The sequence below is a fragment of the Kribbella sp. NPDC048837 genome (assembly GCF_055586945.1).
This window is the reverse complement of the sequence record NZ_JBVJHF010000002.1, coordinates 109264-164134: the sequence shown is the minus strand read 5'-3', so window position 1 is coordinate 164134 and position 54871 is coordinate 109264. Positions and strand designations below refer to the sequence as shown.

55 protein-coding genes, 2 tRNA genes and 1 pseudogene (2 of these 58 running past the window's edge) are annotated in these 54871 nt (G+C 69.7%); 25 read left to right on the top strand and 33 right to left on the bottom strand.

What is annotated here, in order from left to right:
• From ACZ6O0_RS08765 to ACZ6O0_RS08750, 4 genes are all read left to right on the top strand, one after another.
• A protein-coding gene (locus tag ACZ6O0_RS08765) for an aldo/keto reductase (protein WP_465764248.1) crosses the window boundary here: on the top strand, positions 1–592 show its 3' portion. 287 nt of this gene lie to the left of the window's left edge; the window shows 592 of its 879 coding nt (coding positions 288–879); its start codon lies off the left edge, out of view; the stop codon is at positions 590–592.
• Positions 593–637: 45 nt separating this feature from the next.
• Complete coding sequence (locus ACZ6O0_RS08760) at positions 638–964, top strand: tetratricopeptide repeat protein (protein ID WP_465764247.1); 327 nt, start codon at positions 638–640, stop codon at positions 962–964.
• 127 nt (positions 965–1091) lie between these two features.
• Positions 1092–2204 carry an LLM class flavin-dependent oxidoreductase gene (locus tag ACZ6O0_RS08755; protein WP_465764246.1) on the top strand — a complete coding sequence of 371 codons (1113 nt, stop codon included), beginning with the start codon at positions 1092–1094 and terminating at the stop codon, positions 2202–2204.
• Positions 2201–2803, top strand: coding sequence for an FMN reductase (locus tag ACZ6O0_RS08750; RefSeq protein WP_465764245.1), 603 nt, complete (start codon positions 2201–2203; stop codon positions 2801–2803). The genes ACZ6O0_RS08755 and ACZ6O0_RS08750 overlap by 4 nt, the downstream gene beginning before the upstream one ends.
• On the opposite strand, the gene ACZ6O0_RS08745 is transcribed toward ACZ6O0_RS08750, so the two are convergent.
• Entirely contained in the window at positions 2800–3573 is a 774-nt protein-coding gene (locus ACZ6O0_RS08745) for a TetR/AcrR family transcriptional regulator (protein ID WP_465764244.1), read from the bottom strand. The two genes, ACZ6O0_RS08750 and ACZ6O0_RS08745, sit on opposite strands and share 4 nt — an antisense overlap.
• A gap of 97 nt (positions 3574–3670) precedes the next feature.
• Between ACZ6O0_RS08745 and ACZ6O0_RS08740 the strand changes: the two genes are divergently transcribed.
• Positions 3671–4624, top strand: coding sequence for an ATP-binding cassette domain-containing protein (locus ACZ6O0_RS08740; RefSeq protein ID WP_465764243.1), 954 nt, complete (start codon positions 3671–3673; stop codon positions 4622–4624).
• The gene (locus tag ACZ6O0_RS08735; RefSeq protein ID WP_465764242.1) at positions 4621–5415 is read left to right on the top strand and encodes an ABC transporter permease; all 795 of its coding nucleotides are present in this window, start codon (positions 4621–4623) and stop codon (positions 5413–5415) included. The genes ACZ6O0_RS08740 and ACZ6O0_RS08735 overlap by 4 nt, the downstream gene beginning before the upstream one ends.
• 85 nt (positions 5416–5500) lie before the next feature.
• On the opposite strand, the gene ACZ6O0_RS08730 is transcribed toward ACZ6O0_RS08735, so the two are convergent.
• Entirely contained in the window at positions 5501–6268 is a 768-nt protein-coding gene (locus ACZ6O0_RS08730) for an SDR family NAD(P)-dependent oxidoreductase (RefSeq protein WP_465764241.1), read from the bottom strand.
• 83 nt (positions 6269–6351) lie between these two features.
• On the opposite strand from ACZ6O0_RS08730, the gene ACZ6O0_RS08725 reads away from it, so the two are divergent.
• The gene (locus ACZ6O0_RS08725; RefSeq protein ID WP_465764240.1) at positions 6352–6891 is read left to right on the top strand and encodes a GNAT family N-acetyltransferase; all 540 of its coding nucleotides are present in this window, start codon (positions 6352–6354) and stop codon (positions 6889–6891) included.
• A 1-nt stretch (position 6892) separates the two neighbouring features.
• Here ACZ6O0_RS08725 and ACZ6O0_RS08720 read toward each other — a convergent pair whose 3' ends face one another.
• The 6 genes from ACZ6O0_RS08720 to ACZ6O0_RS08695 form a co-directional block, all read right to left on the bottom strand.
• Positions 6893–7708, bottom strand: coding sequence for a bifunctional allantoicase/(S)-ureidoglycine aminohydrolase (locus tag ACZ6O0_RS08720; protein ID WP_465764239.1), 816 nt, complete (start codon positions 7706–7708; stop codon positions 6893–6895).
• Positions 7705–9048 (bottom strand): allantoinase AllB, encoded by a 1344-nt coding sequence (gene allB, locus ACZ6O0_RS08715; protein ID WP_465764238.1) that lies wholly within the window; start codon positions 9046–9048, stop codon positions 7705–7707. Before allB ends, ACZ6O0_RS08720 begins: the two co-directional genes overlap by 4 nt.
• 76 nt (positions 9049–9124) lie before the next feature.
• Complete coding sequence (locus ACZ6O0_RS08710; protein WP_465764237.1) at positions 9125–10225, bottom strand: glycerate kinase; 1101 nt, start codon at positions 10223–10225, stop codon at positions 9125–9127.
• Positions 10225–12000 carry a glyoxylate carboligase gene (gene gcl / locus ACZ6O0_RS08705; protein WP_465764236.1) on the bottom strand — a complete coding sequence of 592 codons (1776 nt, stop codon included), beginning with the start codon at positions 11998–12000 and terminating at the stop codon, positions 10225–10227. The genes ACZ6O0_RS08710 and gcl overlap by 1 nt, the downstream gene beginning before the upstream one ends.
• Positions 12000–12884 (bottom strand): 2-hydroxy-3-oxopropionate reductase, encoded by an 885-nt coding sequence (locus ACZ6O0_RS08700; RefSeq protein ID WP_465764235.1) that lies wholly within the window; start codon positions 12882–12884, stop codon positions 12000–12002. Before ACZ6O0_RS08700 ends, gcl begins: the two co-directional genes overlap by 1 nt.
• Before the next feature lie 68 nt (positions 12885–12952).
• A complete protein-coding gene (locus ACZ6O0_RS08695; RefSeq protein WP_465764234.1) occupies positions 12953–13765 on the bottom strand; it encodes a hydroxypyruvate isomerase family protein in 813 nt (270 codons plus the stop codon).
• Positions 13766–14009: 244 nt separating this feature from the next.
• On the opposite strand from ACZ6O0_RS08695, the gene ACZ6O0_RS08690 reads away from it, so the two are divergent.
• The 6 genes from ACZ6O0_RS08690 to ACZ6O0_RS08665 all read left to right on the top strand — a co-directional run bounded on the left by ACZ6O0_RS08690 (position 14010) and on the right by ACZ6O0_RS08665 (position 23543).
• Complete coding sequence (locus ACZ6O0_RS08690) at positions 14010–15542, top strand: PucR family transcriptional regulator (RefSeq protein WP_465764233.1); 1533 nt, start codon at positions 14010–14012, stop codon at positions 15540–15542.
• 133 nt (positions 15543–15675) lie between these two features.
• Positions 15676–17601: a 2-oxo-4-hydroxy-4-carboxy-5-ureidoimidazoline decarboxylase gene (gene uraD / locus ACZ6O0_RS08685; protein ID WP_465764232.1), complete on the top strand. Its 1926-nt coding sequence runs from the start codon at positions 15676–15678 to the stop codon at positions 17599–17601.
• Positions 17598–19043, top strand: a complete 1446-nt coding sequence (locus ACZ6O0_RS08680; protein ID WP_465764231.1) for a xanthine dehydrogenase small subunit — start codon at positions 17598–17600, stop codon at positions 19041–19043. The genes uraD (ACZ6O0_RS08685) and ACZ6O0_RS08680 overlap by 4 nt, the downstream gene beginning before the upstream one ends.
• On the top strand, positions 19040–21379 hold the full coding sequence (gene xdhB / locus ACZ6O0_RS08675) for a xanthine dehydrogenase molybdopterin binding subunit (RefSeq protein WP_465764230.1): 2340 nt from the start codon (positions 19040–19042) through the stop codon (positions 21377–21379). The genes ACZ6O0_RS08680 and xdhB overlap by 4 nt, the downstream gene beginning before the upstream one ends.
• Positions 21367–22263: a xanthine dehydrogenase accessory protein XdhC gene (gene xdhC, locus ACZ6O0_RS08670; protein ID WP_465764229.1), complete on the top strand. Its 897-nt coding sequence runs from the start codon at positions 21367–21369 to the stop codon at positions 22261–22263. The genes xdhB and xdhC overlap by 13 nt, the downstream gene beginning before the upstream one ends.
• Positions 22260–23543 (top strand): guanine deaminase, encoded by a 1284-nt coding sequence (locus tag ACZ6O0_RS08665; RefSeq protein WP_465764228.1) that lies wholly within the window; start codon positions 22260–22262, stop codon positions 23541–23543. Before xdhC ends, ACZ6O0_RS08665 begins: the two co-directional genes overlap by 4 nt.
• 49 nt (positions 23544–23592) lie before the next feature.
• Here the strand turns inward: ACZ6O0_RS08665 and ACZ6O0_RS08660 are convergent, their stop codons facing one another.
• From ACZ6O0_RS08660 to ACZ6O0_RS08630, 7 genes are all read right to left on the bottom strand, one after another.
• Entirely contained in the window at positions 23593–24945 is a 1353-nt protein-coding gene (locus tag ACZ6O0_RS08660; protein WP_465764227.1) for an 8-oxoguanine deaminase, read from the bottom strand.
• Positions 24946–24952: 7 nt separating this feature from the next.
• Positions 24953–25858: a factor-independent urate hydroxylase gene (gene pucL / locus ACZ6O0_RS08655; RefSeq protein ID WP_465764226.1), complete on the bottom strand. Its 906-nt coding sequence runs from the start codon at positions 25856–25858 to the stop codon at positions 24953–24955.
• 5 nt (positions 25859–25863) lie between these two features.
• Entirely contained in the window at positions 25864–26181 is a 318-nt protein-coding gene (gene uraH / locus ACZ6O0_RS08650) for a hydroxyisourate hydrolase (protein WP_465764225.1), read from the bottom strand.
• Positions 26178–26672 (bottom strand): 2-oxo-4-hydroxy-4-carboxy-5-ureidoimidazoline decarboxylase, encoded by a 495-nt coding sequence (uraD, locus tag ACZ6O0_RS08645; RefSeq protein ID WP_465764224.1) that lies wholly within the window; start codon positions 26670–26672, stop codon positions 26178–26180. Before uraD (ACZ6O0_RS08645) ends, uraH begins: the two co-directional genes overlap by 4 nt.
• A 97-nt stretch (positions 26673–26769) precedes the next feature.
• Positions 26770–27129, bottom strand: coding sequence for a helix-turn-helix domain-containing protein (locus ACZ6O0_RS08640; RefSeq protein WP_465764223.1), 360 nt, complete (start codon positions 27127–27129; stop codon positions 26770–26772).
• On the bottom strand, positions 27122–27361 hold the full coding sequence (locus ACZ6O0_RS08635; protein ID WP_465764222.1) for a thiamine-binding protein: 240 nt from the start codon (positions 27359–27361) through the stop codon (positions 27122–27124). Before ACZ6O0_RS08635 ends, ACZ6O0_RS08640 begins: the two co-directional genes overlap by 8 nt.
• A 9-nt stretch (positions 27362–27370) precedes the next feature.
• The gene (locus tag ACZ6O0_RS08630; RefSeq protein ID WP_465764221.1) at positions 27371–28642 is read right to left on the bottom strand and encodes a DUF6986 family protein; all 1272 of its coding nucleotides are present in this window, start codon (positions 28640–28642) and stop codon (positions 27371–27373) included.
• Positions 28643–28774: 132 nt separating this feature from the next.
• On the opposite strand from ACZ6O0_RS08630, the gene ACZ6O0_RS08625 reads away from it, so the two are divergent.
• Positions 28775–29539 carry an IclR family transcriptional regulator gene (locus tag ACZ6O0_RS08625; RefSeq protein WP_465764220.1) on the top strand — a complete coding sequence of 255 codons (765 nt, stop codon included), beginning with the start codon at positions 28775–28777 and terminating at the stop codon, positions 29537–29539.
• Between the two features lie 543 nt (positions 29540–30082).
• On the opposite strand, the gene ACZ6O0_RS08620 is transcribed toward ACZ6O0_RS08625, so the two are convergent.
• Positions 30083–30658 (bottom strand): GNAT family N-acetyltransferase, encoded by a 576-nt coding sequence (locus tag ACZ6O0_RS08620; protein WP_465764219.1) that lies wholly within the window; start codon positions 30656–30658, stop codon positions 30083–30085.
• Positions 30659–30668: 10 nt separating this feature from the next.
• Positions 30669–31673, bottom strand: a complete 1005-nt coding sequence (gene fgd / locus ACZ6O0_RS08615; RefSeq protein ID WP_465764218.1) for a glucose-6-phosphate dehydrogenase (coenzyme-F420) — start codon at positions 31671–31673, stop codon at positions 30669–30671.
• Between the two features lie 269 nt (positions 31674–31942).
• On the opposite strand from fgd, the gene ACZ6O0_RS08610 reads away from it, so the two are divergent.
• Positions 31943–32893 carry a carbon-nitrogen hydrolase family protein gene (locus ACZ6O0_RS08610; RefSeq protein ID WP_465764217.1) on the top strand — a complete coding sequence of 317 codons (951 nt, stop codon included), beginning with the start codon at positions 31943–31945 and terminating at the stop codon, positions 32891–32893.
• 37 nt (positions 32894–32930) lie between these two features.
• Positions 32931–33422, top strand: a complete 492-nt coding sequence (locus ACZ6O0_RS08605; protein WP_465764216.1) for a methylated-DNA--[protein]-cysteine S-methyltransferase — start codon at positions 32931–32933, stop codon at positions 33420–33422.
• Here ACZ6O0_RS08605 and ACZ6O0_RS08600 read toward each other — a convergent pair.
• Both ACZ6O0_RS08600 and ACZ6O0_RS08595 read right to left on the bottom strand, forming a co-directional pair.
• Positions 33419–33868: a hypothetical protein gene (locus ACZ6O0_RS08600; protein ID WP_465764215.1), complete on the bottom strand. Its 450-nt coding sequence runs from the start codon at positions 33866–33868 to the stop codon at positions 33419–33421. The two genes, ACZ6O0_RS08605 and ACZ6O0_RS08600, sit on opposite strands and share 4 nt — an antisense overlap.
• Positions 33869–33878: 10 nt before the next feature.
• A complete protein-coding gene (locus ACZ6O0_RS08595; RefSeq protein ID WP_465764214.1) occupies positions 33879–34733 on the bottom strand; it encodes a DUF72 domain-containing protein in 855 nt (284 codons plus the stop codon).
• 32 nt (positions 34734–34765) lie between these two features.
• On the opposite strand from ACZ6O0_RS08595, the gene ACZ6O0_RS08590 reads away from it, so the two are divergent.
• The 3 genes from ACZ6O0_RS08590 (at position 34766) to ACZ6O0_RS08580 (ending at position 37632) form a co-directional block, all read left to right on the top strand.
• Positions 34766–35728, top strand: coding sequence for a phosphotransferase (locus ACZ6O0_RS08590; protein ID WP_465764213.1), 963 nt, complete (start codon positions 34766–34768; stop codon positions 35726–35728).
• A 172-nt stretch (positions 35729–35900) separates the two neighbouring features.
• On the top strand, positions 35901–37220 hold the full coding sequence (locus tag ACZ6O0_RS08585) for a type I glutamate--ammonia ligase (RefSeq protein ID WP_465764212.1): 1320 nt from the start codon (positions 35901–35903) through the stop codon (positions 37218–37220).
• A gap of 37 nt (positions 37221–37257) precedes the next feature.
• Positions 37258–37632, top strand: a complete 375-nt coding sequence (locus tag ACZ6O0_RS08580; RefSeq protein WP_465764211.1) for a hypothetical protein — start codon at positions 37258–37260, stop codon at positions 37630–37632.
• 7 nt (positions 37633–37639) lie between these two features.
• On the opposite strand, the gene ACZ6O0_RS08575 is transcribed toward ACZ6O0_RS08580, so the two are convergent.
• Positions 37640–38020, bottom strand: coding sequence for a hypothetical protein (locus tag ACZ6O0_RS08575; protein WP_465764210.1), 381 nt, complete (start codon positions 38018–38020; stop codon positions 37640–37642).
• Between the two features lie 139 nt (positions 38021–38159).
• Between ACZ6O0_RS08575 and ACZ6O0_RS08570 the strand changes: the two genes are divergently transcribed.
• The gene (locus ACZ6O0_RS08570; protein WP_465764209.1) at positions 38160–40094 is read left to right on the top strand and encodes a sensor histidine kinase; all 1935 of its coding nucleotides are present in this window, start codon (positions 38160–38162) and stop codon (positions 40092–40094) included.
• Positions 40091–40735 (top strand): response regulator, encoded by a 645-nt coding sequence (locus tag ACZ6O0_RS08565; protein WP_465764208.1) that lies wholly within the window; start codon positions 40091–40093, stop codon positions 40733–40735. The genes ACZ6O0_RS08570 and ACZ6O0_RS08565 overlap by 4 nt, the downstream gene beginning before the upstream one ends.
• A gap of 4 nt (positions 40736–40739) precedes the next feature.
• Here ACZ6O0_RS08565 and ACZ6O0_RS08560 read toward each other — a convergent pair whose 3' ends face one another.
• The 4 genes from ACZ6O0_RS08560 to ACZ6O0_RS08545 form a co-directional block, all read right to left on the bottom strand.
• Positions 40740–41483, bottom strand: coding sequence for an MBL fold metallo-hydrolase (locus ACZ6O0_RS08560; RefSeq protein WP_465765571.1), 744 nt, complete (start codon positions 41481–41483; stop codon positions 40740–40742).
• Positions 41480–42439: an acetylxylan esterase gene (locus ACZ6O0_RS08555; protein WP_465764207.1), complete on the bottom strand. Its 960-nt coding sequence runs from the start codon at positions 42437–42439 to the stop codon at positions 41480–41482. The genes ACZ6O0_RS08560 and ACZ6O0_RS08555 overlap by 4 nt, the downstream gene beginning before the upstream one ends.
• A 28-nt stretch (positions 42440–42467) precedes the next feature.
• Entirely contained in the window at positions 42468–42926 is a 459-nt protein-coding gene (locus ACZ6O0_RS08550) for a hypothetical protein (RefSeq protein WP_465764206.1), read from the bottom strand.
• A gap of 62 nt (positions 42927–42988) precedes the next feature.
• Positions 42989–44563 carry an LCP family protein gene (locus tag ACZ6O0_RS08545; protein ID WP_465764205.1) on the bottom strand — a complete coding sequence of 525 codons (1575 nt, stop codon included), beginning with the start codon at positions 44561–44563 and terminating at the stop codon, positions 42989–42991.
• 273 nt (positions 44564–44836) lie between these two features.
• On the opposite strand from ACZ6O0_RS08545, the gene ACZ6O0_RS08540 reads away from it, so the two are divergent.
• Positions 44837–44926: transfer RNA gene (locus tag ACZ6O0_RS08540), tRNA-Ser, on the top strand.
• 126 nt (positions 44927–45052) lie between these two features.
• Here the strand turns inward: ACZ6O0_RS08540 and ACZ6O0_RS08535 are convergent.
• Together ACZ6O0_RS08535 and ACZ6O0_RS08530 are read right to left on the bottom strand one after the other, a co-directional pair.
• Entirely contained in the window at positions 45053–45946 is an 894-nt protein-coding gene (locus tag ACZ6O0_RS08535; protein ID WP_465764204.1) for an LLM class flavin-dependent oxidoreductase, read from the bottom strand.
• A gap of 4 nt (positions 45947–45950) precedes the next feature.
• On the bottom strand, positions 45951–46364 hold the full coding sequence (locus ACZ6O0_RS08530) for a PPOX class F420-dependent oxidoreductase (protein ID WP_465764203.1): 414 nt from the start codon (positions 46362–46364) through the stop codon (positions 45951–45953).
• Positions 46365–46392: 28 nt separating this feature from the next.
• Between ACZ6O0_RS08530 and ACZ6O0_RS08525 the strand changes: the two genes are divergently transcribed.
• Entirely contained in the window at positions 46393–47031 is a 639-nt protein-coding gene (locus ACZ6O0_RS08525; RefSeq protein WP_465764202.1) for a phosphoribosyltransferase, read from the top strand.
• A gap of 109 nt (positions 47032–47140) precedes the next feature.
• Here ACZ6O0_RS08525 and ACZ6O0_RS08520 read toward each other — a convergent pair whose 3' ends face one another.
• The 4 genes from ACZ6O0_RS08520 to ACZ6O0_RS08505 all read right to left on the bottom strand — a co-directional run bounded on the left by ACZ6O0_RS08520 (position 47141) and on the right by ACZ6O0_RS08505 (position 51876).
• A complete protein-coding gene (locus ACZ6O0_RS08520; protein ID WP_465764201.1) occupies positions 47141–49024 on the bottom strand; it encodes a phosphoenolpyruvate carboxykinase (GTP) in 1884 nt (627 codons plus the stop codon).
• Positions 49025–49348: 324 nt separating this feature from the next.
• On the bottom strand, positions 49349–50515 hold the full coding sequence (locus tag ACZ6O0_RS08515) for a hypothetical protein (RefSeq protein WP_465764200.1): 1167 nt from the start codon (positions 50513–50515) through the stop codon (positions 49349–49351).
• Complete coding sequence (locus ACZ6O0_RS08510) at positions 50512–51099, bottom strand: hypothetical protein (RefSeq protein WP_465764199.1); 588 nt, start codon at positions 51097–51099, stop codon at positions 50512–50514. The genes ACZ6O0_RS08515 and ACZ6O0_RS08510 overlap by 4 nt, the downstream gene beginning before the upstream one ends.
• A gap of 222 nt (positions 51100–51321) precedes the next feature.
• The gene (locus tag ACZ6O0_RS08505; protein WP_465764198.1) at positions 51322–51876 is read right to left on the bottom strand and encodes a hypothetical protein; all 555 of its coding nucleotides are present in this window, start codon (positions 51874–51876) and stop codon (positions 51322–51324) included.
• Positions 51877–52006: 130 nt separating this feature from the next.
• Between ACZ6O0_RS08505 and ACZ6O0_RS08500 the strand changes: the two genes are divergently transcribed.
• Positions 52007–52079, top strand: a tRNA-Arg gene (locus ACZ6O0_RS08500).
• Positions 52080–52323: 244 nt separating this feature from the next.
• Here ACZ6O0_RS08500 and ACZ6O0_RS08495 read toward each other — a convergent pair.
• Together ACZ6O0_RS08495 and ACZ6O0_RS08490 are read right to left on the bottom strand one after the other, a co-directional pair.
• Positions 52324–52677: pseudogene (locus tag ACZ6O0_RS08495) on the bottom strand (tyrosine-type recombinase/integrase); the annotation flags it as partial.
• Positions 52678–53330: 653 nt separating this feature from the next.
• Positions 53331–53960 (bottom strand): VOC family protein, encoded by a 630-nt coding sequence (locus ACZ6O0_RS08490; protein WP_465764197.1) that lies wholly within the window; start codon positions 53958–53960, stop codon positions 53331–53333.
• A 506-nt stretch (positions 53961–54466) separates the two neighbouring features.
• Here ACZ6O0_RS08490 and ACZ6O0_RS08485 point away from each other — a divergent pair.
• Complete coding sequence (locus ACZ6O0_RS08485) at positions 54467–54667, top strand: hypothetical protein (RefSeq protein WP_465764196.1); 201 nt, start codon at positions 54467–54469, stop codon at positions 54665–54667.
• A gap of 60 nt (positions 54668–54727) precedes the next feature.
• Here the strand turns inward: ACZ6O0_RS08485 and ACZ6O0_RS08480 are convergent, their stop codons facing one another.
• Positions 54728–54871 carry the final stretch of a hypothetical protein gene (locus tag ACZ6O0_RS08480; protein ID WP_465764195.1) on the bottom strand. 306 nt of this gene lie beyond the right edge of the window, so only the last 144 of its 450 coding nucleotides appear in the window; its start codon lies beyond the right edge, outside the window; it ends in the stop codon at positions 54728–54730.

Here is a 54871-nt window from a genome sequence, read left to right as displayed (position 1 = left end):
ACCGGGCGACGGCAGCTGGACCGTCGACGGCTCACCGAAGCACCTGTTCGAGGCGGCAGACGCGTCGCTGAAGCGGCTCGGGGTGGAGGCGATCGGGCTGTACCAGTTCCACCGGCCCGACCCGAAGACGCCGTACGAGGACTCGATCGGCGCGATCCGCGACCTGCTCGACGCGGGCAAGATCCAGCAGGCCGGCATCTCGAACGCGAACCCTGCCCAGATCAAGCAGGCCAACGAGATCCTCGGCGGCCGCCTGGTCTCGGTGCAGAACCAGTTCTCCCCCGCGTTCCGCTCCAGCGAGCCGGAGCTGGAGCTCTGCGACGAGCTCGGCATCGCCTTCCTGCCCTGGTCCCCGCTCGGCGGCATCTCCAACGCCGGCGCCCTCGGCAGCAAGCACCCCGCCTTCCACCAACTCGCCGCCGACCTCGGCGTCAGCCCCCAGCGCCTCACCCTCGCCTGGATGCTCGCCAAGTCCCCCCACGTCATCCCCATCCCCGGCTCCAGCCGCCCCGAGACCATCCGCGACTCCTACACCGCGATCGACCTCGAACTCACCCCCGCCCAGGTAGCCACCCTCGACGCCACGGAATAGGTGCCGGCGGGGACGCGTTCCCCGGGCGTGGAAGATATGCGGGCGTTGAGTTATGGGATTGGGCAGCAGTACTTCGAGGAGCGGGATTATCGGGGGGCCATCCGGGCCCTGCGGCCGGTTGTCGAGGAGACGCCGGAGGATGTCGGGACTCGGTTGCTGCTGGCGCGGGCCTACTACCACGCGGCGTTGCTGAAGCCGGCTGAGGAGCAGTTGCTCGAGGTGATCGAGCGGGAGCCGACCGAGTACTACGCGCACCTGATGCTGGCGCGGACCCTCGAGCGGCAGTCGCGGGCGGAGGAGGCCGGGAAGCACCGGCGGATCGCCGCGGCGTTGACCGGTGATGACGAGCATCTGAGACCACACAGTCTGTGACGGACCGGCTGACGGCCCGCGATCCCCTGGGGATCGCGGGCCGTTTGCGGTGGAATGACTCACCGGGGATTGGCGTTCTCCTGATCAGAGTAGTTTAATAGTGAACTATCCAGCTTGAGGAGGACGGATGCAGTTCGGTGTGTTCAGCGTCGGGGATGTGACCGAGGACCCGACGACCGGCACGACCGTGAGCGAGGGCGAGCGGATCAAGGCGATGGTGGCCATCGCGCTGAAGGCCGAAGAGGTCGGGCTGGACGTGTTCGCCCAGGGCGAGCACCACAACCCGCCGTTCGTGCCGTCGTCGCCGACCACGCAGCTCGGGTTCATCGCCGCGAAGACGTCGAAGATCATCCTGTCCACCTCGACGACCCTGATCACCACCAACGACCCGGTGAAGATCGCCGAGGACTACGCGATGCTGCAGCACCTGGCCGACGGCCGGGTCGACCTGATGATGGGCCGCGGCAACACCGGCCCGGTGTACCCGTGGTTCGGTCAGGACATCCGCAACGGCATCGGCCTCGCGATCGAGAACTACGCCCTGCTGCGCCGGCTCTGGCGCGAGGACGTGGTCGACTGGGAAGGCAAGTTCCGGACGCCGCTGCAGGGGTTCACGTCGACCCCGCGGCCGCTCGACGGCGTACCGCCGTTCGTCTGGCACGGCTCGATCCGGTCCCCCGAGATCGCCGAGCAGGCGGCGTACTACGGCGACGGGTTCTTCCACAACAACATCTTCTGGCCGATCTCCCACACCAAGCGGATGATCGAGCTCTACCGGACCCGCTTCGAGCACTACGGGCACGGCGCCGCGGACCAGGCGATCGTCGGTCTCGGCGGTCAGGTCTTCATGCGCAAGAACTCGCAGGACGCCGTCCGGGAGTTCCGGCCGTACTTCGACAACGCGCCGGTGTACGGGCACGGCCCCTCGCTGGAGGACTTCAGCCGGGAGACGCCGTTGACGGTCGGCAGCCCGCAGGAAGTGATCGAGCGGACGCTGTCGTTCCGCGAGGCCTTCGGTGACTACCAGCGACAGCTGTTCTTGATGGACCACGCCGGATTGCCGTTGAAGACCGTGCTCGAGCAGCTGGACATCCTCGGCGAAGAGGTGGTTCCGGTACTGCGCAAGGAGTTCGCGGCCAAGAAGCCGGCGCACGTGCCGGACGCACCGACTCATGCTTCACTGAAGGCCGCCGCCGAGCGGGCGCGCGACCTGGAGACGATCGAGGAGCCGACGGTATGACCGAGCGGGTGATCGCCGTGGTGACGGCCGGGCTGACGACACCGTCGTCGTCCCGGCTGCTCGCCGACCAACTGGCGGCTGCGGTCCAGGACGACCTGTCCGGCCGCGGGATCGCCTCCCGGATCGAGATGATCGAGGTGCGCGACCACGCGCACGACCTGACCAACAACCTGCTCACCGGCTTCCCGTCGGCGTCCTTGCGGACGGTCCTGGACACGGTGACCGCGGCCGATGCGCTGATCGTGGTCAGCCCGACCTTCAGCGCGTCGTACTCCGGGCTCTTCAAGATGTTCTTCGACGTGCTCGACGACCAGGCGCTGGCCGGCAAGCCTGTCCTGCTCGCCGCGACCGGCGGTACCGAGCGCCACTCGCTGGTGCTCGAGTTCGCCCTCCGCCCGCTGTTCGCCTACCTGAAGGCGCTCCCGGTCGCCACGGCCGTGTACGCCGCCTCGACCGACTGGGGCCCGAACGCCGGCAAGCTCCGGACCCGCATCACGCAGGCAGCCACCGACCTGGTCGCCGCGTTGCACCACGAAACCCCCACCCAGACCGACCCCTACGACAACCCCACGCCGTTCGAGGATCTGCTCAACAGCTAGGCGGACCGCTCCTCGATCAGGAGACCGATCCCGTCGAGGATCCTGGTCAGGCCGAACGCCAGGGCGTGGGCGGGGTCGAGGATGGACTGGAAGTGTTCGCCGACCGCGGTGCCGACGCGGCCGGCGACGGGGAAGTGCTGCGCGGTGCCGGACATGACGTGCGTGAGCGTGGGCGAGATCTGACGCCACCACTCCTCGTCGGTGAGGCCGGAGTCGCGCTGGGTGCGGAGTTGTTCCGCGCCGGCGCGGGCCGTGCCCTGGACGTGGGTGAGCACCAGCGTGAGCGCGGAGTCCATCTCGACATCCGTCAGTCCGAGGCCGTCCAGGGGGCGTAGCTCGGCCTCGTACTTCTTGGTGATGTTGGGCCCGAGCGCCGTCCGCATCGTCGGGACCTCGTGGATCCACGGGTGCGCGGTCAGGACGTCCCAGTTGCGGTGCGCGATGAACTCCAGGGCTCCCCGCCAGCCCCCGGGCTGACCGGCCGGCTCGTCGACGTCGGCGTACAGATCGCCGTACACGCGGTCGAACATCAGGTCGGTCAGCTCACCCTTGCCGGGCACGTGGGTGTAGAGCGACATCGTGCCGGCCTTGAGGCGCTCGGCGACCATCCGCATCGACACCGCCTCGAGCCCCTGCGCGTCGGCCAGCTCGATGGCGGCGTCGACGATCGCGCGGACGGTCAGACCGGAGCGGCCGGCCTTCGTGTGACTGCCCCAGAGCAGCGCCAGGCTGCGCGCCGGATCGGGCGCGGCCACCTTCTTTCCAGTCAACGGGAACATTCTCCAGCCGGTCGTCGTTGTCCCGATCGTACACTGAGTCGTACAGTGTACGGTACAGTCTACGACTCAACCGGGTGAGAGGTGGGAAGTGACTACGGAACGTGTGATCGAGGCCGTCGGCGTACGGAAGCACTACAAGGGCGGCACCGAGGGGGCAGGGCTGAACGGATTCGACCTGGAGGTGACGGCCGGGACGGTGACGGGGCTGCTCGGCCCCAACGGCGCCGGCAAGACGACGGCGGTGCGGATCCTGTCCACGCTGCTGGAGCTGGATTCCGGTACGGCGACCATCGCGGGGTACGACGTCCGCCGGCAAGGAGCCGAGGTCCGGCGCCGGATCGGGCTGGTCGGCCAGTACGCCGCGATCGACGAGGTCCTGACCGGCCGGCAGAACCTGGTCATGTTCGGCCGGCTGAACCATCTCGGGCACGCCAAGGCTGTTCGTCGGGCCGACGAGCTGCTCGAGCGGTTCAGCCTGACGGACGCGGCCGGCCAGGCGGTGAGCAAGTACTCCGGCGGGATGCGCCGGCGGCTCGATCTGGCGGCGAGCCTGATCGTCGCGCCACGGGTCCTCTTCGTGGACGAGCCGACGACCGGTCTGGACCCGGCCGGGCGGCTCGAGGTGTGGTCCGCCGTACGGCAACTGGTCGACGGCGGGACGACGGTGCTGCTGACCACGCAGTACCTGGAGGAGGCGGATCAGCTGGCGAACCGGATCTCGATGCTGAAGGCCGGCAAGGTCGTCGCCGAGGGCACTCCGGACGAGCTGAAGACCCAGCTCGGGTCGGACTGGCTGGATCTCGTACTCGCGGATCCCGCCGACGTCGATCGTGTCCGGCGGTTGGCCGAACCCTTGGCGGACGGGGAGATCCGGATCAACGACGTACGGATCAGCGTGCCGGTCAAGGACCGCACCAAGGCCCTGGTGGTGATGGCCAACTCGTTGCATGAGGCAAGGATCGAACCGGAGGACATCACGTTGCGCAGACCGACGCTGGACGAGGTCTTCCTGCACCTGACCGGACCGGAGGTGGCGGCATGACGGGATTCGGCTGGGCGCTGGCGGACAGTTGGACGATCGCGCGGCGGACCCTGGTCCATTGGCGGATGCAGCCGGGGATCGTGATCTTCAACTGGTTCTTCCCGGTGCTGATGCTGCTGATGTTCGGCGCGTTGCTGGGTGGGGCGATGGACTTCCCCGACGGTGAGTCGTACTACGAGTTGCTCGTGCCGGGGATCTTCGCGCTGTCCATGCTGTTCGGGCTGGAGGGCACGATGACCGCGGTCACGACGGATGCCGCGAAGGGCGTCACGGACCGGTTCCGGTCGTTGCCGATGAGCTCGGCGGCGGTCGTGCTGGGGCGGTGCATCGCGGACATGCTGGACTCGGCGGTGACGCTGCTCGTGCTGGTCGCGACCGGGCTCGCGCTCGGCTGGCGGTGGCATGAGGGTCTGCCGTCCGCGCTGGGCGCGTTCGGGTTGCTGTTGCTGCTGCGGTTCGCGCTGCTGTGGGTGGGGATCTTCATCGGGCTGACCGTGAAGAACGCGCAGAGCGTGACGATGGTCCAGGTCCTGGTCTGGCCGATCGGCTTCCTGTCCAGCGCCTTCGTCGCCACCTCGACGATGCCGTCCTGGCTCGGCACCATCGCCCAGTGGAACCCTCTCTCGGCGACCGCCACGGCCTCCCGAGCCCTCTTCGGCAACCCCGACCCCTCCGCCACCGCCACCTGGATCGGCACCCACGCCGAAACAGCCGCCCTCCTCGCCCCGGCCCTCCTGATCGCCGTCTTCCTCCCCCTCTCAGCCCACCGCTTCCGCACCCTGTCGCGGTGAGCCGGACTCCGCCACTCACCAACCACCTCGCCGGTGAGCGTGGAGACGCGCTGCGGCTCGAGGTTGGTGAGTGGCGGGTGTCCGCCTAGGGCATGAGTTGGCCGCCGTTGACTTCGATGATTTGGCCGGTGATGTAGGAGGACATGCGGTCGGAGGCGAGGAAGAGGATGGTGCCTACGCACTCGTGGGGAGTGCCGGTGCGGCCCATCGGGATGGTGCCGACCAGGGCGGCCATCTGCTCGTCGCCGGTGTGCCGGTCGTGGAACGGGGTCTTGATGACACCGGGGGCGATCGCGTTGACCCGGATGCCCTCGGGTGCGAGCTCCTTGGCCAGGCCGCGGGTGAACGTGCTGACCGCGCCCTTGCTGGTCGCGTACACGACCGACCCGCCGCCACCGCCGTTGCGGCCGGCGATCGAGGTGACGTTGACGATCGCGCCGCCGCCCTGCCCACGGAACACCGGCACGATCCGGCGGCTGAGCGCGAACACCGAAGTCAGGTTCACGTCCAGGATCCGGTGGAACTCCTCGTCCGGTACGTCGGCCACCGCGGTCCGCTGGACCAGGTCACCGGCGTTGTTGACGAGGACGTCGATCCGGCCGTGCTGCGCGAGGACCTCGTCGATGAAGGCGTCGGCCGACTTCGGGTCGGCCAGGTCCGCCTGGTGCAGGGACGCCGTACCGCCGGCCGTCTGCACCGCGCCGACGGTGTGCTTCGCGCCCTCCTCGTTGCGGTGGTAGTGCAGCGCCAGCGTCGCCCCGGTCTCCGCGAACCCGACCGCCGCCGCGGCCCCGATCCCGCTGCTGGCCCCGGTCACCACGACAACCTGATCCCTGAAATCCAGATATCCCATGGGCCCTATCCTCTCCTGCCCGCAGCGGAGATAACGCGCCGTGGGCGGGTCCGCCGAGGCTGACCGAGCGGTAGATTCGATGGATGGGATACGCGCTCGGGCAGCTGGGGCTGCGGCGGTGGCGGACGGCGGATGCGTTGCGGCTCGCGGCGGCGCACCAGGATCCCGAGATGCGCACACAAGGCGGGATCGTGGACCGGGCGTCCGCGGTGGACTGGATCGGCCGCGTCGCCGACCTGGACAACGGGCATGTGTACGCCGTCGCGGACGCCGACGACCACCCGATCGGGTGCGTGGCCGTGACGAACATCGACCGGCACCAGGTGGGCTGGACCTGGTACTGGACGCTCGCCGACGTCCGTGGGCACGGCGTCGCCCGGGACGCCCTCCGCGCCCTGGCCGGCTGGGCCCACCACGAGGCCGGCCTCTACCGGCTCGAGCTCGGGCATCGGCTCAACAACCCCGCGTCCTGCGCGGTGGCTGCCGGTGCGGGCTTCCTGTCCGAGGGCCTCGAACGCCAGCGCCTCGCGTACGACGGCACCCGGTACGACGTCGAGCGCCACGCCCGCCTGCTCACCGACCCGCTCACCCCACCGCAGCGCCCGGTGACGATCTCCAGCTGAGTCAGAGCGTCAGCTTCGGGTGGCGGTTGACGTCCTTGTACAACAGGTAGCGGAAACGGCCGGGCCCACCGGCGTAGCAGGCCTGCGGGCAGAAGGACCGGAGCCACATGAAGTCGCCCTCCTGGACCTCGACCCAGTCCTTGTTGAGGAGGTAGACGGCCTTGCCTTCGAGGACGTACAGGCCGTGTTCCATCACGTGCGTCTCGGGGAACGGGATCACGCCGCCCGGCTCGAAGCTGACGATGTTGACGTGCATGTCGTGCCGGACATCGTCCGGGTCGACGAACCGCTGGGTCTTCCAGCGGCCCTCGGTGCCCGGCATCTCGCGGCCCTCGACGTCGACCTCGTTGGTGACGAAGGCCGGTGGTACGTCGATACCCTCGATCCGCTCGTACGCCTTCCGGACCAGGTGGAAGGTGGCGACGGCGTCGCTGGTGTTCCGTACCGTCCAGTCACCACCGGGCGGCAGGAACGCGTACCCACCCGGTGCGAGCGCGTGCTTCTCGCCGGCGACCGTGAGTACCAAGTTGCCTTGGACAACGAACAGGACGGCCTCGGCGGCCGGGTCGGTCTCCGGCTTGTCGCTGCCGCCGCCCGGCGCGACCTCGACGATGTACTGCGAGAACGTCTCGGCGAACCCGGACAACGGCCGGGCGATCACCCACAGCCGGGTGTCCTCCCAGAACGGCAGCCGGCTGGTGACGATGTCGCGCATCGTGCCGCGCGGGAGGACGGCGTACGCCTCGGTGAAGACCGCGCGGTCGGTGGTGAGGTCGGTCTGCGCGGGCAGTCCACCCTTCGGGGCGTAGTAGCTCATCCTTGTCCTCCTCGGGTCAGCAAGCGGCCACGCGGGCCGGCTTCGCTGTCGACGCGCTCGCCGCGCAGCCAGGTGCTGCGGACGACACCGGCGAGGGTGCGTCCGTCGTACGGCGTGATCGCGTTCTTGTGCTGCAGGGTCTTCGCGTCGACGACGAACGTGTCGTCGGGGGCGAGGACACAGAAATCGGCGTCGTTGCCGACGTCGATCCGGCCCTTGGTGCGCAGTCCGGTCTGTGCTGCCGGGGCGGCGGACATCCAGCGGGCGACATCGGTCAGGGTGAAGCCGCGGCGGCGGGCCTCGGTCCACACCGCCGGCAGGCCGAGTTGCAGTGAGGCGATCCCGCCCCAGGCGGTGCCGAAGTCGCCGGTGTCCAGGTTCTTGAGGTCGATCGTCGACGGTGAGTGGTCGGAGACGACCAGGTCGATCGTGCCGTCCTTCAGCCCGGCCCAGAGGTGGTCGCGGTTGGCGGCCTCGCGGATCGGCGGACAGCACTTGTACTGCGTGGCGCCGTCGGGGATCTCCTCCGCGGTGAAGGTCAGGTAGTGCGGGCAGGTCTCGGCCGTGATCCGTACGCCGGTGTCGCGGGCTTCGGCGATGAGCGGGAGGACGTCGGCGCTGGAGACGTGCAGGATGTGGACGCGGCAGCCGGTCGCGCGGGCAAGATCGATGACGTTGGCAACGGCTTCGTTCTCCGCCGCGCGCGGGCGGGAGCGCAGGAAGTCGAGGTAGCTCGTGCCGTTCGCCGGTGGGGCGTCGTCGATCCGGTGGGCGTCCTCGGCGTGCACGATCAGCAAGCCGTCGAACGTGCTGATCTCGCGCATCGCGGCCTCGACCTGCGCCGGGTCCAGCGGCGGGAACTCGTCGACGCCCGAGTGCAGCAGGAAGCATTTGAAGCCGAACACGCCGGCCTCGTGGAGTGGGCGGAGGTCCGGGACGTTGCCCGGGATCGCGCCGCCCCAGAAGCCGGTGTCGACGTACGCCTGGGTCTGGGCGGTCTTGCGCTTGAGGTCGAGCGCCGGGACGTCGCAGGTCGGCGGGATGCTGTTGAGCGGCATGTCGACGATCGTGGTGACGCCGCCGGCCGCGGCGGCCTTGGTCGCGCTGGTGAAGCCTTCCCACTCGGTCCGGCCGGGGTCGTTGACGTGGACGTGGGAGTCGACCAGGCCCGGGAGCAGTACTTCGTCCTCGGCCAGCCGGACGTCCGCGGCGGCGTCGAGGTCGGCGTCGTACGGCGCGATCGCGACGATCCGCCCGTCCCGGACGCCGACGGCAGCCGCCGTCTCACCCGCCGCCCGCACCACCCGGCGAGCCTTGATCACGAGGTCCAGCAAGCTCATCCACGTCCTCGCTTCGCTCCGGGCGCGGATGAGCGACGAGGCGCGCTGTGCTTGATGATGAACTCGCTACGCTCGCTCATGCGGTGCCCCTCTCAGTTCCTGTCATCGTAAGGTGGCCGGCCGCGATCCGTTCCCCGATTCGCTCCAGCAGCGGGATCGGCTCGGCGATACACCGCCGTACATCAGGCTCCACATCGGTCAACGCGTACGCCGCCTGGACACCTGCTTGCTGTAGTTGGTGGGGCTTCAGGTGGTTGATGCCGCAGACGGCTACCACGGGAATGTGGTGCGCTGCCGCAGCGGTCGCGACACCCGCGACGGCCTTGCCGTGGAGGGTTTGCTCGTCGAGGGCGCCTTCGCCGGTGATGACCAGGTCCGCGCCGGCGAGTTGCTCGTGGAAGCCGACCAGTTCCAGCACGAGGTCGATCCCCGGCCGGAGCTCGGCACCCAGCAGAGCCAGCGCCGCGAACCCCACACCACCCGCGGCGCCCGCACCCGGCGCGTCCCGGAGATCCTTCCCGGTCTCCCGCGCCACGAGGTCGGCCCAGCGGGTGAGCGCCGCATCAAGCTCCGCCACCTGCTCCGGGTCAGCCCCCTTCTGCGGCCCGTACACCGCGGCCGCCCCGTGCGGCCCGGTCAGCGGATTGTCCACGTCGCAGGCCACGACAACCTCGACCCCATCCAGCCGCCGCCGAAGCGCGCTGAGATCGAGCGAGGTCGAGGTCACGCCGGCACCAAGCGCACGCACGAGGCCGACCCCGCCGTCGGTAGACGCACTGCCACCGATGCCGAGGATGATCTTCCGGCAGCCCGCGTCGATGGCCGCCGCAATCACCTCCCCGACGCCGAGCGAGCTGGCAGTCATCGGCTCCAACTGCCCACCCGGCAGCCGCACCAACCCGCAGACATCAGCCAGCTCAACAACCCCCACATCACCTCGCCTGGCATATCCAGTACTCACCGGTGCTCCGGTGGGGCCGGAGGCGGTGACGGGGACTCGCTCGAAGCCTGCCGCGACGGCGGCGGCCAGGGTGCCGTCGCCGCCGTCGGCTACTGGGATCGGAGTGATGGTGGTGCCGGGGTGGCGTCGGTGGATGCCGGTGGCGACCGCGGCCGCTACCTCCGTGCTGGTCAGGGTTCCTTTGAACTTGTCGGAGGCGATGATCACCCGGGGCATCAGTCGAGCAGCGCGAGTGCGGTCGGTGCGTCCTCGGGGACCTCGGCCACGTCCTCGAACTCGACGATGTTGTCGATCTCCAGGCCCATCGACACGTTCGTGACGCGCTCCAGGATGACCTCGACCACGATCGGGACCTGGTGCTCGACCATCAGCTTCTTGGCCTGCTCCAGCGCCGGCAGGATGCCGTCCGGCTCGAACACCCGCAACGCCTTGCAGCCAAGGCCTTCCGCGACCTTCACGTGGTCGACGCCGTACCCGTTGACCTCGGGACTGTTGATGTTCTCGAACGACAGCTGCACGCAGAAGTCCATGTCGAACCCGCGCTGCGCCTGCCGGATCAGCCCGAGGTAGGAGTTGTTCACGACGACGTGGATGTACGGGATGTTGAACTGCGCCCCGACCGCCAGCTCCTCGATCAGGAACTGGAAGTCGTAGTCGCCCGACAACGCCACCACCGTGCTGTCCGGGTCCGCGACCGCGACCCCCAGCGTGGCCGGCACGGTCCACCCGAGCGGCCCGGCCTGACCGGCGTTGATCCAGTGCCGCGGCCGGTAGACGTGCAGCATCTGCGCGGCCTGGATCTGCGACAACCCGATCGTGCTGACGTAGCGGACGTCGGGCCCGAACGCCCGGTTCATCTCCTCGTACACGCGCTGCGGCTTGATCGGCACCACGTCGAAGTGCGTCTTGCGCTGCAACTCCGTACGGCGCTTGCGGCACTCCGCGGCCCACGTGGACCGGTCCGCCAGCTTGCCCTCCGCGGCCCACTCCCGCGCCACCTCGACGAACATCTCCAAAGCGGCCCGAGCATCCGACACCACCCCGTAGTCCGGCGCGAACACCCGCCCGATCTGCGTCGGCTCGATGTCGACGTGGATGAACTTCCGCTCGCCCCGGTACACATCGAGGCCGCCCGTGTGCCGGTTCGCCCAGCGGTTGCCGATCCCGAGCACCAGATCCGAGGACAGCATGGTCGCGTTGCCATACCGATGCGATGTCTGCAGCCCGACCATCCCCGCCATCAGCGGGTGGTCGTCCGGCAGCGTGCCCCAGCCCATCAGCGTGGGTACGACGGGAATCCCGGTGAGCTCGGCGAATTCGACCAGCAGGTCGGACCCGTCGGCGTTGACGATCCCGCCACCGGCGACGATCAGCGGACGCCCGGAGGCGGCCAGCATCGTCAGCACCTTCTCGGCCTGCGCCCGGGTCGCGGCCGGCCGGGACACCGGCAACGGCTCATAGGTCTCGATGTCGAAGTCGATCTGGGCCAGCTGTACATCCAGCGGCAGGTCGATCAGCACCGGACCCGGACGGCCTTCGCGCATCAGCTGGAACGCCTTCTGGAAGGTGCCCGGCACCTGCGCGGCCTCCATCACGGTGACCGCCCACTTCGCGACCGGTTTGGCGATCGAGGCGATGTCGACCGCCTGGAAGTCCTCCTTGTGCAGCTTCGCGACCGGCGCCTGGCCGGTGATGCACAGGATCGGGATCGAGTCGGCCGACGCCGAGTACAGCCCGGTGATCATGTCGGTCCCGGCCGGTCCCGACGTACCGATGCAGACGCCGATGTTGCCGGCCTTCGCCCGGGTGTAGCCCTCGGCCATGTGCGAGGCGGCCTCGACGTGCCGGGCGAGGACGTGCTTGATGCCGCCGTGCTGCCGCATCGCGCTGTAGAACGGGTTGATCGCGGCGCCGGGCAGCCCGAACGCCTGCGTGGACCCTTCCTTCTCCAGGATCAGAACCGCGGCGTCGACCGCGCGCATGCGGGCCATCAGCTGACCTCCTTGCCGGACAGGCGCTCCACGCCACGCAGCAGTGCCGAGTGGTCGAGACCGCCGTCGCCGTTGGCCCGGGCGGACGCAACCAGCTGGGCCACGAGGGCTCCGAGCGGTACGACGACGCCCGCCTCCCGCGCGGCCGCGGTGACGATGCCCATGTCCTTGTAGTGCAGGTCGATCCGGAAGCCGGGCTGGAAGGAGCGGGACAGCATGTTCTCCTTCTTCTGGTTCAGTACGGCGGAACCGGCCAGGCCGCCACCGAGGACCTCCAGGGCCGCCTTGGTGTCGACGCCGTACGCCTCCAGGAAGATCACGGCCTCGGCCACGGCCTGGATGTTGGCGGCGACGATCAGCTGGTTGGCGGCCTTCACGGTCTGGCCCGAACCGCTCGGGCCGACGTGGACGACCGTCTTGCCGACGACGTCGAACAGCGGCTTGGCGGTGGCGAAGTCGTCCGCCTCACCGCCGACCATGATCGACAGCGCGGCGTTCTTGGCACCCGCCTCACCACCGGAGACCGGGGCGTCGAGCATCCGGAAGCCGAGCGCCCGCGCCTGCTCGGCGAGCTGCTGGGTGACGTCGGGGCGGATGCTGGAGAAGTCGATGATCAGCGTGCCGGTCTCGGCCTGCTGGAAGACGCCGTCCTCCCCTTCGAGCACGTCTTGCACGTCGGGCGAGTCCGGGACCATCACGCAGACCACGTCGGCGCCCTTGACCGCGTCCGCGATCGAGGCGGCAGCGCGGCCGCCGGCGTCGACCAGGGTCTGGGTCCGCTCCGGGCTCCGGTCGAGACCGGCCACGCTGTGACCGGCGTTGACCAGGTGAATCGCCATCGGGTTGCCCATGATCCCGAGGCCGATGAAGGCAATGTTCGTCATCTCGTTGTCTCCCGATAGTGAGAAAGCAGGGAACGAAGGAAAGAAAAGAAGGGGGGCGGTCGTCGTGATCAGCGGCGCTCGAACGGCAGCCAGCCGAAGCTTTCGTCGGTGCTGGTGGACGGCTTGTACTCGAGTCCCACCCAGCCGGTGTAGCCGTTCGCCGCGAGGGCGCTGAGCTGCTGGTCGAGCGGGAGCGAGCCGGTGCCCGGCTCGTTGCGGCCCGGCGCGTCGGCGATCTGGACGTGCGCGACCCGGTCGGTGTGGTCCGCGATCACCTGGTCGACGTCGTCGCCGTTGACCGCGAGGTGGTACAGATCGGCGAGCAGTCCGAGGTTCGGTACGTCGTACGCCGCCTGGACGCGATCGATCACGGCCAGCGCGTCGGCCGCGGTCAGCAGCGGGTACCGGTCCGCGCCGCTGACCGGCTCGACCAGGACGGTGGCGCCGATCCGGCCGGCCACACCGGCGGCGAGGGCGAGGTTCTCGACCGCGAGCTCGTCCTGCTCACGCTCGGAGCTCGCCTCGTCCCGGTTGCCGTAGAGGGCGTTGAACCCCTGGCAGCCGAGCCGCTCGCCGATCCCGACGGTGACCTCGACGTTGTCGCGGAACTCGCTCGACCGCTTGGGCCAGGACACCAGCCCGCGGTCGCCGCCCGGCATGTCGCCGGCGAAGAAGTTGAGGCCGGTCAGCTGGACGCCGGCATCGGCGATCGCGGTCACGAACGCGTCGACCTGGCGGTCCGGCGGCACCGCCTCGACGAACGGCCACCAGAACTCGACCGCACTGAAACCGGCACGCCGGGCGGCCGCGGGCCGCTCCAGCAGGGGCAGCTCGGTGAACAGCAGCGAGCAGTTCACCGTGTGGCGCAGCGGGTGGCTCATCACAACTCCAAGTTTCCGTATCGCGGAAGTTGATTTCTGTTCTGCGAAATGACCATAAGACGACCGCGTCCGGAGCGTCAACCCTCCGGCCAAGCTCGAGGCCACGCGGGAGGGCAGCCGGCCGGATCGCTGTCTCACGTGCGGGCGCGCGTTGTACGTTCCTCTAAAGACCCGGCGAGAAGCACCCGCCCTCCACTCCGCTACGGGGCGGGGCGGGGCCGGGGGAAACCGAGGGAGGTGCGTCGTGCTGCTGACCGAACTGCTCGACGCGCCGGAACTCGGCCTGCGCCTGCTGCACTCGGCGGGCAGCGCGCTCGACCGCCCGATCGGCCGGCTCGTCACCACCGACCTGCTCGAACCCGGCCGGTACCTGAACGGCGGCGAGGTGGTCCTGACCGGCCTGGTCTGGCGCCGGCGCGCCGCGGACAGCGAGCTGTTCGTCGCCTCGATGGCCGGCCGCGGCGCGACCACGATCCTGGCCGGCAAGGCGTTGCTCGGCGAGGTGCCGACCGACCTGGTCGAGGCCTGCCACCGGCACGAGGTCACGCTGGTCGAGGTGCCGATCGAGATCGCGTTCGCCGACGTCACGGAGTACGTCGCCGCCGCCGGGTCGGCCGAGACCGGGGCCCGGTTGTCGGCGAGTCTGGTCCGGCAGCGCCAACTGCTGTCGTCGATCGCGGCCGGCCGCAGCCTGGATGAGCTCGCGGCCCGGATCTCCGCCGAGATCGGCCACGACTGCCGGGTGCTCACACCGACCGGACGGCACGTCGTACCAGGGCCCGGCGAGCTGGACGACCTGACGCTCGACGCGGTCACGCGGCGGTTCCTGACCGCGGATCGCACCCCGGCGCTGGCCCAGGCGGGCGACACGGCGTACAGCCTGTTCCCGGTCGGATCGGGGCTGGGGAATCGGCTGACGGCGTGGGTGCTGGTCATCGAGGGCGACCACAGCCAGTGGTCCCGCGACCATGTCGAGGCTGTCCAGGAGTTGTGTGCGATCGCCGCGCTGGACCGCGCCCGGCGGGACGAAGGGCGCCGGGCGTTGCGACCGCTGGTGGCGGATGCGCTGGCGCTCGTCGAGTCCGGAGCACCGCACGCGGAGGTCGCGATCCGGCTGCGGCAGGCGGGATCCCATGCGGAGCGGCCGATGGTGATCGCGGTCGCCGAGCTTCGGGACGACGGGCCGAGCGAGGTGGCGCTCAGTCTGTTCGAGGACGTCGCCCTGACCGTCGGCCCGGCGGTGGTCGCGCCCGGCCGCGATGGATTGCTGGTGGGCTTCCTCCCGTTCGCGCCCGGGCTGCCCGAGCAGTTGCGCCGGGCCTTCGGGCGGCTCGCACCCGGGCTCCATCGCGCCAAGCTCGCGGTCGGGATCAGCGGCGAGACCGCGATCGACGCGCTGGCCGGCGCGCTCGAGGAGGCCCGGTTCGCCCAGCGGGCCGCCGGGGCCGGGCGGGCGCCGGTGTCGGTGGTCACCTCGGACGAGGTCGCGTCGCACGTGCTCCTGCTCGCGACGTTGCCCGACGACGTCCGGCGTACCTACACCAACCGGGTGCTCGGTCCGGTGCTCGAGCACGACCGCCGGACCCACGCCGACCTGCTCACCACCCTGCAGGAATTCCTCGCCTGCTCGTGTTCCTGGGCCCGTACGGCGGAGTCGCTGCACCTGCACGTCAACACGGTTCGCTACCGGATCGAACGCGTGGAGCAACTGACCGGACGCGATCTGTCGAGACTCGAGGACCGGGTCGACGTGTTCCTGGCCCTGAAATCGCTCTGATTGTGTGATCCTCCAAAGCCGGGTGTTCAACAGCGGTTCAACTTCGGAGGTTCATCGGGTGCAATCGCGCTCCGGATGAGCCGATGCTGGCGTGCAGGTTCAAACCCCTGCCGACGCCAAGGAGCGTGTCCCGATGAAGGCCACCCTGCGACCGAGCCGCCGCGCCAGCCGCCATCCCGTCGACGAGGTCCTGCCCGTCGGCAAGCTCGCCGTCTACGGCACGCAGCACGTGCTCGCGTTCTACGCCGGCGCCGTGATCGTGCCGATCCTGCTGGCGAACGCGATCGGGCTCACCACCCAGCAACTCATCCACCTGATCAACGCGGACCTCTTCACCTGTGGCATCGCGTCGATCATCCAGTCGGTCGGGTTCTGGAAGGTCGGCGTCCGGCTGCCGCTGCTGCAGGGCGTCACGTTCACGGCGGTCTCGCCGATGATCGCGATCGGCCTGGCCGCGGGCGGCGGGACCAGCGGCCTGCTGGTGATCTACGGCGCCGTGCTGGTGGCCGGCCTCGCCACCTTCTTCATCGCACCGTTCTTCAGCAAACTGATCCGGTTCTTCCCGCCAGTCGTGACCGGCTCGGTGATCACGATCATCGGTCTCGCCCTGCTGCCGGTGGCGGCCGGGGACGCGGTCGGCGGCGCCGGACCGACGGCCGACCCGACCAGCGGGAAGAACCTGGCCTACGCCCTCGGGACGCTGGGGCTGATCGTGCTGATCCAGCGGGTCTTCAAGGGCTTCATGGCGACGATCGCCGTCCTGGCCGGCCTGGTCGTGGGCACGCTGGTGGCCTGGGCCCTCGGCGACGCGCACTTCGGAGCCGTCGGCGAGTCCGCCTGGGTCGGCGTGACCACACCGTTCTACTTCGGCTGGCCGAAGTTCTCGATCGCGGCGATCATCTCGATGGTCGTGGTCATGCTGATCACCGCGGTGGAGACGACTGGTGACGTCTTCGCCACCGGCGAGATCGTCGAGAAGCGGATCGGCAAGGACGACATCGCCCGCGCGCTGCGGGCCGACGGACTGGCCACCACGATCGGCGGCGTCTTCAACTCCTTCCCCTACACGTGTTTCGCCGAGAACGTCGGACTGGTCCGGCTGACCCGGGTCCGCAGCCGCTGGGTGGTCGCGGCGGCCGGCGGGATCATGATCCTGATCGGCCTGGTGCCGAAGGCCGGCGCGGTCGTCGCGGGCATCCCGCACCCGGTGCTGGGCGGCGCGGCGCTGGCGATGTTCGCCACCGTGGCCGTGGTCGGCTTCCAGACCCTGGCCAAGGTCGACTTCCACGACCACCGCAACGTCGTGATCGTGGCGACCAGCGTCGGTCTGGCCATGTACGTCACCGCGCAGCCGCAGGTCGCCCAGGCCGTGCCGGGCTGGGCCGAGATCATCTTCGGCAGCGGCATCACGCTGGGCAGCCTGACCGCGATCGGCCTGAACATCCTGTTCCACCACGTCGGCAAGGACTACGGACCGGCCGTGGCCGGGCAGCCGGGTGACTCGGTCCGGCTGGACCAGGTGAACAAGATGACCCGCGAGGAGTTCGTCGAGACGTTCGGCGGCCTGTTCCAGGGTCCGCGCTGGGCGGTCGAGCGGGCCTGGGAGATGCGGCCCTTCGCCGACACCCACGCGCTGCGCCGGTCCTTCCAGGAGGCGCTGTTCTCCGGCTCGCACGACGAGCAGCGGCAGCTGATCGAGGCGTACCCGCAGCTCGGCTCGCAGTTCGTCGCCGACGGCCTCAGCGGCGAGGCGTCACTGCGCGACCAGTCGGACAAGGGCCTCACCTTCCTGGCCGACCCGGAGCGTGACGAGCTGACCACGATCACCGAGGCGTACCGGGAGCGGTTCGGCTTCCCGCTGGTCATCTCGGTCCGGGACGCGGAGTCCTTCGCCCGGATCGTCGAGCAGGGCCGGGAGCGGCTGGACAACTGCGAGAACCAGGAGCACGCCGCCGCGCTGCTCGAGATCGCGAAGATCGCCGGCTACCGGTTCGACGACTTCCTCTCCGAGGCAAATCCGATCCATAGTGCAAGAACACGCTGGAGCAGCAACCGATGACCACTCAAGCACTCCGCGCACCGACCCTGAAGGTGAACGGCGCGGACACCGCGATCGGCGACGTCGCCGTCCACACCACCGTGCTGGACTGGCTCCGGGACCGGGGCCTGACCGGCGCCAAGGAGGGCTGCGCCGAGGGTGAGTGCGGCGCCTGCTCGGTTTTGGTCGCGCGGCCGGGGATCGACAGCCCGACCGAGTGGACCGCGGTGAATGCCTGCCTGCTGCCGATCGCCGCCCTGGACGGCCAGGAGATCATCACCTCCGAGGGCCTGGGATCACCGGCGGAGCTGCATCCGGTGCAGGAGGAGATGGCCGTCCGCGGTGGTTCGCAGTGTGGCTTCTGTACGCCGGGCTTCGTCTGCAGCATGGCCGCCGAGTACTACCGGCCCGGCCGTACGGCGCCCGCCACCGAGGATCACGAGCACGGCCCGAACGGATTCGACCTGCACTCCCTGAGCGGGAACCTGTGCCGCTGCACCGGCTACCGCCCGATCCGGGACGCGGCGTACGCGCTCGGCGATCCGGCCGAGAACGACGCGCTGGCCGTCCGCCGGGACTCGCCACCGCCTCCGCCCGCGGCGACCGGGATGGCATCCGGCGAGGCGGAGTTCGTCCGGCCGGCATCGCTCGACGACGTGCTGGGCCTGCTCGCCGAGCGACCGGAGGCGGAGGTCGTGGCGGGGTCGACCGACCTCGGAGTGCAGGTGAACATCTTCGGTTCGCGTCCGCCGCTGACCATCGCGATCGACCGGCTCGCGGAGCTGCGAGAGTTCAGCTTCGGAGCGGACGAGGTCCGGATCGGTGCGGCGCTGACGCTGACCGAGATCGAGCGGAAGCTGGCCGGACGCGTACCGCTGCTGGCCGAGATGTTCCCGCAGTTCGCGTCCCGGTTGATCCGCAACGGCGCGACCGTCGGCGGCAACCTGGGCACCGGGTCCCCGATCGGTGACACCCCGCCCGCCCTGCTCGCGCTGGACGCATCCCTCGTCCTGGCGTCGCACCGAGGTGAGCGGGTGGTTCCGCTCGCGGACTACTTCACCGGCTACCGGCAGACCGTGAAGGCCGCCGACGAGCTGATCAAGACGATCGTGTTTCCGCTGCCACTCGCCCCGCTGACGGCCTTCCACAAGATCGCCAAGCGACGCTTCGACGACATCTCGAGCGTCGCCATCGGGTACGCCGTGGACGTGGTCGACGGCGTCGTCCGGGAGGCCAGGATCGGGCTCGGCGGGGTCGCGGCCACGCCGCTGCGGGCCCGGGCCACCGAGGCCGCGCTGATCGGTCAGCCGTGGACGGAGCACACGATCCGCACCGCCGCCGCGGTGATGGCCGGCGAGGGGACGCCGATGGACGATCACCGGGCGAGTGCGTCGTACCGCTCGGCAATGCTCGGCCAGTCGCTGCTCCGGTTCTACTTCGCTGGAGAGGAGGCGAGCGCATGAGCTCGCTGTCCGATCGACCCGCGCAGGCGGTTGTCGGCGTACCGCTGCCGCACGAGAGCGCGGCACTGCACGTCACCGGGACTGCGCTGTACACCGACGACCTCGTGCAACGGACGCGTGATGTCCTGCACGCCTGGCCGGTCCAGTCGCAGCACGCCCATGCGCGGATCACGGCCCTCCGGGTGAAACCGGCGTACGACGTTCCCGGCGTGGTGCGGGTGCTGACGGCGGACGACGTCCCCGGGGTGAACGACGCGGGGGTGAAGCACGACGAGCCGTTGTTCCCCGGTGAGGTCATGTTCAACGGGCACGCGGTGTGCTGGGTGCTCGCGGAGACGTTGGAGGCCGCGCGCCTCGGCGCGCTGGCGGTGGAGGTCGAGTACGAACCGCTGGCGTCCCTCGTGACGGTGCGCGAGGCGATTGCGGCGCGGCGTTTCCAGGGCATCGGGCGGCACCTGGAGCGCGGTGATGTGGATGCCGCGCTGGCCGGTGCGGCGCACGTGTTCCGGGGCGAGTTCGAGTTCGCGGGGCAGGAGCACTTCTACCTGGAGACGCACTCGGCGCTGGCGCACGTCGACGAGGCCGGCCAGATCTTCGTGCAGAGCAGTACGCAGCATCCGTCCGAGACGCAGGAGATCGTCGCGCATGTGCTCGGCCTGGCCAGCCATGCGGTGACGGTGCAGTGCCTTCGGATGGGCGGCGGCTTCGGCGGCAAGGAGATGCAGCCGCACGGCTTCGCCGCGATCGCGGCCCTCGGTGCGACGCTGACCGGTCGGCCGGTGCGGTTGCGGCTGAACCGCACCCAGGACATGACGATGTCCGGCAAGCGGCACGGATTCCACAGCTCGTGGCAGGTGGGCTTCGACGACGAGGGCCACCTGGTGGCGTTGGACGCGACGCTGACGGCCGACGGCGGGTGGAGTCTAGATCTGTCCGAGCCGGTGCTGGCGCGGGCCATGTGCCACATCGACAACGCGTACGAGATCCCCAACGTCCGCGTCGACGGGCAGATCGCGCAGACCAACAAGACCTCCCAGACCGCGTTCCGCGGCTTCGGAGGCCCGCAGGGCATGCTCGTGATCGAGGACATCCTCGGCCGGTGCGCGCCACTGCTCGGGTACGACGCCCTCGAACTGCGCCGCCGGAACTTCTACAAGGTGGGCGACAGGACGCCGTACGGACAGCCGGTCCGGCACGCCGACCGGCTGGAGTCCTGCTGGAGCCAGGTGCTCTCCGGTGCGGACGTCTCCCGCCGGGCTTCGGAGATCGCGGCCTTCAACGCGGAGCACGCCCATGTGAAGCGGGCGATCGCGATGACGCCGGTGAAGTTCGGCATCTCGTTCAACCTGACCGCGTTCAACCAGGCCGGGGCGCTCGTCCACGTCTACAAGGACGGGTCGGTGCTGATCAACCACGGCGGCACGGAGATGGGGCAGGGCCTGCACACCAAGATGCTGCAGGTCGCGGCCACCTCGCTCGGGCTGCCGCTGGCCCGGGTCCGGCTCGCACCGACCCGGACCGACAAGGTCCCGAACACCTCGGCGACGGCCGCGTCGTCGGGCGCGGATCTGAACGGCGCGGCGATCAAGAACGCCTGTGAGCAGATCCGGGAGCGGCTCGCGCAGGTCGCGGGCGGTCGCCTCGGGATCAGCCCGCACGACGTGCGCTTCGTCGACGGCGTCGTACGCGGGCTGTCCGGCGACGGGCTGGACTGGAACGAGCTCGTCCGCGCTGCCTACCTGCAGCGGGTGCAACTGTGGGCGGCCGGGTTCTACCGGACCGAGGGACTGCACTGGGACGCGAACGCGATGCACGGTGAGCCGTTCAAGTACTTCGCGTACGGCGCTGCGGCCGCCGAGGTGGAGGTGGACGGGTTCAGTGGCGCCTACACGCTCCGGCGGGTCGACATCGTGCATGACGTCGGCGACAGCCTGAGTCCGCTGATCGACATCGGTCAGATCGAGGGCGGGTTCGTCCAGGGGGCGGGCTGGCTGACGCTCGAGGACCTGCGCTGGGACGAAAGCGACACCGAGCGACGTGGGCGGCTGGCGACGCAGGCGGCGAGTACCTACAAGCTGCCCTCGTTCTCCGAGATGCCCGAGGTCTTCAACGTCCGGCTGCTGGAGAAGGCGCACGAGGAAGGCGCGGTCTACGGCTCGAAGGCCTTGGGCGAGCCGCCGCTGATGCTGGCCTTCTCGGTCCGCGAGGCGTTGCGCCAGGCCGCGGCCGCCTTCGGGCCGCCCGGGACGAGCGTCGAACTCCCGTCGCCGGCCACGCCTGAGGCCGTCTACTGGGCCCTGGATCGCGCACGGGGTGGTGAGTCATGGAGTGGATGAAGGCTGTCCAGCTACTGCGCTCCGGGCGCCGGCCCGGCGTCCTGGTCACGGTGATGTCGGTCCGCGGGCACGCTCCGCGGGAGGCCGGCGCCAAGATGGTCGTTGCCTCGGACAACGTTTGGTCGACGGTCGGTGGCGGGAACCTGGAGGCGCTGGCCGTCGAGCGTTCCCGTGAACTGATCGAGGCCGGGTCGTCGGCGCCTGAGGTGCTCGAGGTCGCACTGTCGGACAAAGCGCCGTACCAGCACGGGGTGCAGTGTTGCGGTGGTGAGGTGAAGCTGTTGCTGGAGCCGTTGCCGGTGGTGCCGTCGGTCGCGATCTTCGGGATCGGGCACGTCGGCCTGGAGCTCGCGCGGATCCTGGCCCGGCACGACATCGAGCTGCATCTGGTCGATTCGCGCTCCGATCAGCTGACCGCCGAGCGCCTTGCGGTGCTGGACGACGCGGTCGCTCAGGTGCATGTGCACAACGTTCCGGTGCTGCCGGAACTGGTGGTCGGAGAGCTGCCGCCGGGTACGCACGCGCTGGTGATGACCCACGACCACGCGGAGGATGCGGCGCTGTGCGATGCCGCGATCCGCAACGAGGAACTGGCGACGATCGGGCTGATCGGATCGAGCGCCAAGTGGGCGCGGTTCCGGCGCAAGCTCGCCGAGGACGGCAACTCCGAGGCCGCGATCGACCGGATCATCACCCCGATCGGACTCCCGGACCTCCCCGGCAAGGAGCCGGCCGTGATCGCCGTCAGCGTGGCGGCCTGGCTCCTGCAGCAGTTCAGCACCGAGCGCGTCCCCGCGCAGGTTCACACCGCCGAGCGGCAGACCGCGTCGGCCCGATCTGCCGAGCGTCGCCCCGCGCCGGCTCAGCGTGAGGCGAAGGCATGACCATTTTCCGAGGCACGTTCCTCGATACTCCGGACAACCCGTTCACCGGCGGCGGACTGCGGGTCGACTCCGACGCCGGCCTGCTCGTCACCGACGGGCTGATCGTTGCTCGCGGCCCCTTTCTGGAGCTCCGGCAGGCGCACCCGGCCGAGCAGGTCGTCGACCTGAGCGGTGGCGTCGTCCTGCCCGGCTTCGTGGACACGCACGTGCACTTCCCGCAGATCCGGGCCGTCGGCGGGCTCGGCCTGCCGCTGCTCGAGTGGCTCGATCGGTACGCGCTGCCCGAGGAGGCGCGGATGGCGGACGTCGCGTACGCCACCGGTGTCGCCGCCGAGTTCGTCCGCGGGCTCGCCGCGGCCGGGACGACGTCGGCGCTGGTCTTCGGGGCGCACTACGCCGACGCGATGGACGCCCTCTTCAGCGCCGCGTCGAAGGTCGGGCTCCGGATCACCAGCGGACTCGTGCTGAGCGACCGGCTGCTGCGGCCGGAGTTGCTGACCACGCCGGTCCGCGCGTACGCCGAATCCCTCGCCCTGGCCAACCGCTGGCACGGCGTCGGCCGGAACCGGTACGCCGTGACGCCGCGGTTCTCGCTCTCGTGCACGGATGAGCTCCTCGCCACCTGCCGCGACCTGATGCAGGCGATCCCGGGCGCGCTGTTCACCTCGCACGTCAACGAGAACGAGGCCGAGATCGCCACGGTCGCCGATCTCTTCGGGGGCTGTGACTACGTGACGACGTACGACCGGCACGGGCTGGTCGACCGGCGCTGCGTGCTCGCGCACAACGTGCACCCGACCGATGTCGAGCTCAAGATGCTCGGGGTCGGCGGGGCGACGGTCGCGCACTGCCCGACCAGCAACGCCGCGCTCGGGAGCGGGCTGTTCCCACTCGGCCGGCATCTCCAGCACGGCGTCCGCGTGGCTCTCGGGTCCGACGTCGGCGCCGGCACCGGGTTCTCGCTGCTGAAGGAGGGGCTGCAGGCGTACTTCGCGCAGCAGCTGCTCGGCGACCACGGCCTCGCGCTCAGCTCGGCTCACCTGCTCTACCTGGCCACGGCCGCTGGTGCCGAGGCGCTCGGCCTGGGCGCGGAGGTCGGCGACCTGAGCGTGGGCAAGCGGTTCGACGCCCAGCTCCTCCGCCCCGCCGACGGTTCCCCGCTCGCAGTCGGCGTGGCGCACGCCAACGACGCCGACGAAACCCTGTCACGGATCTTCACCCTCGGCACCCCCGCCGATGTCCAGGCAGTCTGGATCGACGGCCACCTCCTCCACCACTGACCGCACAACACAACCCCCGACACCGAGTTGGTGTCGGGGGTCTTGTGCTTCAGCGAGCGTTGGTGGTCAGGCGCTGCTGGGTTTTGGCGACCTGGATGGCGAGGGCGGGCTCGTCGACGGTGACGACGGTGTCGTGCTCGACGACGGGGCGGCCGTTGACCAGGAGGAGATCCAAGGGCGGCGGCGTGCCGAGGGCCAGGGCGGCTACGGGGTCGGGGATGCCGGCGTGTTCGAGGGTGTCGAGGCGCCAGAGGGCCAGGTCGGCCAGCTTGCCGACTTCCAGGGAGCCGATCTCGTTCTCGCGGCCGAGGATCCGGGCGCCGTCCAGCGTCGCCATCTCCAGGGCGGCGCGGACGTCGAGGGCCTGGGGTCCACCGCGGGCGCGGGCGAAGAGCAACGCGTGGCGGAGCTCCTCCACCAGGCTGCCGGCTTCGTTGCTGGCGGCACCGTCCACGCCGAGCCCGACCGGGCTGCCGGCGGCACGGAGGTCAGCCGTCCGGGCGATGCCCGCCCCGAGGCGAGCGTTCGAGCTCGGGCAGTGCGCGACACCCGTGCCGGTCTGGCCGAGCTGTTTGATCTCAGAGTCGTCGAAGTGGATGCCGTGCGCGAACCACACATCGGATCCGGTCCACCCGAGCTGAGCGGCGTACTCCAACGGCGTGCAGCCGAACGTCTCGCGGCACCAGTCGCCCTCGTCCGTCGTCTCGGCGAGGTGCGTGTGCATCCGGACGTCCCGGCGCCGCGCCAGCTCCGCCGCCTCCCGCATGAGTTCGCCACTCACGCTGAACGGCGAGCACGGCCCGACCACGATCCGCAGCATCGAGTCCGGAGCGGGATCGTGCCAGCGGTCGATCGCGGCCTCGGTCGCGGCGAGGATCTCGTCGCGGTCCTCGACCACCGAGTCCGGCGGCAGCCCGCCGTCCTTCTGCCCGCGATCCATCGACCCGCGGGCCGGATGGAACCGCAGCCCGACCTGGGCCGCCGCGAGAATCTCCGCGCCGAGCAGATCGCCGCCCGCGCGCGGGAAGACGTAATGATGATCGGCGGCCGTCGTACAGCCGGTCCGCGCGAGCCGGGCCAGCGCGGCCTGCGCCGCCACGTGCACCGACTCCTCGTCGATCCCGGCCCACACCGGATACAGCGTGGTCAGCCAGCCGAACAGCGTCGCGTCCGCGGCGAGACCGCGCGTCACCCACTGATACAGGTGCTGATGTGTGTTGACGAAGCCGGGTGTGACGAGACAGCCGCGCCCGTCGATCACCCGTGCTCCGTCGTACACCGGCGCCGGTCCGGGGCCCACGGCAACGATTCGATTGCCCTGGACAACTACATGCCCGGTGAACTCACGCCGCCGCGGATCGACCGTGACCACGGCCGCTCCGTCGATCACGATCGTGTCCATCAGGACCTCAGCAGAAGCCGGGTACGGCGTGCCACGCGCTCCCGGCGTCACTCGCGTCGTCGCGGACCACGGTCGCCTCGATCAGGCCGTACGGGCGGTCCGCGGCGATGAACACCTCACCCGGGTTCTCCACCGCGAACGGGCTCAGGTCAACCAGGAAGTGGTGCTTGTTCGGCGCCGAGAACTTGATCTCCGCGACCTCCGGGTGCTGCTGCAGCACGGCCTCACCCATGCCGTACAGCGTCTGCTGCAGGGCGAGACTGTGGATCTTCGCGAACTGCTCGAGCAGCAGTCCCTTGATCTCGTCGTACGACTTGTCCCAGTCGACCTCGGTGTGGTCGTAGCGCCAGCGGGCGACCAGCGACGTGGCCAGGATCCGGTCGTTCGTCTCCGGCAGCGTCGTGTACTTGTCCTTGAGGAACCCGTGGAACTCCGAGCCGGTCGACTTCAGCACGACCAGGTCGCGAATGCCGGAGACGACGTACCGCTTCTGCTCGGCGCCACGGCCCTCGACGTTGACGACCGTCGTCCGTACGCCGCTGCCGGACCGGACGAACGAGTGGTCGTGCGGCGCGCCGTCGACGGAGATCCGCTCCCAGGCGTACTCCTCGACCTCGATCCGCGCGCCCTCGGCCGCCGGCGAGGCGTCGAGGAAGTGCGCGCCCAGGGTCAGCGCGTAGTCCTCGATCGCGCCGACGCCCTTCTCCTTGGCGAACGCGAACGCGGTGTTCTTCTGCGTGTCGGTCGGCAGGACGTCGCTCTGGTCCCCGGTGGTGTGCGCGGCCTCGAAGTGACCGCGGAGCGCGGACGAGACGTTCAGGTCGCGGATCTGGTGGCGGGGGGTGTCGCGGTAGATGCGGACGACCCGGCTCTCGGCTTTGCCGTACTGGTTGGCTCCCAGGTGGATGGCCATTCCGGTCAGCTCCCTCGGTAAGTGGAAAAGGCGAACGGGCTGAGCAGCAACGGGACGTGGTAGTGCCGCTCGTCGGCGACCGTGAAGGTCACGGCGACCTCGGGAAAGAAGATGTCCTGGCCGGACGCGGCCGCGTAGGCGGCAACGTCGAACCAGAGACGGTACGTACCGGGCGCGAGCGCCGGTTCCAGCTCGGCGATCCGCCCGTCGTCGTCCGTCGTACCGGTCGCGAGTACGACGTCCTTGGCGTAGAGCCGGACCGCAACACCCTGCGCCGGTCGACCCAGCGCTGTGTCGAGAACGTGTGTGCTGAGGCTGCTCATGCGTCCACCACCTTGCTGAGGCGGAGCAGCGCGATCTTGCGGAGCTCCTCGTGGACGACGGGTGCCTCGGTGGCCTCGTCGTGCGTCAGCCGCTGCCGCAGGATCGCCAGCATCTGCTCCGCCGACAGGCCGGTGGCACAGATCAGGAAGACCCGGCCGAAGCGCTCCTCGTACTCACGGTTGCCCTCGGCAAGGGCTTCGCGAACGCCGGGGTCGTCGCCGACGCCGGACTGTTCCTTCCGCGACCAGGCCGCCTCGGTGCCGGCGCCCCGCGCGCGGTCCCCGATCCGCGGATGCGCCTGCAGGGCACGATCGACCTCGTCGTCGTCGAGCTCCCGCAGCGTCTGGTCGGCGACCGCGGTCAGTGCGGCGAGATCGCCGTACGGCCGCTTGGCCAGGATCCCGTCGACCCAGCGGGGGACGTCACAGCAGGCCGCCAGCAAGGGACGTAGCCGGTCGGCCGGAGCGGAGTTGAACTCCTGCAGGTCCACGGATCACACCTTCTCGAATCCCGAAATCGACTTTCCGTATGACGAGAGAGTGACACGCCACCCGCCCGTCGTCAACAGTTTGTTGAAAAACCGTCCGTCAGCGGGCGCGGTTGAGGTAGTTGTAGACGGTGAAGCGGGTGACGCCGAGAGCCTCGGCGACGATCTCGGCGGACTTGCGGAACTCGAAGGCACCACGGGCCTCCAGCAGCAGGACCGCCTGCTGCTTCTGACTCCGGGAGAGCGCGTTCAGCGGCCCGCCGAGTTCGTCGGCCACCTCGGCCAGCAAGGCCTGCACACCACCCTTCTGAGGGAGCCGGACCGCGACGAGCGGCTCACCGGCCCACTCCAGCGGGATGTCGTCGTCCCGCGCGTTCGCCGGCTCGACGAGCTCGGCGTTGAGCCGCTCGATCAGCGGCGCGATCGCCGTGATCAGCGGATGCGGCTCCTGCTCAGGCATCGCGGCGTACCTGCAGCGTCACCTGGCTCGCGCCGCCGGCGAAGGCGGCTCGGAGCACTCCGGGGAGCGCGGGCAGGAGTTGGTCGTCCTCGCCGCGCACCAAGGTGCCGAGCGGGCCGAAGTCGCACTCGAGGCCGGCTTCCTGGGCAGCCTTGAGCGCTTCCGTGGCGTGGGCGGGCGGGCTGCCTTCGACGTCGAAGGGTTCCGTGGTGAACTCCGCAACCAGTCGCATAGCGCGAGGCTAGCGCTCCGACGGGAGTGGCCGGCGGGCCAGCTTCGCGAGTGCGGCGATGTCGACGCCGATGAGCTTGTCGACCTCCGCCGGATCGACGGCACCGCAGTCGAGGCCGCGCAGTACGAAACCCGCCAGGGCCGCGGCCGTCGCGGGCTCGTCGAGGTAGCCGGACTCACCCTGGCCGAGGTACGCGCGCAACCGGTTGGCTGCCTCGGTGAGGCCCTCGCGATAGAAGAGGTACGTCGCCACGAAGCGCGTCGGGAGCTGGGCCGGGTGCATGTCCCAGCCCTGATAGATGCCGCGCGCGAGGGAACGCCGTACCAGGCGGAAATGCAGCCGCCAGGCCGCGTGGACGGCGTCACGATCGCCGACCGGGAGGACGTTCGTGGAGCCGTCGGAGACGAAGACGCCCGTCCCGGCCGCGGCCAGCTGCATCACGTCCTTGGCGTGATCGGCGACCGGATGCTCCATGCTCTGGTACGCCGCGGCCACCCCGAGCGAGGCCGAGTAGTCGTACGTGCCGTAGTGCAGACCCGTCACCCGCGGCGCGCCGGCCTTGATCATCCGCGCGATCAACGCGGTCCCATCGGACCCGAGGATCGCCTGCGGGGTCTCGACCTGGATCTCGAACTTCAGCCGGGGTACGCCGTACTCGCGCTCGAGCGTCTCCAGCACGGTCACCATCGCCTCGACCTGCTCGACCGAGGTCACCTTCGGCAACGTGATCACGAACCCGTCCGTCAGTCCGCCCGCGGCCGTCAGCTCACGGACGACCAGATCGAGGGTCCGCAGCCCGCGCCGCCTCGTCGGCGCCTCCAACGATTTGATCCGCACCCCGTGGTACGGCGCCGCCGCGCCCGCACCCTCCGCCGACGCCCCGACGCGCAGGCTCCGGGTCAACGCACGGGCCGCCGCGAAGGCCGCGGCGTCCTCGTCCTCGTCGGACCTGGTCCCGTAGCCGTCCTCGAAGTCGATCCGGAGATCCTCGATCGGCTCCCGCTCGAGCTTGGCGCCGACGCGCTCGTACACCTCGTCGGCCAGCTCGGGCGGCAGGTCCAGCGCCTCGGCCAACTCGGCGCGCCCGCCGTGCCGCTCCAGCACCGCTCGGGCTTCCGCACCCCACGCGCCGACGGTGTTGACGTCGTACTTGTCGGCCGGGACGTACACGGTGTGCACCGGCTGGCGGACCCCTCGATCGCCCGGGTACTCCTCGGCGAGCGCGGCGTCGGCGCCGGCCAACTGTCGATCGACCTCGCCGACCAGATCTTCCAGGCTCATCGCTGCCTCCCAGGGCTTCGAATTCCGTATTGCGGAGACTAATATCTACTTTGCGGAAGATGCAATGGTGCCGACCTTCCGGGATCTGGCGCTAAACTTCCGTCATCCGGAAACCCTCGAGAGGCTGGATTCATGGCGGAAGCGAACGGCGGCAAGGGCCGCACCGGCAGTGTGCAGTCCATCGAGCGTGCGTTCGGACTGCTGGAGACGATGGCCGACGCGGGCGGGATGATGGGCCTGTCCCAGCTCGCCACGGCGTCCGGCCTCCCGCTGCCGACGATCCACCGGCTGGTTCGCACCCTGGTCGACCTCGGCTACCTGCGTCAAGAACCCTCGCGGCAGTACGTCCTCGGCCCGAAGCTGATCCGCCTCGGCGAGAGCTCCTCGCACATGCTCAGCGTCTGGGCCCGTCCCCACCTCGCCCGGCTCGTCGACGAGCTCGGCGAGTCCGCCAACATGGCGATGCTCGACGGCGACCAGGTCGTGTACCTGGCCCAGGTCCCGTCGCGTCATTCGATGCGGATGTTCACCGAGGTCGGCCGCCGGGTCCTCCCGCACTGCACCGCGGTCGGCAAGGCGATCCTCGCCCAAATGCCCGAGCCCGACGTCCGCGACCTCCTCCAGCGCACCGGCATGCCCAGACACACCGACAACACGCTCACCACGCCCGACGCCTTCACCGCCCAACTCCGCCAAGCCGAAGAGCACGGCTACGCCACCGACGAAGGCGAGCAGGAAGTAGGCGTCCGCTGCGTCGCCGTAGCCGTCCCCGACGCCCCCTCCCGCCTCGCCATCTCCATCTCCGGCCCCGCCGGCCGCATGACCGAAGACCTGGTAGAACGAGCCGTCCCCCTCCTGACCCAAGCCGCCAAGTCCTTGTCGGAGGACCTCCGCTAGAACGGCAACTGTTGCTTGGGAACTGGGGTCAGCCCGCGCGGTGCTACGCACGGCTCCTCCGTCGCCGCACTACGCGCCGCTCCCACCCACCCTCCGGCTAGCGCCGGCATATCCGCTTCCGGCTGACGCCGGGACTTCCGGCTGACGCCGGACCGTGCGCTTCCGCGCGAGCGACCGCCCCGTGGTATCGCCGAACCGCACCTGTCGAGGGGACTGCGGTCTGCCCCCGCGGCGAGTGTTGACCCCGCTCACCACGGCCCGCCGCCAGGAACCAACCACAGTCCCACTCACCACAGTCCACCGGCGAGCAACGGCGGCCAAGCGGTCACCGCGAGCGCAGCGAGCACACGGCGGCGCCAGCCGCAACACCCCGGCAGCAGCCGGAAGCCCCGTCGTCAGCCGGAAGGGGGCGGCGGTAGCCGCAGGTCCGGCGCCTGCCGGAAACGGATGCACGGCGCCAAGCCGGGGGCGGGTGGGAGCGCGCGGAGCAGCCGCGTACGAGGAGCGCAGCGACGAGGCCAGCGACTGCGGAGCACGCGTGGGCTAGGGCGCGTAGGTGCGCCAGCGTTCGGTTAGTTGGTAGCCGAGGGACTGGTTGGCTTGGAGGCTGGCTTGGTTGGTGGCGGCGCCGCCGGTGCTGAAGCGGGTGATGCCGATGTCGAGGAAGGCGAGGATCGAGGCGGCCTTGACGGCTTGGGCGACGCCGCGGCGGCGGTGGGTGGACAGCACCGAGGTGAAGGCCGTGTCGCCGTGGCCTTCGTGTTCGCGGATGACGGTGGCGCCGACCAGGCGGGAGCCGTCGAAGGCGCCGAAGACGCGGTACTCGGGCCAGAGGGCGCGGACCTTGGTGAGGTCACCGACCGCGCGGTGGGTGGCCGGGGTGTCGGGATAGTCCGGCTCGTTGGTCTTCTCGAGGGCGTGCAGGGCGGCGGCGGACTCGGGACCCAGTTCGCGGATCACGAGTCCGCCGGCGACGGCACGGCGTACGGCGGAGTCGAGCAGCTCGCGGTCCGGGTTGTACAGGCGGACCGCCCAGGACTCGGCGACGACGCGGTACCCGGCTGCTTCCAGCTCGGCGCACCGCGGGTCGCTGTCCTGCAGGATCTCGAATTCGCCCACCAGGCGATTGTCAGCCCAATTTGCGCAGCAAAGGAAGGACGTCCGACGTGAACTGGGTGAGGAATCGTTCCTGGTCGTGGCCCGGGCCGTGGACGACGAAGTGGTTGAAGCCCGCGTCGATGTACGGCTGGAACTCCTTGACGACCTCTTCGGGATCGGACGCGACGATCCAGCGCTTCGCGACCTGCTCGATCGGCAACTCGTCGGCCAGCCGCTCCATTTCGGTCGCGCTGGTGACGGAATGCTTCTGCTCCGGCGTCAGCGACAGCGGTGCCCAGAACCGGGTGTTCTCCAGCGCGGCGTCGGCATCGCGGTCGTAGGACACCTTGACCTCGAGCATCCGGTCGATGTCCTCGAACTTCTTCCCGGCCTTCTCAGCACCCTCGCGAACGGCCGGGATCAGCTTGTCCGTGTACAGCTCCATGCCCTTGCCCGACGTCGCGATGAACCCGTCGCCCGCGCGCCCGGCGTACTTGGCGACCAGCGGCCCGCCGGCGGCGACGTACACCTTCAGCGGGGTCTGCGGACGGTCGTAGATGAACGCCTCGACGGTCTTGTAGTACGGGCCCTCGGAGCTGACGCCGTCCTTCGTCCACAGGTCGCGGATCAACTGCACCGCCTCCCGCAGCCGGGCGAACCGCTCCTTGAACTCGGGCCATTCCATCCCGGAGACGGCGATCTCGTTCAGCGCCTCGCCGGTGCCGACGCCGAGCATCACGCGGCCCGGGTACAGCTCACCGAGCGTGGCGAACGCCTGCGCGATCACCGCCGGGTTGTACCGGAAGGTCGGCGTGAGCACCGACGTCCCGAGCAGCACCCGGTTGGTCCGCTCTCCGACCGCCGCCAGCCAGGCGAGCGCGAACGGCGCGTGCCCGCCCTCGTGCCGCCACGGCAGGAAGTGGTCCGACACGGTCACACTGTCGAGCCCGAGTTCCTCGGCCCGGACGGAGTACTCCACCAGATCCCGCGGCCCGAACTGCTCCGCCGAAGCCTTGTACCCGACTCGAATGCTCACCCTCTGCTCCCCTACGTCGTCTGTACGTGCGATGAAGACAACCGCGTCCGGGTCCGACTTTATGCCTCGCCCGGGCGAGTCGTTTGACGAGTACGGCGGTCGCGGACAGGATGTGAATCCGGCGCGGCCCGCGCCGCACCTTCGTCGACCGGCCCCAGCCTGGTCACCTTCGAGAAGGCAAAGGGACTCCTTGTCTCGGGCCGCTCGTCCTGGTCACCTGCCTCGGACGGGATCGCTGGGGGATCGCGTGCGAGTGCGTGGAAGGCCAGATGACAGCGCACAGGAACTTCAAGCAGCGGGTCCGCACCCGCGCCGCCAAGACGGGCGAGTCCTACACGGCTGCCCTCCGGCACTTCCGTCCGACTCCCTCAGGAGAAGACATGCCGGAAACCGCCCTGCGGATCGCCGTCGCCCAGTCGACGGTCCACCAAGACCCGACGAACCCCGCCCTGCTCCGCGAGAGCGGCGCGGAGGTCCGCCGGCTGATGCGGCAGGCCGCCGACGCCGGTGCACGCCTGGTGCACTTCACCGAAGGTGCGATCTGCTTCCCGAGCAAGCACGTGATGTCCGAGCTCGGCCCGGACGAGATCGGCCCGTCCGACTGGAGCAAGGCCGACTGGACGGTGCTCCAGGAGGAACTCGACAAGATCACCGCGCTTGCCCGTGAGCTCGGGATCTGGACCGTGATCCCGTCGGTGCACCGGCTGCCCGCGCCGACGCGCCCGCACAACAGCATGTACGTCGTCTCCGACCAGGGCACCGTGGTCGCTCGGTACGACGAACGCATGCTGTCGACCACCAAGGTCACCTGGATGTACACCCCGGGCACGCAACCGGTGACGTTCCAGGTCGACGGATACCGGTTCGGGCTCGCGCTCGGGCTGGACGTGCTGTTCCCGGAGCTGTTCACCGAGTACGACCGCCTGGCGGTGGACGGCGTCCTCGTGTCCTACGCGACCACCGGCATCGGGCAGAACGAGCACATCGGGGTCCAGACCCGCGGGACCGCGGCGAACAACACCTGCTGGATCAGCCTGGCCGTGCCGGCCAACCCCGGGGCCGGGCTGGACGCGGGCGTCTGCGACCCACGCGGGAGCTGGGCGGTCCAGGGCCCGGCGGACAGTACGCCGGGGATCGCGGTGACCGACCTGCACCGGGAGGACGTGAGCCAGATCGGTCGCGACTTCCGGCGCCGGACGCGGGAGCGCGTCGGGTCCTGAGGGCTCACAGATCCGGGTGCGGATCCGTTCTATCCACATGAACAGGCACGCGATCGTCAGCACCCGGATCGGGGACCTCACCCTCGTCGCCTCCGGCAACGCACTGGCCGGCGTCTACTTCCCGCACCACTGGGTGAAGCCGGCGCCGGAGACGCTCGGTGAGCGGGTCGAACCAACCGACCCGCTCATCGCCGAGGCGGCCCGCCAGTTGGACGAGTACCTCGCCGGCGGGCGGACCGCCTTCGACCTCCCGACCGTCCTGCGCGGCGACGAGTTCCAGGGCCGCGTCTGGGCGACCCTCGCGGAGATCCCGTACGGCGAGACCACGTCGTACGGCGAGATCGCGGCGCGGCTCGGGGAGACCGCACAAGCCGTGGGCAAGGCGGTCGGCCAGAACCCGCTGTCGATCGTCGTCCCGTGTCACCGGGTGATCGGGAAGAACGGGTCGCTCACCGGGTACGCGGGCGGGGTGAAGCGCAAGCAGTTCCTCCTCGACCTGGAGGAGCCGGTGGGTGCGCGACTCTTCTAGGAGAGATCGCCCACCTGCTGGGCGTACCACTCGACCTCGACCAGGTGCTCCGCGATCTGGCGCAGCGTCCAGTTGTCGCCGCGGTCATTGTCCCACTCGACCGGGTCGACCGCGGCGTACCTGAGGGCGAGCGTTCGCCCGAGGCGTCGCAACCGCTGCTCGGCCTCGCGCACGTCCTCAACCGTGAATGGCGCGAGGTCGGCGGCGGACGTGAGCGCGCTCGCGTGCCACTCGTCCGGCTGGGTCGGTACTCCGGCGAGCAACGCCTCGACCTCGGCCAGGTGATCGATGAGGTGGTCGGCGATCCGGCGGACCGCCTTGTGCGGGGTGAAGGTCCGGTCGTCGTCGGAGGTGAGCGGCTGCCTGTCCCAGGCCGGCCACGTCGCGACCAATCGGAGTGAGCGCTCGACCGCCTGATCCACCAGTTCTCCGGGGTTCTCTGTCATGCCGCTCACGCTAAGTCCGGGATACTTCGGCACTGGCCGAACTGATGCCCAGCCGCCGGGCCAGCCCTTCCGCGTCGAACGGCGCCCGGACCTTGGCGTCGTTGTCGAAGTAGATGTAGGCGTTCTCGTGCCAGCCCTGGATCTTCGCCGCCCACCGGTCCAGCGCGGCGTCGTCGTACCCGCTGACGTAGAGCTCGTCGGCACCGTGCAGCCGCACGTAGGCGAAGTCGGAGGTGACGTCGTCGAACATCGGCCACTTGCCGGCCGTGTCCGCGCAGACCAGGGCGATGTCGTGTGTCCGGAGGAGCTCGACGAAACCGGGCGTCTGGAAGCTCTGGTGGCGTACTTCGATCGCATGCCGGAGCGGGAGGTCGACGGCACACTCCAGCAGCGCGCGACCCTCCATTCGCTCATCGTGGCCCTTGGCAACTTCCGCGGCCTGCGCGGTGGTCCGCGGCAACGAGGCGAAGAACGCCGCGCACCGGTCCGCGTCGTACCCGAGCGTCGGCGGGAGCTGCCACAGGACCGGCCCGAGTTTGTTGCCGAGCGCAAGCACTCCGGAGGCGAAGAAGTTGGCCAGTGGCGCGTCCACGTCGGCCAGTTTCTTCAGGTGGGTGACGAACCGCGGCCCCTTGACCGCGAAGACGAAGCCGTCCGGCGTCTCGTCGTACCAGCGCTGGTACGACGACGGCCGCTGGAGCGAGTAGAACGAGCCGTTCAGCTCGATCGAGTTCAGCCGGCGGGACGCGTACTCCAGCTCGGCCCGCTGCGGCAGGCCGTCCGGGTAGTACACCTTCCGCCAGGGCGGATACCGCCATCCCGAGATCCCCACCCGGTACGGACCGTCCGGCCAACCATGACTCACGTCCCGATTATGCGGTGTGATCAGCTGTCCCGATGCAGATCGATCGCGGCAGCTACCCCGACGCGTGGACGCCCTGGGAGGATCCCGAGTGGCGCACCGAGGCGCTCGCGTGGTTGCAGGAGCAACTGGACGCGCACGGTCTGCGGGAGACCGGACCGCGGCGGGTGCGGCTCCGCCCGTGGTCGGTGATCGTCCGGATCACCGCTGACGCCCCTGTCTGGTTCAAGGTCAACGCACCCGGCAGCCGCTTCGAGGCCGCGCTGACCGATGCGCTGTCCCGGTGGACCCCCGAGCACGTCCTCCCGCCGTACGCCGTCGACGCCGCGCGCGGCTGGTCCCTCCTCCCCGACGGCGGCCCACTCCTCCGCAACCTGCCGGCCGAGCCACGTCACTGGGAAGAACTCCTGCCCCAGTACGCCGACCTGCAGCGGACCCTGGTCCCGCACGCCGACGCGCTCGAGCGGCTCGGGGTGCCGAACGCTCGCGTGAGCGCTCTGCCCGGGATCTTCGACGAGATGATTGTCAACAATCAGACTTTCACCGCGTCCGATCGTGAACAGTTGCAGAAGGTGCGGCCGCGGCTGCTCGGCTGGTGTGAGGAGCTCGCGGCGATCGGCATCGCCGACTCCCTGGACCACGCCGACCTGCACGACGGGCAGATCCTCGTGCCCGGTCCGGGACGGTTCACGTTCTTCGACTGGGGCGACTCCGCGGTCTCGCATCCGTTCTGCAGCCTGCTGGTCGCCGTCGAGCGTGCCGCCGACCTGCACGGGCCGGAGGTGATCCCGCGGCTGAAGGATGCCTACCTCGAGCCGTGGACCGCCGACGGTCACACGTCTGCCGAGCTTCGCCGGGCGATCGACCTGGCGTGGCAGCTGGGGCATTTCGGGAGAGCCGCATCGTGGGGCCGGTTGTTCCCGGGCGCCAACCCGGGTTCGATCCCGCTGGGCGACGCCGAGCGGGCGGCCGCGCTGCTCAGACTCACGGGCTACTAGAGATCTCGGACGACTAGAGACCGCGGGCTGCTCGAGCTTGCGGCCCTCGTGGGTGATGGGAGCTTCGTCGGCGAGTGAGAACCGGGCGAACACCTCGGCGGACCCAACGCGGCAGGTCGGCGGGGGCCACGGACGCCGAGGGGTCGACTTGTCCTGTGGTACGAAGGTCGGCATGTCCGAGAACCCTGTCGACGTGCTGCTCGGGAGCGGGCTGCGGATGCTGATCACGTCGATTGTCGACAATGCCGGCATCACCCGTGCCAAGTCGGTGCCCGCGGCCCGGTTGGGTACGGCGGTCCGCGACGGGATCGGCCTCTCCCCGGTGTTCGCGCTGATGTGCACCGACGACGCGATCACCTCGTCGCCGCTGGTGAACGGGCCGGTCGGCGACAACCGGCTGATGCCGGACCTCGGTGCGGTCGCGCCGCTCGGTCCGGACCGCACCGTGTACTGGGCGCCGGCCGACCAGCTCTCGCAGGACCACGAGCCGGTGGACATCTGCCAGCGTGCGGCCCTGCGGCGGCAGGAAGCGCGGTCGGTCGCGGCCGGGCTCGACGTCAAGCTCGGATTCGAGCTCGAGTTCACCGTCTTCACCGGTGATCCCGGCGACCCCGCGGTCGGCACCATCGGACCGGCGTACGGCGTACTCGCCACACTGAAGCTGGAGGACTTCGCGGTCGATCTGCTCGAGGCGCTCGACGCGGCCGGGGTCCCGGCGGAGCAGTTGCATCCCGAGTACGCGCAGGGTCAGGTGGAGGTCGCGTTGCCGCCCGCGTCCCCGTTGGCGGCGGCCGATCAGTCGCAGCTCGCGCGGCTCGTGGTTCACCGGGTCGCACGTGCACATGGGTTGCTGGTGTCGTTCGCGCCGATCACGGTGGCGGGGTTCGTCGGCAACGGCGCGCACATCCACTTCTCGGCCGCGCTCGACGGGGTGCCGTTCGGCGGTGAGGACGGCCCGTCCCCGCATGCGCGGCAGCTGATCGCCGGGGTGCTCGATGAGCTCGACGGGCTGACCGGCGTACTCGCGCCGAGCGTGGTCAGCGCCGATCGCCGGGTGCCGGGGAACTGGGCCGGCGCGTTCGCGTGCTGGGGTCCGGAGAATCGCGAGGCCGCGCTGCGCTACGTGCCAGGCAGCGTCACCGGACGGCCGCACTCGGCCAACTGCGAGATCAAGATCGGCGATCCGTCCGGGAATGCGTACCTCTCCGCCGCGTCCGTCCTCGCCGCAGCCCTGGATGGGCTGGAGCGGAAGGCGGTTCTACCGGCGGGCCTGGACCACGACCCGGCGTCATACCCGACGGAGGAACAACCGCCCCGCCTGCCGCTCACGCTCGAGGACGCGCTCTCCGCGTTCGAGCGGTCGGCCGTGCTGCGTGCGGCCCTGGGTGACGCGATCGTCGACCCGTTCCTCGCCGTACGGCGGCACGACGCGGAGACGCTGGGTTCGTTGTCGCTGGAGGACCGGGTCCGCGCGCTGCGCTGGCGCTACTGAGTCGAAGTGGACGCCTGGATCACTTACGGTGATCCTCATGGCGTTCGCGGCGAAGGGGAGCAAGGGCGAGTCGTTCCTTGCGGTGGTGGTCGGCGGCGGGGCGGCGTTCGGGCTGGTCGTGATCACGTCGCGCGCCTGGAAGCAGTGCCACGTCGACGTCGCCGGCAGCGTCCCTAACGGTCTGACGCTGCTGTTCCTCGGGCTGCCGCTCGCGCTGATCGTGAACCTGGTGCTGTTCAGCATCGTCTTCCGGTACGCCGGGAAGGCCTTCCTGTTCTCGCTGATCGCCGCCGCCATCGCGATCGCGATCGCCGACCTGGCGTTGTTCTCCTGGCAGGGGACCCCGGCCGGGTCACCGGGCACCTGCCCGGGCAACGTTCCGCCGTGGTGGCCGACCTGGATCCCCACCTGAGACCAGCTCAGCGGCGCCTCACCAGGACGAGGGCGATGACGGCGATCACGCCGAAGGGGATGGCCTGGAGCTCCTGGAACGCGATGAGTTTGAAGAGCGTGAAGTAGATCATCCAGGTCGCGTAGAAGGTGACGCCCGGGCGGCCGAGGGGATGGTTGCGGAGGTAGGCGACGACCGCGATCAGGCCGGTGAGGGACAGGAACTCGTATGCGACGACGAAGCTCGCGCCGATGCCGCTCCAGCCCTCGAGGCCGGTGAAGTAGATCGCGCCGTAGCCGCCGACCAGGGCGATCAGGCCGAGCAGGATCGAGGCGGTGAGGACGGTCGCCGGAGGCCGGCGCGTCGCACTCCCGGAGGCGCCGGAGTGCGTGGCGGTTTCGGTGGTCATGGTGGTTCTCCTGTCGATCGGATTCGGTGTCCCAACGGTCGCGATCGGGCTGTCCCGTGCACCACGGCCGGTGATCACGACCTGATCCGGGACTCGTTGTCCCGTGACGCCGGGACAACGCGGCGGCGATGATGCGGTCATGGGGGTTGTCATCGGCGTACTCGCGGTCCTCAGCGGACTCGTGGCGGCCGGCCTGCACGCGGTCAACGCGCCGGCCGGACGGACGATCGAGCCGTCGTTCTGGTTGATGCAACTGGCCGCCGCCCTCGCGTACGGTCTCGCCTGCCTGCTGCTCCGGACGAGTGGCGCGCGGCGGATCCAGGTGTTGCTCGGGGCAATCGCACTCACTCAGGGCCTGGCTCTGCTGGGCACGGAGATCGGTCTGCTGACGGACGGGACGTGGTCGACCTGGCTCGGCGCCTGGCTCTGGGCGCCCGGCTACACGGCGATCGCCGTACTGCTGCCGGTGATGCTGCCGGATGGCCGGCACCCGTCGCGGCCGGCGTTGTGGTTCAACGGGACCGTGGTGGCCGTCATCGCGGTCACCTGGGCGCTGACGCCGTACGAAGGTCCGGAGTACCCGGAAGGGCTGCACGGCGCGACGAATCCGGTCGGCGTCGCCGGGACCGGTGAACCGGTGGTCGCCGCCGTACTCGGCGTACTGCTGCTGACAGCCGTGATCGTGGGCTTCGCGTCGCTTGTGACCAGGTGGCGGCGGGCCGCCGAGCTGGAGCGGCAGCAGCTGAAGTGGGTACTCGTCGGCTATGCCTGCACGATCGTGCTGTTCGCGGTGGCGAGGCTGCTTCCGGCCGGCACGGGCGCCGTGGCCGGGCTCGCGATGCTGCCGCTGCCGATCGCGATCGGTATCGCGGTCATGCGCTACGGCCTGTGGGACGTCGCCATCGTCATCTCCAGGGCCCTCGTGTACGGCACCCTGTCGACACTCGTGATCGGTCTGTACGCCGCCACGGTCTGGCTGGCTGGTGACCGTCTGGGCGCCACGACCGGTACGCCGATTCTCGCGACGACCGTCGTCGCCCTGGCCGCACTGCCGCTGCGGTCCTGGTTGCAGCGGCACGTCAACCGGCTGGTCCACGGCGATGTCGACGAGCCGCACGCCGTCCTCGCCCGGCTCGGCGCGCGCCTCGCGGCCGCGACCACGCCGGACGACTTGTCCGAGCGCGTCCTGCCCTCAGTGGTCGAGCAGGTCGCACGGTCCCTGCGCGCACAGCAGGCCACGATCGTGCTGCGGGACGGGTCGGTGACGTCGTACGGCGAAGGGCCGGGGATCGGGACGACCGTCGAGCTGGAGTACGCCGGTGAGCGGTTCGGGCAGCTGACCGTGACGCGGTCGACGGCGTTCGACGTACCTGAGGTGCGGGCGCTGGATCGGCTCGCCGCGCAGGCTGCGGTCGCGGCGCACACGGTGCTGCTGGCGCGCGAGGCTCAGCGGTCGCGGGAGGCGGTCGTGGTCGCGCGGGAGGAGGAGCGTCGCCGGCTTCGGCGCGATCTGCACGACGGCGTCGGTCCTTCGCTCGCCGCGCTGGCCTTGCACGTCGAGACCGCGCGCGACATCGCGGCGGACGACCCGGAGGCGGCGCGGATGCTCCTCGACCGGCTGGTGCCCCGGCTGAATGCTGCGGTGGCCGACGTACGGGCATTGGTCCACGAGCTCAGGCCGCCGATGCTGGACGAGCTCGGGCTGGCCGCGGCCGTACGGGAGCTCGGCGATCGGTTGTCCACCGGTACGACGAAGGTCCGGGTGTCGGCCGACGAGATCGCCGGATTGCCTGCTGCTGTGGAGGTTGCGGCGTACCACATCGCCGGGGAGGCGACCGGGAACGCGGTCCGGCACGCGGGCGCGGGCACGGTCGCGGTCCAGGTGCGCGAGGACGATGGTTGTGTGCGGATCGAGGTCGCCGACGACGGTCGCGGACTGCCCGATGAGATCCGGCCCGGGGTGGGGACGTCGTCGATGCGGGAGCGGGCCGAGGAACTCGGCGGTCACTTGCGGATCGACTCCGGTCCCACGGGTACGACGGTGACGGCACTGCTGCCGAAGGGGGCGACATGACGGTCCGGGTGCTGGTGGTCGACGATCATCCGCTGTATCGCGAAGGTCTGGTGACCGCGATCTCGACCATGCCGGGCAAGGAGGTGGTCGGCGAGGCGGGCGACGGCGCGGAGGCGGTTCGGTTGGCGGCCGAACTGGTCCCGGACGTTGTGGTGATGGATCTGCACATGCCGGTGCTGAACGGCGTCGAGGCGACCCGGCAGGTGACCGCCGAGCATCCGGCGATCGCCGTACTGGTGCTGACGATGCTGGAGAACGACGAGTCGGTGTTCGCCGCGGTCCGGGCCGGTGCCCGCGGCTACCTGCTGAAGGGCGCCGACCGCGCCGAGATCGGGCGGGCGCTCGACGGGGTGGCGCACGGCGAGGTGGTGTTCTCCGCGGCGATCGCGAGCCGCGTCCTGTCGTACTTCGCCGCCGGCCGGACCGGAGCCGGGGTCGCACCGTTCCCCGAGCTGACCGACCGCGAACGCGAGGTCCTCGACCTGGTCGCCCGTGGCCTGACCAACGCCGCAATCGCCCGCCAACTCGTGGTCAGCGACAAGACCGTCCGCAACCACGTCTCCAACGTCTTCACCAAACTCCACGTCGCCAACCGCCCCGAAGCCATCACCCGAGCCCGAGACGCCGGCCTCGGCCAATAGCCCATCAGAAGGTGAGGGTGGCGCCGATCTCGGCGGGGGTGGTGGGGCCGCCGAAAGCCTTGCTGGCTTGGGAGGTGGCGGTCTGCGTTGTGAGGAGTGGGCCGACGTGGGTGATGACCAAGTGGTGGGCGTTGGCCCGGCGGGCCAGGTCGCCGGCCTGGGTCGGGGTGTGGTGGACGGGGGTGGGATGCGGGTCGTTGGCCTCGCAGAGGAGAAGGTCGGCGTTGGTGGACAGGTCGTCCAAGGCGGGGCAAGGGGCGCAGTCGCCGGAGTAGACGAGGGAGTGGCCGGAGGACTCGGCGCGGAGGGCGTAGGCCTCGGTGCCGTGCTCGACCGCGCGAGTGGTCAGCCGGAGGTCGTGGATGGCGATTTCGTGTCCGTCGTGGAGAGGACGTAGGTCCAGTACGTCGGACAGGAAGTCAGTAGAGGGTTGAGCGAAGAAGCCGGCCAACCGGTCCGCAAGAGCCGCGGGGGCGTAGACCGGCAGCGGCACCGAGCGCACCGGGAGTTCGCCGTACGCCAAGGCGTAGTAGGCGTTGAGCACATCGCCGATGTGGTCGAGGTGCAGGTGCGAGAGCCAGACCGCGTCGAGCCGCGCCAGCGTGGTGTGCCGGAGCAGCTCGGCGAGTGAGCCGGGGCCGGCGTCGACCCAGACCTCGGCGCCGCCGGCGCGCAGGAGGTAGCCGGAGCAGGGGCGGTCCGGCTGGGGGTACGGCGCGGCGGTGCCGAGGACTGTGAGCGTCGTCAGAGCTTGGCGCCGATCAGCTGGTAGATGTCGTCGTGCGCGCCGGGCAGATCGTCGTGGCCGAAGTCCGGGTAAAGCCGGGCTTCCTTGGGTGACGTGATCTTGTTGTACGCCGCGAACTGCGTGGACGGCGGGCAGACCTGGTCCTCGAGGCCGACGAACAGGGTGACCTCGGCGCGGATCCGGGGTGCGAGGTTCTGGACGTCGATGTAGCCGAGGGTGGTGAAGACCTCGTCCTGGCGCAGGTGCCGCGGGTCGCGCTTCTTGAACCAGGTGACGATCTCGTCGTACGGACCCGTCTCCAGGTTCAGGTCCCAGGTCCGCTGGTAGTCGCACAGGAACGGGAAGACGCTCGCGGTGTACTTGATCGACGGCGTCAGCGCCGCGGCGACCAGCGACAGTCCGCCGCCCTGGCTCCAGCCCGTCGTCGCGATCCGGGCCGCGTCCACCTCGGGCAGGCCGCCGATGATGTCCGCGAGCCGCCGGGTGTCCAGGAACACGTGCCGGTACAGCAACCCGTCCGGCCCGTCGTCCAGACCGTGCACCAGGTGGTTGTGCAGGGAGAAGCTGTTCGCCGCCTGCGACTCGGTCCGGAAGCCGACCTGCTCCCGCACGTCCAGCGCGGCCACGGTGAACCCGCGGGCGGCGTAGGGCAGGAGGTCGACCCACTTCGGCTGCTCGCCGCCGTACCCGTGGAAGAGCAGCACGGCCGGGCCGGTCGGCTCGGCCGGGCGGATCACCTTGGCGTGCACGCGGTAGCCGCCGGTGCCGTTGAAGTACAGGTGCTGGGCGGTCGCCGTGGTCAGCGGGAAGTCGGTCGCGTCGGCGAACTCGGTCTCCGGGTCGACGGCGTCGAGCTCGAGCAACGCCTTGTCCCAGTACTGGTCGAAGTCCGCGGGCCGCGGGTTCGTGCCCTGGTACGCGATCAGTTCGTCGTAGGACAGCTCGAAGGACAGCACTGGGACTCCTCAGCTCGTAGCGGCTGACCTATTCTGCGCGATCGTTGTCATCCGGGGCAGTCCCGTCCCAGATCGTGTACCCGTGGGCCGCGTTCAGCCGGTCCCGCAGCGCCGTCTCCAGGGCCGCGGCCTGACCGGGTGCCAGCCACGCGACCGGCAGCAGGACCGGGTGCTCCGGCTGCGTGGTCCGCAGCACGATCGCCTCGCCGTGCGTGGTCTCCACCCGGCCGACCTCGGTGACGTCGGTCCACGGCGTCCGTACGCCGCGGACCTCGATCCCGCTGTCCCGCAGCTTCGCGACGACCGGCGGCCGGGCCAGGATCCACAGCCCGGCCAGCGTGACCAGCCCGCCCAGGGTGACGAACACCGAGACCGCCACTCCCGGCAGCCCGACCGCCCAGAGGATCACGGCCACGCCGAGAATGATCAGCCCAGCGGCGAGGATCCCGAGGAACCGCCCCGCCCGCATCCGGTACGTCGTACGCATCGCCCCAGGATCTCATCCGCGGCCGCGGGCCGCGTCAGAAGGCTCGGCGAAGACCCGGGTGGTCAGTTGCCGGTCTGGCTGGGGTTGTAGGCGCAGGCGTCGTTGAGGTTCTCGGCGGTGCCCGGGGTGACGGCCGGCTTCGGGGTCGCCTTCTTGGTCGAACCGCTGGACGGCTTCTTCGTCGTGGTCGTCGACGGGGTGGACGCGACCGGCTTGGTCTGCGGGGAGATCGCCTTCTGGATGATCTCCCGCATCGCCTCGTAGTCCGGGTTCTTGCCGGTCGGGAAGTTCTTGTTCTTGTCGAGGTCGACGTTGATGACCTTCGCGCTCTTCACCTTGAGGCCGAGCTCGATGAACGCCGGCAGGATGTCCAGCGGGATGTCGGTGCGCAGCACCTGCTTGCCGGCCGAGGCGATCTGCTGGTACTTCGTCACCAGGGTCGCCGGGTTCACGCTGTTCACCAGCGCGTGGATGGTGCAGCGCTGCCGCTCCTGCCGGGACGGGTCGCTCAGGCCGTAGCGGCCGCGCGCGAACCAGAGCGCGTGGTACCCGTCGAGCTTCTGGTTCGGGCCCGGCTCGATGTAGCCGGACGGCTTCTTCGCGCTGTTCGAGCCCGGGCCGTCGCCGTAGTCGCCGCCGATCGGGACCCGGTAGTTGACGTTGACGGTGATCCCGCCGATGGCGTCGATGATCTGCCGGAAGCCGGCCAGGTTGACCTGCATGTAGTAGTCGATGTCCAGGCCGAGCGTCGCGCTCGCGGCCAGCTTGACCACGTCCGCGCCCATGTTGTCGGTCTGGCCGAGGATGCCCGGGTGCGCCTTCGGCACGTTGTCGTACATCGAGTCCAGGTAGTACTCCGGCTGCTCGACGTTGCCCAGGCTCGGATCCCAGTACCCGTCCGGGTAGACCTTGTGCAGCGGCGAGTCGGTCGGGAACTGCATCCGCATCCAGTTCCGGCTGAGCGAGATCAGCGCGGTGTCACCGGTCTTGGTGTCGATACTGGCCACGATCACCGTGTCGGTGCGGGTGCCCTCCCGGCCGGCGCCGTCGTCGGCGCCGAGCAGCAGCAGGTTCAGCCGCGGGGTGTTCGCCCACGGGTCCTTCTTGTCCACCTTCGGCCGGGTCGCGCTCTTGGAGTCGCCCTCGGACTGGAACACGCTGCCGACCAGGTCGCGCTGGGCCATCACGGTCTGCGCGGCCACGGTCGTCGGTACGGCGATGCCGAAACAGAGCAGCCCGACGAACATCGATCCGGCGAGCCGGCCGGTGTAGGTCATGCTGACCGGGCGGAGCAGTTTGTGCGACGCCACCACGATCCAGATCCAGCAGAAGCCGACGACGACCACCGCCCCGGTCGCGATCAGCAACTGACGCGGGGACACCGCGAACGCGAGAATCGAGTCACGCTTGGTCAGGCCGACGTACGCGGCGATCACGAGCAGCCCGATGCTGATCGTCAGCACGAACGCGCCGAGCTTCTTGCGGCCGCCCATCAGCAGGCCGGAGCCGGGGATCAGCGCGCTGAGCAGGGTCAGACCGATCGCCTTCGACGTCGTCCGGGCGCGTGGCGAGCGGTGCCGGGACCGGTTGGCTCGAGGCGCGGACCTCCGTCCGGCTGCGCGAGTGCTCCGCGACATGGCTCCGTTCCCTGATCGACGACGTGGCGACCTCCGTCGGCCGCGCACAGCAGCCCACGGTACTTCTGACGCCCACGACACCTAAATGGTTGACGTGACGCTGGCGACCCCCGTCGTGCTCGCCACAGTACAGGTGCCTCGGGCTACTCCCCCAAGGTGCTGCCCCGGACACGCAGAGTGGCGACCGCGCCGGCCCGAGCCCGCTTTGCCGCCGAGAGGGTCCACCGGATAGTCTTGGCCGTCGTCGTGTCCTCCGCCGTGGGGATCGTCGGAGGAGGCGTCGCCTAGTCCGGTCGATGGCGCCCGCCTGCTAAGCGGGTTGAGGGTAATCCCCTCTCGCGGGTTCAAATCCCGCCGCCTCCGCTCTTGGAGCTCCCTGTCCGCAGAAAGCGCGGACAGGGAGCTCCGGCAGTTTCTGGGGGTGCAACCCCCAGACCCCGCCCGGCGGGCTTCGCCCCCGGACCCCCGGCGGTGCCTGGTTGGCGTTGTCTATTCGCTCATCAGGCGCTTGGCTTCGGCGATGCGTTCGACCGAGCGCGGGGTCATCGGCTCCGGGGAGACGATCAGGTGGTCGACGCCCAGCTTCTGGTACGCCGTGAACGCCTCGGCCAGCTCGGGTCCGGTGCCGGCGAGCGCGCGCGGATCGGGATCGCGGACCGGCGGCTGGCCGTCGTCGCGGACCACGATCCCGACCGTGGCGGCGACGGCATCGGCCGGCTTGCCCGCGGTCTCGAGCGCCTGCCGGAGCGAGCCGAGTTTCTCGTCGACCTTCTCGTCGGCGGCGCCGTACCAGGCCGTGTTCCAGGCGTCGGCCCACTCGGCGACCAGGCGCATCATCCGGGGCCGGTGGCCGGCGACCAGGATCGGGATCCGGTGCGGCGGCGCCGGGTCGAGGTTCGCCTCGCTGACCCGGTAGTACGTGCCGTCGAAGGTGACCGTCTCCCCGCGGACCAGCCGGGCCACGATCTCCAGCCACTCCTCGAACCGCCCGACCCGGTGATCGGTCGGCAGTCCGAACGCCTCGTACTCCGGATCGTGCCAGCCGGCGCCGACCCCGAGGATCAGCCGCCCGCCGGACACCTCGTCCAGCGTCGCGGCCATCTTCGCCGTCAGCCCCGGGTCACGGAACGATGCGCACAGCACCATGTTCCCGAGCTCGACGTTCGTGGTGATCGCGGCCACCGCACTCAGCAGCGTCCACGACTCGTGCATGCCGTACACCCGGCCCTCGGGATCGCGGTAGAGGAAGTGGTCCGCGAGCCACACCGAGTCCAGGCCGTTCTGGTCGGCCGCCTCGGCCACCGCGCGGACGTCGTTCCACCCCGGCATCCCGCCGCCCGGCCCGTCCTCGCCGCCGAGGGGAAGCATCACACCGATCTTCATGCGCTCAACTCCAAGGTCCGACGCCGCTGATGCGGTCGACAGTGATGTGGGTGATGTACCCCGGCGGCAGGTCGTCACCGGGCAGGAACTCCGCGTCCGGACCGATGTAGGTCTTCGCGAGCTCACGCAGTACGCCGACCGCCCCGCCCTCGGTGATCCGGGCGGTGCCGGTGATCACCAGGTACTCGGTCAGTCCCATCTCGTTGATCCGGTCGGTCTCGACCGACAGCACCACCCGGCCGTCGCGCCGGATGTTCTTCACCTTGCGGTTGTTCGGGACGTGGGCGGCGATGATCTCGTCACCGTCGAGCCCGACCCAGATCACCGAGACCTGCGGACTGCCGTCCGGGTTGATCGTGACCAGATGCCCGAGGGCGTTGGATTCGAGCACGGCTCGCGCGCTCTCCGGGATTCGCATGCGGCCAACGTACGTGGATGATGGCGTCATGAGGAGGCCGTACCTCGATCGGACGGCCGCCGGCCGGGCTCTGGCGGAGGAACTCGGCGAGGTCGGTGGATCCGTTCTGGTGCTGGGGCTGGCGCGCGGCGGGGTGCCCGTGGCGGCTCCGGTCGCGGACGCCCTCGGCGCGGATCTCGACGTCCTGATCGTGCGCAAGCTCGGCCTGCCCGGGCAGCCGGAGCTGGCGATGGGTGCGATCGCGGGCGTCGGCTCGTCGACCCACATCGTGCGCAACGAGCCGGTGCTGAAGGGCGTTGCCGAGGAGACGCTGGAGGAGGTCCGCGAGCGGGAGGTCCGTGAGCTGCGCCGGCGCGAGCAGGCGTATCGCGGTGACCGGCCGCCCATCGACGTACGCGACCGCGTGGTGATCCTGGTCGACGACGGCCTCGCGACCGGTTCGACGATGCGCGCGGCGGTCGAGTCGGTACGCCGGCAACGGCCGGCTCGCGTGATCGTCGCCGTACCGGTCGGTGGCGTGGAGAGCTGCCGGTGGCTGTCGCAGGTCGCGGACCAGGTGGTGTGCGTGTGGATCCCGCGGTACTTCAGCGCGGTCGGGCAGGCGTACCGGGACTTCTCGCCGGTCGGGGACGACGAGGTCTGCCGGGTGCTGTCCGAACGCTGGTGATGCGCAGCGCGACGCCCCGGCTGGTGAGCTGGGGCGCCGCACTGGCGGTCCGGTCGCTGGCTTCCGATTCAGCGGCCGGTGTCGTTGGGTGAGCCGTTGTCCTTGGGGGTCAGCCGAGTCGGGCCTTCAGGTGGTCGAGCTCGACCCGGAGCGAGGCCGGCACGGTGTCGCCGAGCTTGGCGAACCACTCCTCGATCAGCGGGATCTCGGCCTTCCACTCCTCGGCGTCGACGGTGAGCGCGATGTCGAGCTCGTCGGCGGTCAGGTCCAGCCCGGACACGTCGAGCGCGCCCGGCGCCGGCACCCGGCCGATCGGGGTCTCGATCGCGTCGGCCTGGCCCTCGATCCGGTCGATCACCCACTTCAGCACCCGGCTGTTCTCACCGAAGCCAGGCCAGACGAACTTGCCCGCGTCGTCCTTGCGGAACCAGTTCACGTAGAAGATCTTCGGCAGCCGGGCCGCGTCGTGCTCCTTGCCGACCGTGAGCCAGTGGTCGAAGTACTTGCCCGCGTCGTACCCGAGGAACGGCAGCATGGCCATCGGGTCACGCCGTACGACGCCGACCTGGCCGACGGCGGCCGCGGTGGTCTCCGACGACAGGGTCGCGCCCATGAACACGCCGTGCGCCCAGTCCCGCGACTCGGTCACCAGCGGCACCGTGGTGGCGCGACGGCCGCCGAAGATGATCGCGGAGATCGGTACGCCGTTCGGGTCGTCGTACTCGTCGGCGATGATCGGGCACTGCTTGATCGGCGTGCAGAACCGGCTGTTCGGGTGGCTCGACAGCTCGCCGGAGTCCGGCGTCCACTCGCGGCCCTTCCAGTCGGTCAGGTGGTTCGGCGGGGTCGGCGAGTAGCCCTCCCACCAGACGTCACCGTCGTCGGTCAGCGCGACGTTGGTGAAGACCGAATTGCCCTTCTCGATCGTGCGCATCGCGTTCGGGTTGGTCTTCCAGCCGGTACCGGGGGCCACACCGAACAGGCCGAACTCGGGGTTGACGGCGTACAGCCGGCCGTCCTTGCCGAACCGCATCCAGGCGATGTCGTCGCCGAGCGTCTCGACCTCCCAGCCGTCCAGGGTCGGGTCGAGCATCGCCAGGTTGGTCTTGCCGCACGCGCTCGGGAACGCGGCCGCGACGTAGTGGACCTTCTTCTCCGGCGAGATCAGCTTGAGGATCAGCATGTGCTCGGCCAGCCAGCCCTCGTCGCGGGCCATCGCCGACGCGATCCGCAGCGAGTAGCACTTCTTGCCGAGCAGCGAGTTGCCGCCGTACCCGGATCCGTAGGACCAGATCGCCCGCTCCTCCGGGAACTGCACGATGTACTTCTCGTCGTTGCACGGCCACGGGACGTCCTTCTCACCGGGGGCGAGCGGCGCGCCGACGGAGTGCAGGCAGGGCACGTACTTCGCGTCGGTGCCCATCTTCTGCAGCACCTCGGCGCCCGTGCGGGCCATGATCCGCATCGACGCGACGACGTACGCCGAGTCGGTGATCTCGACGCCGAACATCGGCTTCTCCGCGGTCAACGGGCCCATGCAGAACGGGACGACGTACATCGTCCGGCCGCGCATCGAGCCGCGGTACAGCCCGGTCATCAGGGCCTTCATCTCGGCCGGCGCCATCCAGTTGTTGGTCGGACCGGCCTCCTTCTCGTCCACGGAGCAGATGAAGGTGCGCTGCTCGACCCGGGCGACGTCGGACGGGTCGGTGCGGACCCAGAACGAGTTCGGCTTCTTCTCCTCGTTCAGCCGGACCATGGTGCCGGCGGCGATCAGCTCGTCGGTCAGCTTCGCGTACTCCGCGTCCGAGCCGTCCACCCAGTGGATGCGGTCGGGCCGGGTCAGTTCGGCGACCTCGGCGACCCAGGCCAGCAGGCCGGCGTGGCGGGTCGGAGCGTCGGTCAGGTCGTACGTCGGGGCCTCGGCATTGAGGGGGTCCGTGTCGGCGGTGGCGTCGGCGTCGGTATGGGTCGGGCTGGCGGTTGTCGTCATCGGCGGCTCATTCCCTCTCGGCTGTCGGTCCGGCGTTCGGCCCGGCCCCTCGACGCTGAAGAGCGGTACGACCCCCGGCCGCCGGGGTCTCCGGCGGTTCGATCCAGCTGGCTAGCGGTGTGATCTGTCGCAGACCAGTGCGTCCAGTGGACGTATACCAGTGTGCAAGTGGTACTAAGGTACGCGACCGACGCGAGTGGTGAGAACCCCTAGAACGTGAACCCGGTCACAAAGTTTTGGCGACAATCGCTTTCCGGCGAACCTTGTGAAAATGAGAACGGCCCGCGCTCGTCGCGCGGGCCGTTCCGGAAGATTTTTCGGTGCTCAGCTGGTCTGACGCCAGATGTCGTTGACGATCCGCTGGACGTCCGGCTCTTCGCCGTACGTTCCGGTGGTGACCGCGGCGCCGACCAGCCACCACCGGCCGCCGCTCAGGAACGCCCGCGTCATCGTCACCGTGTACGGCGAAGCCTGGCTCTCGGTCAGCCAGGTCCGCGCGTCCTTCGCGGTCGCCGGGGCCGGTGCCTTGAACACCTTCGTCCACTGCTGGTCGAACGCCGCCCGGTCCGCCTGGCAGCCGGCCAGGCTGGCGCACGGGTGCAGCGCGATCCGCGCGTCGAGCGAGTTCTTCAGGACCTTGGCGAACTCGGACTTGGTCTGGACCCGCCGGTAGACGATCGACGAGGACTCGCCGAGGAACGACACCAGCGGCGGCCGCGGCCAGCCGAACGCGAACGGGAGCTCGGCGTTCGCGATCACCTGGCGATCGGTGCCGGCCGGGTACGTCGCGCCGAAGACACCGGCGGAACCGTCGGCTCGTTTGTACGACGCGGTGGTGATCTTCTGGATCGGAGGCAGGAGAACGGGCTCGGGGTAGGCGCTGGGGCTCACTGCTGCGACTGGAGCTGCTTTGGTCGGCTCGTCCTTGACGGCGCCGCCGATCGCGGTGCCGATGGAGTAGGCGACCGAGAAGACGATCAGCACGATCAGGGCGGCGACGACATAGATCCAGGCCCCGATCTTCCGCCGATACTCCCTGGCCACCTCAATCCTCGACTGCGGCTGCTCGCTGGGCTGGGGTGCGATCGGCTGAGCATCGTGGGTTGGCGGCATTGCGCCGTACTGACTGAGCTGCGCCCGCACGGCCTGCAGCGACTCGTTGTCGTTGCCGACGACACCGTCGAGCGGGTCGATCAGGCGCTCGGCGCCGGTCTGCCCCGGGATCAGCTGCGTGATCGCGTACGGACGGTCCGAGCTGAAGTTCGCCGCCCACAACGGTGTCTCGAGCCGCTCCGGTTCGAGCGCGGTATCCCGCCCCTCCCGCACCAGCCGATCCCGCACCGTCGCATCCCGCGCACCCGCGTCACTCAGCACCAGTGCGACAACCTCCATTCCCGTGAAGGTCCGCCCGTGCCACAACTCCGCCAACGGATGCTGCAGCAGCCTCTGGTCGAACTGGTAGCCCGGGATCACCGGCGTACTGTTGCTCACTTCGTCTCCCAGATCGCCCGGTCCGCCAGCACCAGCGCCGCCCTCTGCGCCGTACCCGCGTCGATCGGGTTGGCCGTGTAATCCACCTGTACGACGATGTCCGCCCGCTGGACGAGCGTCCGCACGGTCCAGCCCTCGCCGGCGACGCCGTTCGCGCTGTGACTGGCCTTCGTCGGGTACGGCCGATCCGGCACCACGTCCATCGGCGAACGACTGAACACCTTCTTCGCCATCTGCTCCGGCGTGAGCGGCGCATTACCCGCGCCGGCGTCCCGGCCACCGTACGGCGTCACCGTCACCTTCACCCCCGCCGCGGCATAGACGCTGACCTTGCTCCGGCTGCTCCCCGCCTCACAGGTGACCGTCGATGTCCCGCCCTGCACCATGGTCACCGGCGCACTCGATGCCTTAGGCAACAGCCCCGACACGTCCCCGAGCCGCACACACAGATCCCCCGGCAACGTCCGCGCCGGCACGATGTCCTCCGGCTGCACCGGCTCCCCCACCGCGAACCCGAACCCGGCCCCCGCCACCGCGGCCACCCCACACCCGATCGCCGTACCCCGCACCAAACGACTCGCCATGCCCGCGACCCTAGCCACGCGAAGGTCCTCCCTTACCGGTCACCACCCCGCGTCCGACGCACGCCCGATCCACCCGGTTCCCACCAACTGTGGTCCCCCCACGCGCGCGACCACACCGCGGTGCCGCCCCCAGGTGGACCGTCAGGGGTTGCGCCCGACCGCGGTCACCCCGCAGGCCCACCCGCGCGCTCTCCCACAACCACCTGCTCGCCTGTACTGGTGTCAGTCGAGCAGGGTTTTGACCGACCCGCCGGACTCGGAGAGCTTCGTGCCGAGGCCCTTCAGGGCGTCGCCGACCGTGGCGAGGATGCCGGACAGGTCCTGCAGGTTGCCGGCCAGGCTCTCGACCTCGGTCGCGACGCCGCCGATCTGCCCACTGCCGTCGTTCAGCTTCTTCGCCGCCGCGTCCCCGATGCCCGGGATCTTGTCCAGCTCACCGGCCAGCCCGGAAAGCATGCCCGCGGCATCTTTCAGCTTGTCCTTGGCCGCGCTCATCGTGTTCGCGCTCCCGGTCAGCGCCTTCCGAGCACCGCCCTCGCCGTCCTCGCCGACCAGCGCACCCGCCGCCTTCGCCGCCTGCTCGCCGGCAGCGGCCAGCCCCGACCCGATGGTCTCCAGCAGCTCCGGCAGCTTCCCGAGGACCCCGACCGCGTCATCCGGCAGCCCGCGCACCAGATTCAGCACCTTCTGAAAGTCGTCCGAGTTCTCCATCACGAACCCGACCGCCTTCTTGACGTCCCCCAGATCCCGCCCGCCCAGCAAGTCCTCGATTCCCATGCCCGGATGCTAGAGCCCGCCGTACCCCCGACCCCTCCGCTTCACCCCACCCCACCCCCGGCGAGTCGCCCCTCCAGAGCCGATTGGCATCCACCCGCCTCCCCCATGTATCGTTACTCGACGTTGTCCAGCGCTCGTAGCTCAACGGATAGAGCATCTGACTACGGATCAGAAGGTTGGGGGTTCGAATCCCTCCGAGCGCGCAAACAAAACCCCGGTCAGCCAGGTGGATGACCCGGGGTTTTGGCGTTTCTGAGGGTGGTTGACCCCCACGGCTGACGCCGACGTCACTCGTCGTCCTGCTCGAACAGGAACCCGAGCTTGTCCACGGCGGCCCGCTGGAGATCCTCCGCCACGTCGACACAGATGGTCTTCGTCGTGCGGGGGTTCCTCGTAACCAAGGATGTCCCGGATCTGCTCCAGCGGAACCCCTTGACCCCACAGCAGCGACGCGCAGGAGTGCCGGAGATCGTGGAAGCGGATACGCCGGATCCCGCTCAGGGCACAGAGTTTGTCGAAGTGCCGGTTGATGGTCCGGGGTTCAAACGGCGTACCAAGGCTGGTCGTGAACACGTAGTTGCCCTCGACCCAGGTCCTGCCAGCCTCCTCACGATCCGCGTCCTGTGCGCGACGGTGAGTACGGAGGACCGTGAGCAACGGGGCTGGAAGCGAGATGACCCGAGCCGAGCCGTCTGTTTTGACGGGCCCAAGTTGCAGCTCACCCTTCACCCGATGCAGCCCATGCCGCACCCTGATCAGCCCGTTGTCCAGGTCGACGTCGGACCACCGGAGGCCGAGCACTTCACCCCGCCGAAGACCCACGGACAGCGCCACCGCAGAGAGCGCGTACAGCGGCTGGTCGCGAACTGCCGAAAGGAATGGCACGGAACGCCACCTACCGGCACCACTCTCAGGCCGACGCGGCGATCACCGAACTGACGCACGATCTGCCCACCCGCAGTCAACCGGACGCCTCAGCTCGCCGAGATCGGATCAGCCTGATCCCGTCCATCGCCTGACGCTAGTCCGCCGAACGACTCTCTTGCCGAATTTGGCTCTTATGGATCAAAGGGCGCGCCTTCGGCGCGGGCGAGCCCATGCGGCCTGCCGGCCGGACCTCGCCCACCCCGCGCGGAGACGGACAAGATCTCCCCATTCGAGAAGCGCCGGCTGAGTCCAGATCCTGGCGCTCGACCGCGGGTTGGCCCCGTCCCCCCTGCCGCCCGATCGTACGGCCAGCACGGCACACATCAAGAGCGCCGATGGCGTCCCTACGGGATCGGCAAGCCGACTCTTGACCCGCGCCGCGCTGAGCTTGGTTGGCAGCTATCAGGGGGACGGGGCAACTATGGAGGTCGAACTGTCAGGCGTGTCGCGTGTCGTCAGTTCCTGAACTATTGGGTTCTTGAGATCATGGTTGACCGCAACCGGTCATGCCTCGGCCGAGTCGGTCCTCAGCCGACGAACGCGATCGCGTTGCCGTCCGGATCGCGCACGATGAAGTCGGTGCCGCCCCACGCTTGTTTGGTCAGCTTCTGCACGATCTCGGCGTCAGCGGCCAGATATTCCGCATAAAGTTCGCGTACGTTCGGCGTATCGACGAACGCCATGATGAGCCCTTCTCGTTCCGCGGCACCGGCCGCGAACACCGGCTCGTCCACGAGCTTCAGGTGCAAGCTCGCGCCGTCGCGCGACACCGATCCGTAGAACGGCGGGTTGCCGTGCAAGAAGTCGATCCGGAAGCCGAGCTGGTCCCGACAGAACGTGGCCGAGGCATCGACGTCTGCGACGTACAGCACCGGCTTGGCGCTCGCGACTGCTGTGTCCTGAGTCTCCGGCTGCTCGCTGGTGGGCGGGGCCGCTTCCGTGCCCGCCTTGAGTTCGGCCCAGCTGGCGCAGCCCGCTTCGAGGGCGATGATCTCTTGGGCTTCGGTGAGGGGAAACTTCAGCGCGAGTGCTTCGCGGTCGGACAACGTGCGATAGCGCGCGAGCTGCCGGATGCGACCGCCGATCGAGAAGTTTCCTTCGCGGTGCCAGCGAACGAGCAGTTTCGCCTGCTTCTTGTAGGTTTCGAGCTTGGGCATGGCGCTCCCTCTTCGGTCTTGAAGTAGGTGGGCCTTGCCCTTTCGGCTGCTGTGCCGCTGCGCCCTACGACCGGGTTTGAACCCGCGCCTGCGACGTTGAGATTATCACAGTGAATTGGGCGCCCGGCGGCGCAACTGACACGCTCGGCCGTGACCCCGGTCTGACCCCAACGGTTCCTCACGAGCAGCATTTCTAGGCAACTGGTGTATCGGCCACCGAGTCTCGACAAAGCTCCCGAAGGCCATGTGCAGGCTCCTACGGATCAGAAGGTTGGGGGTTCGAATCCCTCCGGGCGCGCAAACGAAACATCAGGTCACGAGGTGGATGACCTGGGGTTTTCGCCACTTCCGGGCTGTTCTTGCTAACTGCGAACACGGCACCACCGCTGACGGGTCTGGCCGTCCGTGGACCTGCACCGCCTCATCGGCCGACGCAAGTACTCAGGACTCGGCACGGACGTGATCGAGTGGGCGTGCAAGCGAGTCGGGGACTTGGCAATGACTGGGTGCAGATCGACGTGTGGACCGACAACATCGGCCTCCACCGGTCCGACCAGGAGCGCGGGTTCCGCCACGTCAGGACGTTGGAACTGAGCAACTACCCGTCCGGCGCACTGTTTCAGCGTCAAGCGACCGACCCGCACGAGACGCAAGCTGACTTGGTGATCACCGAACAGACGCGCAACCTGCCGGTTCGACCTCGTTAATCGAAGGTCCGCGACGATGCGCGGCCAGGCCCTGACGTGATGTCCCGAACCCCGCGGAACTCAATCGGCACCGCACTTTGCGCCCGCACCGCCGCCAGCGCCGTCTGTGGCGCCTTGGAACTGAGCGTGATCCCCACCCCGGAGAAGTCGGTGTTTGGCCGCCGAAGTCAGGACGCCCCTGTTGGCCTCCATCAGCGATCTGGC

Bases quoted from the DNA above. Each gene is read 5' to 3' on its own strand.
- ACZ6O0_RS08510 (WP_465764199.1), bottom strand. From the start codon at position 51,099: ATGGCGAGTCGTTTGGTGCGGGGTACGGCGATCGGGTGTGGGGTGGCC.
- ACZ6O0_RS08710 (WP_465764237.1), bottom strand. From the start codon at position 10,225: ATGCCCCGGGTGATCATCGCCTCCGACAAGTTCAAAGGAACCCTGACC.
- ACZ6O0_RS08585 (WP_465764212.1), top strand. From the start codon at position 35,901: ATGTCCGAGAACCCTGTCGACGTGCTGCTCGGGAGCGGGCTGCGGATG.
- ACZ6O0_RS08525 (WP_465764202.1), top strand. From the start codon at position 46,393: ATGAGGAGGCCGTACCTCGATCGGACGGCCGCCGGCCGGGCTCTGGCG.
- ACZ6O0_RS08575 (WP_465764210.1), bottom strand. From the start codon at position 38,020: ATGACCACCGAAACCGCCACGCACTCCGGCGCCTCCGGGAGTGCGACG.
- ACZ6O0_RS08505 (WP_465764198.1), bottom strand. From the start codon at position 51,876: ATGGGAATCGAGGACTTGCTGGGCGGGCGGGATCTGGGGGACGTCAAG.
- ACZ6O0_RS08520 (WP_465764201.1), bottom strand. From the start codon at position 49,024: ATGACGACAACCGCCAGCCCGACCCATACCGACGCCGACGCCACCGCC.
- ACZ6O0_RS08630 (WP_465764221.1), bottom strand. From the start codon at position 28,642: ATGAGCCTGGAAGATCTGGTCGGCGAGGTCGATCGACAGTTGGCCGGC.
- ACZ6O0_RS08610 (WP_465764217.1), top strand. From the start codon at position 31,943: ATGACAGCGCACAGGAACTTCAAGCAGCGGGTCCGCACCCGCGCCGCC.
- gcl (WP_465764236.1), bottom strand. From the start codon at position 12,000: ATGGCCCGCATGCGCGCGGTCGACGCCGCGGTTCTGATCCTGGAGAAG.
- ACZ6O0_RS08665 (WP_465764228.1), top strand. From the start codon at position 22,260: ATGACCATTTTCCGAGGCACGTTCCTCGATACTCCGGACAACCCGTTC.
- ACZ6O0_RS08720 (WP_465764239.1), bottom strand. From the start codon at position 7,708: ATGAGCTACTACGCCCCGAAGGGTGGACTGCCCGCGCAGACCGACCTC.
- ACZ6O0_RS08600 (WP_465764215.1), bottom strand. From the start codon at position 33,868: ATGACAGAGAACCCCGGAGAACTGGTGGATCAGGCGGTCGAGCGCTCA.
- ACZ6O0_RS08735 (WP_465764242.1), top strand. From the start codon at position 4,621: ATGACGGGATTCGGCTGGGCGCTGGCGGACAGTTGGACGATCGCGCGG.
- uraH (WP_465764225.1), bottom strand. From the start codon at position 26,181: ATGAGCAGCCTCAGCACACACGTTCTCGACACAGCGCTGGGTCGACCG.
- ACZ6O0_RS08625 (WP_465764220.1), top strand. From the start codon at position 28,775: ATGGCGGAAGCGAACGGCGGCAAGGGCCGCACCGGCAGTGTGCAGTCC.
- xdhB (WP_465764230.1), top strand. From the start codon at position 19,040: ATGAGCTCGCTGTCCGATCGACCCGCGCAGGCGGTTGTCGGCGTACCG.
- ACZ6O0_RS08545 (WP_465764205.1), bottom strand. From the start codon at position 44,563: ATGTCGCGGAGCACTCGCGCAGCCGGACGGAGGTCCGCGCCTCGAGCC.
- ACZ6O0_RS08755 (WP_465764246.1), top strand. From the start codon at position 1,092: ATGCAGTTCGGTGTGTTCAGCGTCGGGGATGTGACCGAGGACCCGACG.
- ACZ6O0_RS08680 (WP_465764231.1), top strand. From the start codon at position 17,598: ATGACCACTCAAGCACTCCGCGCACCGACCCTGAAGGTGAACGGCGCG.
- ACZ6O0_RS08570 (WP_465764209.1), top strand. From the start codon at position 38,160: ATGGGGGTTGTCATCGGCGTACTCGCGGTCCTCAGCGGACTCGTGGCG.
- xdhC (WP_465764229.1), top strand. From the start codon at position 21,367: ATGGAGTGGATGAAGGCTGTCCAGCTACTGCGCTCCGGGCGCCGGCCC.
- ACZ6O0_RS08535 (WP_465764204.1), bottom strand. From the start codon at position 45,946: ATGAAGATCGGTGTGATGCTTCCCCTCGGCGGCGAGGACGGGCCGGGC.
- ACZ6O0_RS08660 (WP_465764227.1), bottom strand. From the start codon at position 24,945: ATGGACACGATCGTGATCGACGGAGCGGCCGTGGTCACGGTCGATCCG.
- ACZ6O0_RS08640 (WP_465764223.1), bottom strand. From the start codon at position 27,129: ATGCCTGAGCAGGAGCCGCATCCGCTGATCACGGCGATCGCGCCGCTG.
- pucL (WP_465764226.1), bottom strand. From the start codon at position 25,858: ATGGCCATCCACCTGGGAGCCAACCAGTACGGCAAAGCCGAGAGCCGG.
- ACZ6O0_RS08750 (WP_465764245.1), top strand. From the start codon at position 2,201: ATGACCGAGCGGGTGATCGCCGTGGTGACGGCCGGGCTGACGACACCG.
- ACZ6O0_RS08580 (WP_465764211.1), top strand. From the start codon at position 37,258: ATGGCGTTCGCGGCGAAGGGGAGCAAGGGCGAGTCGTTCCTTGCGGTG.
- ACZ6O0_RS08550 (WP_465764206.1), bottom strand. From the start codon at position 42,926: ATGCGTACGACGTACCGGATGCGGGCGGGGCGGTTCCTCGGGATCCTC.
- ACZ6O0_RS08700 (WP_465764235.1), bottom strand. From the start codon at position 12,884: ATGACGAACATTGCCTTCATCGGCCTCGGGATCATGGGCAACCCGATG.
- ACZ6O0_RS08730 (WP_465764241.1), bottom strand. From the start codon at position 6,268: ATGGGATATCTGGATTTCAGGGATCAGGTTGTCGTGGTGACCGGGGCC.
- ACZ6O0_RS08490 (WP_465764197.1), bottom strand. From the start codon at position 53,960: ATGCCCAAGCTCGAAACCTACAAGAAGCAGGCGAAACTGCTCGTTCGC.
- ACZ6O0_RS08565 (WP_465764208.1), top strand. From the start codon at position 40,091: ATGACGGTCCGGGTGCTGGTGGTCGACGATCATCCGCTGTATCGCGAA.
- ACZ6O0_RS08590 (WP_465764213.1), top strand. From the start codon at position 34,766: ATGCAGATCGATCGCGGCAGCTACCCCGACGCGTGGACGCCCTGGGAG.
- allB (WP_465764238.1), bottom strand. From the start codon at position 9,048: ATGAGCTTGCTGGACCTCGTGATCAAGGCTCGCCGGGTGGTGCGGGCG.
- ACZ6O0_RS08635 (WP_465764222.1), bottom strand. From the start codon at position 27,361: ATGCGACTGGTTGCGGAGTTCACCACGGAACCCTTCGACGTCGAAGGC.
- ACZ6O0_RS08605 (WP_465764216.1), top strand. From the start codon at position 32,931: ATGAACAGGCACGCGATCGTCAGCACCCGGATCGGGGACCTCACCCTC.
- ACZ6O0_RS08695 (WP_465764234.1), bottom strand. From the start codon at position 13,765: ATGAGCCACCCGCTGCGCCACACGGTGAACTGCTCGCTGCTGTTCACC.
- uraD (WP_465764232.1), top strand. From the start codon at position 15,676: ATGAAGGCCACCCTGCGACCGAGCCGCCGCGCCAGCCGCCATCCCGTC.
- ACZ6O0_RS08725 (WP_465764240.1), top strand. From the start codon at position 6,352: ATGGGATACGCGCTCGGGCAGCTGGGGCTGCGGCGGTGGCGGACGGCG.
- ACZ6O0_RS08530 (WP_465764203.1), bottom strand. From the start codon at position 46,364: ATGCGAATCCCGGAGAGCGCGCGAGCCGTGCTCGAATCCAACGCCCTC.